53 protein-coding genes (1 of these 53 only partly in view) are annotated in these 57105 nt (G+C 62.3%); 35 read left to right on the top strand and 18 right to left on the bottom strand.

What is annotated here, in order from left to right:
* Window positions 1-678: the 3' portion of a phosphoribosylamine--glycine ligase gene (gene purD / locus F0311_RS07875; protein WP_150461395.1), read on the top strand. 639 nt of this gene lie to the left of the window's left edge; 678 of the gene's 1317 nt are visible here — the last part of the coding sequence; its start codon lies off the left edge, out of view; it ends in the stop codon at window positions 676-678.
* A complete protein-coding gene (locus F0311_RS07870; RefSeq protein WP_150461394.1) occupies window positions 675-1583 on the top strand; it encodes a phosphoribosylaminoimidazolesuccinocarboxamide synthase in 909 nt (302 codons plus the stop codon). Before purD ends, F0311_RS07870 begins: the two co-directional genes overlap by 4 nt.
* Window positions 1584-1707: 124 nt before the next feature.
* On the opposite strand, the gene F0311_RS07865 is transcribed toward F0311_RS07870, so the two are convergent.
* The 4 genes from F0311_RS07865 to F0311_RS07850 form a co-directional block, all read right to left on the bottom strand.
* Window positions 1708-3552, bottom strand: a complete 1845-nt coding sequence (locus F0311_RS07865) for an ABC transporter ATP-binding protein (RefSeq protein WP_150461644.1) — start codon at window positions 3550-3552, stop codon at window positions 1708-1710.
* A gap of 74 nt (window positions 3553-3626) precedes the next feature.
* A complete protein-coding gene (locus F0311_RS07860; RefSeq protein ID WP_150461393.1) occupies window positions 3627-5753 on the bottom strand; it encodes an ABC transporter ATP-binding protein in 2127 nt (708 codons plus the stop codon).
* Window positions 5754-5797: 44 nt separating this feature from the next.
* The gene (locus tag F0311_RS07855; RefSeq protein ID WP_150461392.1) at window positions 5798-6742 is read right to left on the bottom strand and encodes a metallophosphoesterase; all 945 of its coding nucleotides are present in this window, start codon (window positions 6740-6742) and stop codon (window positions 5798-5800) included.
* Between the two features lie 45 nt (window positions 6743-6787).
* Window positions 6788-9076, bottom strand: a complete 2289-nt coding sequence (locus tag F0311_RS07850) for a transglycosylase domain-containing protein (protein ID WP_223881205.1) — start codon at window positions 9074-9076, stop codon at window positions 6788-6790.
* 108 nt (window positions 9077-9184) lie between these two features.
* On the opposite strand from F0311_RS07850, the gene F0311_RS07845 reads away from it, so the two are divergent.
* The 5 genes from F0311_RS07845 (at window position 9185) to F0311_RS07830 (ending at window position 13750) form a co-directional block, all read left to right on the top strand.
* Window positions 9185-10426: a carboxylate--amine ligase gene (locus tag F0311_RS07845; protein WP_150461390.1), complete on the top strand. Its 1242-nt coding sequence runs from the start codon at window positions 9185-9187 to the stop codon at window positions 10424-10426.
* 8 nt (window positions 10427-10434) lie between these two features.
* On the top strand, window positions 10435-11712 hold the full coding sequence (locus tag F0311_RS07840; RefSeq protein WP_150461389.1) for a carboxylate--amine ligase: 1278 nt from the start codon (window positions 10435-10437) through the stop codon (window positions 11710-11712).
* Window positions 11713-11876: 164 nt separating this feature from the next.
* Window positions 11877-12041 carry a hypothetical protein gene (locus F0311_RS18015; protein WP_168888476.1) on the top strand — a complete coding sequence of 55 codons (165 nt, stop codon included), beginning with the start codon at window positions 11877-11879 and terminating at the stop codon, window positions 12039-12041.
* 22 nt (window positions 12042-12063) lie between these two features.
* A complete protein-coding gene (locus F0311_RS07835; RefSeq protein ID WP_150461388.1) occupies window positions 12064-12522 on the top strand; it encodes a RidA family protein in 459 nt (152 codons plus the stop codon).
* Window positions 12512-13750, top strand: a complete 1239-nt coding sequence (locus F0311_RS07830; protein WP_150461387.1) for a carboxylate--amine ligase — start codon at window positions 12512-12514, stop codon at window positions 13748-13750. The genes F0311_RS07835 and F0311_RS07830 overlap by 11 nt, the downstream gene beginning before the upstream one ends.
* 106 nt (window positions 13751-13856) lie before the next feature.
* Here F0311_RS07830 and F0311_RS07825 read toward each other — a convergent pair whose 3' ends face one another.
* Entirely contained in the window at window positions 13857-14534 is a 678-nt protein-coding gene (locus F0311_RS07825) for a Crp/Fnr family transcriptional regulator (RefSeq protein ID WP_150461386.1), read from the bottom strand.
* A gap of 90 nt (window positions 14535-14624) precedes the next feature.
* Between F0311_RS07825 and F0311_RS07820 the strand changes: the two genes are divergently transcribed.
* Complete coding sequence (locus tag F0311_RS07820; protein WP_150461385.1) at window positions 14625-15797, top strand: MarP family serine protease; 1173 nt, start codon at window positions 14625-14627, stop codon at window positions 15795-15797.
* Between the two features lie 108 nt (window positions 15798-15905).
* Here F0311_RS07820 and aroQ read toward each other — a convergent pair whose 3' ends face one another.
* The 3 genes from aroQ to acs all read right to left on the bottom strand — a co-directional run bounded on the left by aroQ (window position 15906) and on the right by acs (window position 18804).
* Window positions 15906-16358 carry a type II 3-dehydroquinate dehydratase gene (aroQ, locus tag F0311_RS07815; RefSeq protein WP_150461384.1) on the bottom strand — a complete coding sequence of 151 codons (453 nt, stop codon included), beginning with the start codon at window positions 16356-16358 and terminating at the stop codon, window positions 15906-15908.
* A gap of 71 nt (window positions 16359-16429) precedes the next feature.
* Window positions 16430-16774, bottom strand: coding sequence for an HIT family protein (locus F0311_RS07810; RefSeq protein ID WP_223881204.1), 345 nt, complete (start codon window positions 16772-16774; stop codon window positions 16430-16432).
* Between the two features lie 41 nt (window positions 16775-16815).
* On the bottom strand, window positions 16816-18804 hold the full coding sequence (acs, locus tag F0311_RS07805) for an acetate--CoA ligase (RefSeq protein WP_150461383.1): 1989 nt from the start codon (window positions 18802-18804) through the stop codon (window positions 16816-16818).
* Between the two features lie 183 nt (window positions 18805-18987).
* Here acs and nth point away from each other — a divergent pair, with 183 nt between their 5' ends.
* From nth to F0311_RS07770, 8 genes are all read left to right on the top strand, one after another.
* Window positions 18988-19791, top strand: a complete 804-nt coding sequence (nth, locus tag F0311_RS07800; protein WP_396897427.1) for an endonuclease III — start codon at window positions 18988-18990, stop codon at window positions 19789-19791.
* Window positions 19792-19949: 158 nt separating this feature from the next.
* Complete coding sequence (locus tag F0311_RS07795) at window positions 19950-20759, top strand: NUDIX hydrolase (RefSeq protein WP_191089814.1); 810 nt, start codon at window positions 19950-19952, stop codon at window positions 20757-20759.
* A 313-nt stretch (window positions 20760-21072) separates the two neighbouring features.
* Complete coding sequence (locus F0311_RS18010; protein WP_191089813.1) at window positions 21073-22173, top strand: hypothetical protein; 1101 nt, start codon at window positions 21073-21075, stop codon at window positions 22171-22173.
* Window positions 22166-23287, top strand: a complete 1122-nt coding sequence (locus tag F0311_RS07790; RefSeq protein ID WP_191089812.1) for a TadA family conjugal transfer-associated ATPase — start codon at window positions 22166-22168, stop codon at window positions 23285-23287. Before F0311_RS18010 ends, F0311_RS07790 begins: the two co-directional genes overlap by 8 nt.
* On the top strand, window positions 23284-24030 hold the full coding sequence (locus F0311_RS07785; protein ID WP_150461379.1) for a hypothetical protein: 747 nt from the start codon (window positions 23284-23286) through the stop codon (window positions 24028-24030). The genes F0311_RS07790 and F0311_RS07785 overlap by 4 nt, the downstream gene beginning before the upstream one ends.
* Window positions 24023-24607, top strand: a complete 585-nt coding sequence (locus F0311_RS07780) for a type II secretion system F family protein (RefSeq protein WP_150461378.1) — start codon at window positions 24023-24025, stop codon at window positions 24605-24607. The genes F0311_RS07785 and F0311_RS07780 overlap by 8 nt, the downstream gene beginning before the upstream one ends.
* A gap of 68 nt (window positions 24608-24675) precedes the next feature.
* Complete coding sequence (locus F0311_RS07775; protein ID WP_150461377.1) at window positions 24676-24957, top strand: type II toxin-antitoxin system Phd/YefM family antitoxin; 282 nt, start codon at window positions 24676-24678, stop codon at window positions 24955-24957.
* A complete protein-coding gene (locus F0311_RS07770; protein ID WP_150461376.1) occupies window positions 24954-25340 on the top strand; it encodes a type II toxin-antitoxin system VapC family toxin in 387 nt (128 codons plus the stop codon). The genes F0311_RS07775 and F0311_RS07770 overlap by 4 nt, the downstream gene beginning before the upstream one ends.
* Before the next feature lie 384 nt (window positions 25341-25724).
* Here the strand turns inward: F0311_RS07770 and F0311_RS07760 are convergent, their stop codons facing one another.
* From F0311_RS07760 to F0311_RS07750, 3 genes are all read right to left on the bottom strand, one after another.
* Window positions 25725-26129: an Rv3654c family TadE-like protein gene (locus F0311_RS07760; protein WP_150461375.1), complete on the bottom strand. Its 405-nt coding sequence runs from the start codon at window positions 26127-26129 to the stop codon at window positions 25725-25727.
* A complete protein-coding gene (locus F0311_RS07755) occupies window positions 26126-26539 on the bottom strand; it encodes a TadE family type IV pilus minor pilin (RefSeq protein ID WP_191089811.1) in 414 nt (137 codons plus the stop codon). Before F0311_RS07755 ends, F0311_RS07760 begins: the two co-directional genes overlap by 4 nt.
* Window positions 26540-26697: 158 nt before the next feature.
* A complete protein-coding gene (locus F0311_RS07750) occupies window positions 26698-26886 on the bottom strand; it encodes a DUF4244 domain-containing protein (protein ID WP_150461373.1) in 189 nt (62 codons plus the stop codon).
* Window positions 26887-27091: 205 nt separating this feature from the next.
* Here F0311_RS07750 and F0311_RS07745 point away from each other — a divergent pair, with 205 nt between their 5' ends.
* Window positions 27092-28873, top strand: a complete 1782-nt coding sequence (locus F0311_RS07745) for a gamma-glutamyltransferase family protein (RefSeq protein ID WP_317982583.1) — start codon at window positions 27092-27094, stop codon at window positions 28871-28873.
* 147 nt (window positions 28874-29020) lie between these two features.
* Here F0311_RS07745 and F0311_RS19015 read toward each other — a convergent pair whose 3' ends face one another.
* Complete coding sequence (locus F0311_RS19015; protein WP_150461372.1) at window positions 29021-29914, bottom strand: LysR family transcriptional regulator; 894 nt, start codon at window positions 29912-29914, stop codon at window positions 29021-29023.
* Between the two features lie 153 nt (window positions 29915-30067).
* Between F0311_RS19015 and F0311_RS07735 the strand changes: the two genes are divergently transcribed.
* The 7 genes from F0311_RS07735 to F0311_RS07705 all read left to right on the top strand — a co-directional run bounded on the left by F0311_RS07735 (window position 30068) and on the right by F0311_RS07705 (window position 38612).
* Window positions 30068-31627 (top strand): ABC transporter substrate-binding protein, encoded by a 1560-nt coding sequence (locus F0311_RS07735; protein ID WP_150461371.1) that lies wholly within the window; start codon window positions 30068-30070, stop codon window positions 31625-31627.
* Window positions 31628-31667: 40 nt separating this feature from the next.
* Window positions 31668-32597 (top strand): ABC transporter permease, encoded by a 930-nt coding sequence (locus tag F0311_RS07730; RefSeq protein ID WP_150461370.1) that lies wholly within the window; start codon window positions 31668-31670, stop codon window positions 32595-32597.
* Window positions 32598-32701: 104 nt separating this feature from the next.
* Window positions 32702-33469, top strand: coding sequence for an ABC transporter permease (locus F0311_RS07725; RefSeq protein ID WP_191089810.1), 768 nt, complete (start codon window positions 32702-32704; stop codon window positions 33467-33469).
* Window positions 33466-34464: an ABC transporter ATP-binding protein gene (locus F0311_RS07720; protein ID WP_150461368.1), complete on the top strand. Its 999-nt coding sequence runs from the start codon at window positions 33466-33468 to the stop codon at window positions 34462-34464. The genes F0311_RS07725 and F0311_RS07720 overlap by 4 nt, the downstream gene beginning before the upstream one ends.
* Window positions 34461-35429 (top strand): ABC transporter ATP-binding protein, encoded by a 969-nt coding sequence (locus F0311_RS07715; protein WP_150461367.1) that lies wholly within the window; start codon window positions 34461-34463, stop codon window positions 35427-35429. The genes F0311_RS07720 and F0311_RS07715 overlap by 4 nt, the downstream gene beginning before the upstream one ends.
* Window positions 35426-37390, top strand: coding sequence for an oxidoreductase (locus F0311_RS07710; RefSeq protein WP_150461366.1), 1965 nt, complete (start codon window positions 35426-35428; stop codon window positions 37388-37390). Before F0311_RS07715 ends, F0311_RS07710 begins: the two co-directional genes overlap by 4 nt.
* Window positions 37391-37424: 34 nt before the next feature.
* Window positions 37425-38612, top strand: a complete 1188-nt coding sequence (locus F0311_RS07705; protein WP_150461365.1) for an NAD(P)/FAD-dependent oxidoreductase — start codon at window positions 37425-37427, stop codon at window positions 38610-38612.
* 239 nt (window positions 38613-38851) lie between these two features.
* Here F0311_RS07705 and F0311_RS07700 read toward each other — a convergent pair whose 3' ends face one another.
* Together F0311_RS07700 and F0311_RS07695 are read right to left on the bottom strand one after the other, a co-directional pair.
* Entirely contained in the window at window positions 38852-39385 is a 534-nt protein-coding gene (locus F0311_RS07700) for a helix-turn-helix domain-containing protein (protein ID WP_150461364.1), read from the bottom strand.
* A 5-nt stretch (window positions 39386-39390) separates the two neighbouring features.
* On the bottom strand, window positions 39391-40005 hold the full coding sequence (locus F0311_RS07695) for a helix-turn-helix domain-containing protein (protein WP_150461363.1): 615 nt from the start codon (window positions 40003-40005) through the stop codon (window positions 39391-39393).
* A gap of 193 nt (window positions 40006-40198) precedes the next feature.
* Between F0311_RS07695 and F0311_RS07690 the strand changes: the two genes are divergently transcribed.
* Genes F0311_RS07690 through F0311_RS07660 form a run of 7 tightly spaced genes read left to right on the top strand, consistent with a single transcriptional unit; the run spans window position 40199 to window position 46998 of the window.
* The gene (locus F0311_RS07690) at window positions 40199-40525 is read left to right on the top strand and encodes an antibiotic biosynthesis monooxygenase family protein (RefSeq protein ID WP_150461362.1); all 327 of its coding nucleotides are present in this window, start codon (window positions 40199-40201) and stop codon (window positions 40523-40525) included.
* A gap of 42 nt (window positions 40526-40567) precedes the next feature.
* On the top strand, window positions 40568-42163 hold the full coding sequence (locus tag F0311_RS07685) for an ABC transporter substrate-binding protein (RefSeq protein WP_150461361.1): 1596 nt from the start codon (window positions 40568-40570) through the stop codon (window positions 42161-42163).
* Window positions 42164-42167: 4 nt separating this feature from the next.
* The gene (locus F0311_RS07680) at window positions 42168-43229 is read left to right on the top strand and encodes an ABC transporter permease (protein WP_150461360.1); all 1062 of its coding nucleotides are present in this window, start codon (window positions 42168-42170) and stop codon (window positions 43227-43229) included.
* Window positions 43226-44215, top strand: a complete 990-nt coding sequence (locus F0311_RS07675) for an ABC transporter permease (RefSeq protein ID WP_150461359.1) — start codon at window positions 43226-43228, stop codon at window positions 44213-44215. The genes F0311_RS07680 and F0311_RS07675 overlap by 4 nt, the downstream gene beginning before the upstream one ends.
* Window positions 44212-45012 (top strand): ABC transporter ATP-binding protein, encoded by an 801-nt coding sequence (locus F0311_RS07670; protein WP_150461358.1) that lies wholly within the window; start codon window positions 44212-44214, stop codon window positions 45010-45012. The genes F0311_RS07675 and F0311_RS07670 overlap by 4 nt, the downstream gene beginning before the upstream one ends.
* Window positions 45009-45854 carry an ABC transporter ATP-binding protein gene (locus F0311_RS07665; RefSeq protein ID WP_150461357.1) on the top strand — a complete coding sequence of 282 codons (846 nt, stop codon included), beginning with the start codon at window positions 45009-45011 and terminating at the stop codon, window positions 45852-45854. The genes F0311_RS07670 and F0311_RS07665 overlap by 4 nt, the downstream gene beginning before the upstream one ends.
* A gap of 7 nt (window positions 45855-45861) precedes the next feature.
* A complete protein-coding gene (locus F0311_RS07660) occupies window positions 45862-46998 on the top strand; it encodes a M24 family metallopeptidase (RefSeq protein WP_150461356.1) in 1137 nt (378 codons plus the stop codon).
* Here F0311_RS07660 and F0311_RS07655 read toward each other — a convergent pair.
* The 3 genes from F0311_RS07655 to F0311_RS07645 form a co-directional block, all read right to left on the bottom strand.
* Window positions 46981-49377 carry a DEAD/DEAH box helicase gene (locus tag F0311_RS07655; protein WP_223881232.1) on the bottom strand — a complete coding sequence of 799 codons (2397 nt, stop codon included), beginning with the start codon at window positions 49375-49377 and terminating at the stop codon, window positions 46981-46983. The genes F0311_RS07660 and F0311_RS07655 overlap by 18 nt on opposite strands.
* A 190-nt stretch (window positions 49378-49567) precedes the next feature.
* Window positions 49568-50617 (bottom strand): homocysteine S-methyltransferase family protein, encoded by a 1050-nt coding sequence (locus tag F0311_RS07650; RefSeq protein ID WP_150461355.1) that lies wholly within the window; start codon window positions 50615-50617, stop codon window positions 49568-49570.
* A 184-nt stretch (window positions 50618-50801) separates the two neighbouring features.
* Window positions 50802-51509, bottom strand: a complete 708-nt coding sequence (locus tag F0311_RS07645) for a GNAT family N-acetyltransferase (protein WP_191089808.1) — start codon at window positions 51507-51509, stop codon at window positions 50802-50804.
* Window positions 51510-51726: 217 nt separating this feature from the next.
* Between F0311_RS07645 and trhO the strand changes: the two genes are divergently transcribed.
* Window positions 51727-52692 carry an oxygen-dependent tRNA uridine(34) hydroxylase TrhO gene (trhO, locus tag F0311_RS07640; protein ID WP_150461353.1) on the top strand — a complete coding sequence of 322 codons (966 nt, stop codon included), beginning with the start codon at window positions 51727-51729 and terminating at the stop codon, window positions 52690-52692.
* 151 nt (window positions 52693-52843) lie between these two features.
* Here trhO and F0311_RS07635 read toward each other — a convergent pair whose 3' ends face one another.
* Window positions 52844-53866 (bottom strand): LacI family DNA-binding transcriptional regulator, encoded by a 1023-nt coding sequence (locus F0311_RS07635; RefSeq protein WP_150461352.1) that lies wholly within the window; start codon window positions 53864-53866, stop codon window positions 52844-52846.
* A gap of 216 nt (window positions 53867-54082) precedes the next feature.
* On the opposite strand from F0311_RS07635, the gene F0311_RS07630 reads away from it, so the two are divergent.
* From F0311_RS07630 to F0311_RS07620, 3 genes are read left to right on the top strand one after another with little or no spacing between them, the layout of a single operon-like run.
* On the top strand, window positions 54083-55186 hold the full coding sequence (locus tag F0311_RS07630; protein WP_150461351.1) for a Gfo/Idh/MocA family protein: 1104 nt from the start codon (window positions 54083-54085) through the stop codon (window positions 55184-55186).
* Window positions 55186-56121, top strand: coding sequence for a DUF6807 domain-containing protein (locus tag F0311_RS07625; protein WP_150461350.1), 936 nt, complete (start codon window positions 55186-55188; stop codon window positions 56119-56121). Before F0311_RS07630 ends, F0311_RS07625 begins: the two co-directional genes overlap by 1 nt.
* Entirely contained in the window at window positions 56121-56912 is a 792-nt protein-coding gene (locus F0311_RS07620; protein ID WP_223881203.1) for a cupin domain-containing protein, read from the top strand. Before F0311_RS07625 ends, F0311_RS07620 begins: the two co-directional genes overlap by 1 nt.
* Window positions 56913-57105 lie beyond the last annotated feature (193 nt).

Genomic DNA, 57105 nt, shown 5'->3' with positions numbered 1-57105 from the left:
GACGCCGGCCCCAACACCGGAGGCATGGGCGCCTATACGCCGCTGGACTGGCTGGAGGGCTACGCGGAGACCGATCCTGCGGGCGTGACCCGGAACTTCACCGAGATCGTGGTGGACACCGTCGCCCGGCCCACCATCGAGGAGATGGCCCGCCGCGGCGCCCCGTTTATCGGTGTGCTCTACTGTGGTCTGGCGGTCACTTCCAGGGGAGTCAAGGTCGTAGAGTTCAACGTCCGGTTCGGCGATCCCGAGACCCAGGCAGTGCTCGAGCGGCTGCAGACACCGCTGGGCCAGCTGCTGCTCGATGCAGCCACCGGTCAGCTGGATGCCGATCGGCAGCTGGAGTGGTCGAACGGCTACGCAGTAGATGTAGTGATCGCTGCAGAGAACTACCCGGAGTCCCCGCGCAAGGGCGATGTGATCACCGGGGTGCAGGAGGCTGAACGACACACTGGAGTCTCAGTGCTGCACGCCGGGACCGTGCTCGACGAGAATGGCGAGCTGGTCACCGCAGGCGGGCGAGTGCTGGCCGTGGTCGGCACCGCCGACACTCTCGCCCAGGCCCAGGCCCGCGCCTACGCCGGGGCGCAGAAGATCAGCTGGCCGGGCGCCCAGTACCGCACCGACATCGCCGCCAAAGCGGTCGCCGGGCAGATCAGTGTGGAACCGGCAGTATGAGCGCATCCGAACTTCTCGGCTGGCAGCATCTACATTCCGGCAAGGTTCGCGACCTCTACCAGCCCGCCCCAGGATCTGAGTGGGACGGGCAGAACGTGCTGCTCATGGTGGCCACCGACCGGATCAGCGCCTATGACCACGCCCTGAGCCCAGGCATCCCGGACAAGGGCATCATCCTCACCCAGCTCAGCCTCTGGTGGTTCGAGCAGCTAGCCGCCCAGGGCATCGGCAACCACGTGGTGTCTACTGAAGTGCCCCAAGAAGTGGCCGGCCGCGGCGTCGTCGTCCGCCGGTTGGAGATGGTGGAGGCCGAGGCGATTGTGCGCGGCTACCTGACCGGCTCCGGGCTTGCTGAGTATCGCGAGTTCGGCACCGTCCATCAGATCCCGCTCCCCGGGGGGCTGACCGACGGCTCGAAACTGCCTGAGCCGATCTTCACCCCTTCCACCAAGGCCGAGCAGGGTCTGCACGATGAGAACATCAGCTTCGCGAAGCTGGAAGTGGCGCTCGGCGCCGAGCTGGCGGACCGGGTGCGCGAGGCTTCGCTGCGGATCTACCGCTTCGCTGCCGAGCGCGCCGCGCAGACCGGGATCATCCTGGCCGACACCAAATTCGAGTTCGGGCTGGATGCCGCTGGCGAGCTGGTGCTGGCCGATGAGGTGCTCACGCCGGACTCCTCCCGGTTCTGGCCGGCCGAGGGGTGGGAGCAGCACGTTCGGCAGGGCAAGGTCCAGCCCAGCTTCGACAAGCAGTACGTCCGCAACTGGCTGACCAGCCCCGACTCAGGGTGGAACAAGGACGACGACGCCGCCCCACCACCGCTTCCGGAGCAGATCGTCACTGCCACCCGGGACCGCTATCTGGACGCCTACCGCCGCCTCACCGGCTCCGCTCTGAGTTTCTGAACGGGAACGGCGGAGCCCCGTAAGGGCAGGTCAGTCAGAGCTTTAGCAGGCGGCGCAGGATAGTCTCCAGCTGCAGCATTTCCAAGGGATCCAACTGGCCAACTCGGAGTGGATCGACTCGTGGTCAGGAGCCCATGGTGGCCGACCACGCGCTGTGGAGTTTGGCGAAGTAGCCGCCGGCGGCGATGAGCTCGTCCGGGGAGCCGTCTTCGACCACGTGGCCCTCATCGATGACCAGCACCCGGTCGGCGATGGCCACAGTGGAGAGCCGGTGGGCGATGATCAGTGCGGTCCGGCTGCCCAGCAGCCGCTCCAGCCCTTGCTGCACCAGCTGCTCGCTGGGCAGATCCAAGGACGACGTCGCCTCATCCAGGATCAGCACCGCAGGGTCGGCCAGGAAGGCTCGGGCGAAGGAGACCAGCTGGCGCTGACCGGCAGAGATCCGGCCGCCGCGCTTATTCACGTCAGTGTCGTAGCCCTCCGGCAGGCTCAAGATGAACTCATGGGCACCCACGGCCTTGGCAGCGTCGTAGATCTCCTCATCAGTGGCCTCCGGGCGGGAGAGGGCGATGTTCTCCCGGATGGAGCCGGAGAACAGGAAAGCCTCCTGGGTGACCATCGCTACGTGCCGGTGATGATCATGCTCGGCCAGCTCGCGCAGCTCCACACCGTCTAGGGTCAGCGAACCGGAGGTGACATCGTAGAACCGGGCCAGCAGCTTCACCAGGGTGGACTTGCCGGCCCCGGTGCGGCCCACCACCGCCACGGTCTGCCCGGCCGGGATGTGCAGGTCCAGCTTCTGCATCACCACCGGGCCCTCCTCGGTGTACTTGAACTCAGCATCTCTGAACTCGATCTCCCCGCGGCACTCCTCCAAATGCCGGGGCTTCTTCACCTGGCGGACCTTGGGGGTCTCCTCCAGCAGACCGGAAACCTTCTCCAGGGCCGCGGTAGCCGACTGCAGGGAGTTGTAGAACATGGCGATCATGTCCAGCGGCTGGAACACCCGCTTGGTGGAGAGCACGATACCGGCCAGCAGCCCAGCACCGAGGTCACCCTCGAGCACTCGGAAGCCGCCCCAGAGCAGCACAGCTGCCACCGAGAGATTGCCGATCAGCATGAGCCCAGGCTGCAGAATGCCGAAGAGCCCGATGGACTTGACCATGTCATCGCGGTAAATCTTGGCCAGCTTGCGGTACTGCCGGGACCGGGCGTGCTCGCGCCGGAAGGCCTGGACCGCGCGGATGCCGGTCATCGACTCCACAAAGTGCACGATCATCCTGGCCGAGCTGATCCGGGTGCGCCGGTAGGCCACCTCAGCGTTCTTCTGGTACCAGCGGCCCAGGAAGAAGATCGGCACCACAGCAGCCAGCAGCACCAGTCCGGAGCGGAAGTCGCTGATCCAGATGTAGACAAAAGTGAAGGTCATGAACATGATGCCTTGGACCAGCTGGTTGACCCCGCCGTCGAGCAGCTCGCGCAGCGCCTCCAAGTCTGAGGTCTGCCGGGATATCACCTTGCCTGAGGTGTAGTCCTCGTGGAAGTCCAGGCTCAGTGCCTGGGTCTTGCGGAAGACCTCATCGCGCAGTTTGTAGAGCATGGCCTGGGAAGCCTCGGCGGTCATCCGGGTGTACCAGTAGAGCAGCACCCCGGCGGTGATCGCGCAGAGCAGGTAGAGCACAGCCGGAATCCACAGGCCGGTCATATCCCCGTCGATCAGCCTTGGCAAGCCCCAGTCGATGGCCAGTCCACCAGCGATGAACGGGGTGGCGGCCTGAGCGGCCTGGGAGACCACCACGGCGGTGGCGGTGACCAGCAGCTTGCCGCGAACGCCCTCGCTGGCCCGCCAGAGCAGGGAAAGCGAGCGTCTGCGGATGAACTTACGCTCATCCTTGTTGAAGGTCAGCTCCTCCTCGGCGGCGGTGCCGCGCAGGTGGGCGAACTCATCCTGCTCCCGCGGGGGTGCGATCTTGGAGAGGTCCAGTGCGGCAGTGTCGACAAAGTGCGAATCGTCGATATTCGCAGTGCGGCCGTTGTGCTCGCTCACTTGGTCACCTCCCTGCTAGTCCCGGCGGCGGGCACATGTCCCGCTGCCTCTCGTTCGGCTGCAACGGCGCCGGACTCCGCACCTAAAGTCGACCCGTCGGCTTGGTCTCGGGCCTCATCGTGCTCGGCGGGAATCGCATCCCGTTCGTTCGCTTCCCCCGAGAACATTCCGTTCTCGCGGAATCCCTGCTCGCTCTCGTCTGCGGAGATCGTGTCCATGAGTTCTTGGCCCCCGGGCGGGGGCGGTTTCATGATCTTGGCGTAGGTCTCGCTGCGGGCCAGCAGTTCGGTGTGAGTCCCCACATCGGTGATCCGGCCCTGGTGCAGCAGGGCCACCCGGTCTGCCAGAGCCACTGTGGAGGGGCGGTGGGCCACAATCAGAGTGGTGGTGCCTTCCAGCACGCTGCGCAGCCGCGCAGTGACCCGCTCCTCAGTGCGCACATCGAGGGCGGAGAGGGGATCGTCCAGCAGCAGCACCGAAGGTTTGGCGGCGATCGCCCGGGCCAGAGCCAGCCGTTGGCGCTGGCCGCCGGAGAGGCTGAGCCCCTCCTCGCCGATTCTGGTGTCCAGACCCCCGGGCAGGTTGGCGGCGAACTCGGCGTCAGCAGTGTGCAGTGCCTCGGTCAGAACCTCCTCCAGCTGGCCAGCGGTAGGAGCCTGGTCGCGGTGCGGGTGTGCCGGGTCGTCCTCGTCGCGCTGATGGCCGGTGCCCAGGAGCACATTGGACTTCACCGTGGTGGAGAACAGGGTGGGGTCCTCAAAGGCCACTGCGATCCGGGAGCGCAGATCCGGCAGCGAGTACTCTCGCACATCGATGCCGTCGATCCGCACACTGCCCCCCGTGACGTCATAGAGCCGAGGCACCAGGTTCAGCAGGGTGGAGGTACCGCCGCCGGTGGCCGAGACCAGGGCCATGGTCTCCCCAGGCTCCACGCGCAGAGTGGCGCCGCGGATCAGGTCTTCCTTGGCGTCGGGGTAGCGGAAGTGCACCTGATCCAGCTCGACCAGCCCACGCTCTTCGGAGGTGGTCGGCTCGGCCGGGGAGGTGACCTCCGGCTCGATGTCCATCACATCAATGTGTCGGTCAATGCTGGTCTTGGCCATGAAGACCATGCCGATGAGCATGCCGATGCCCTCGATGGGCTGTTTGAGCACCACGGCCATGGCGAAGAACCCGGCAAGCGCGCCGGGGGTCAGGTCGCCCTGGGCGGCCAGGTAGAGGCCGGTGAAGATGCACAGCGCCAGCACTGACTCCGGCAGCAGCACCATGAGCATCTGGAACTTGGCCAGGGTGCGCATTTTGGAGACCTCGAGGTCACGGAGGGTGGCGGCTTCCTCCTTGAAGGAGGAGCGGGCCCAGTCTCCGCGGCCGAAGGCCTTCAGCACCCGGATGCCGTGTACCGACTCTTCCACCTTGGTGGCCACCTCACCGGCCTGGTCCTGGGCTGAGCGGGAGTAGTGGATGAATTTGCGGCGGAAGGTCGGACCCAGCACGATCACCGGCACTGCGGCACAGAGGAAGAGTCCGGCCAGTATGGGTGACCAGGTGAACATCACGCCGATGCCCACACTGACTGTGATGGTGGCGGTGACCAGCATCAGTGAGCCGAAGGCGAAGAACCTGCGCAGCATATTGAGGTCAGCAATGGCGCGGGACTGCAGCTGACCGGCCTCCCAGGCTCCGTGGAAGGTCGCGTTCTGATGCACCAGACGGTCGAACAGGGAGATGCGCATATTCATCTCAGCGTCTGAGGCCGGCGGGATCACAAAGAACCGGCGCAGGAAGACAAAGATCGCCTCCAGCACGCCCAGGCCCAGCACAATGGCGAAGGCGGTCCAAACCACCGCACCCACGGCGTTGACGGCCTCGATGTCATCGACCAGCCCTCCGAGCACCACCGGGATGGACAGCGCGATGACCCCGGCGCCGATAGCAGCCAGCACGCCGAAGAACCAGCGCAGCTTCAGGCCCTCCAGATAGGGCACCAGCCGGCCCAGCGCCTGGGCCAGGCTGCGACGTTCCCCGGACTCCACCCGTTGCCGGGCGGCGCGCTGCTGAGCGCCGAGCGGGGATTCAGGATTTTCCTGCGACTCCTGGCTGCGCTTCTGCTCAGATTGTTGCATGGTGCAACTACTTTACTCCGGGTAGGGGATGGGGACCAAACTGCTCACCGTTGTTCCGGGCCGATGGTGACCAAGGTCGCCTCAGGTGGACAGAACAGCCGCACCGGAGCCATGGCTGAGGTGCCGATGCCGGCTGAGACATGCACCTCCGTGCTGCCGTGAGCCCCGCGCAGGGTGTGCAGTCCCTTAGCGTACCGCGGAGGCAGGTCACAGTTGGTGACCAGGGCGTGTCCGCCGGACCCGTCGAAGGCCGGCAGGCACACCTGGCCGCCGTGGGTATGCCCGGCGAAGACCGCATCAGCCCCGGAGTCGGCAAAGGTCTCCAGCACTCGCCGGACTGGGGCATGGGCCACCCCGATCTTCAGATCCGCAGGCTGCTTCGGCTGCGCATCGGTGCTGGGCCAGCCGGAGAACTCATCGAGCTGTAGATGCGGGTCATCCACTCCGGAGAACTCCACTTCCAGTCCGTTGAACCGGGCGGAGCTGTGCGCATTGGTGAGGTTGGCCCAGCCGGCGGTCTCGAAACCGCCGAACAGCTCCTCAGTGGGCAGTGACTGAGTGCTGGGATGCAGGGTGGAGGGCCCTTTGAAATACTTCAGCGGGTTCTTGAACCGGGGGGCGTAGTAGTCATTAGAGCCCGGCACAAAACACCCGGGGAACTGGAGCAGCGGCCCTAGAGCTTCAAGCACCTCGGGCACAGCCTGCCGGTCGGAGAGATTGTCCCCGGTATTGACCACCAGGTCCGGCTCAAGGTCGGCCAGCTGCTGCAGCCACCGGTATTTGCGCTGCTGCCCTCGCACGTAGTGAATGTCTGAGATGTGCAGCACCCTCAGCTCAGCGGGCAGATCCGCAACGGTGATCTCTGCGTGCCGGAGAGTGAACCGGTTGAGCTCCACCTGGTTGGCATACACCAGTGTTCCCAGCCCCAGTGCACCGACGACGCCGCCGAGTCCGGCAGCCGCCCAGGCTGCGGTATTGTCAGCGCTCACCGGGCCAGCGCTGATCGGACCGCTGCTGCTCGAGTGCCGACAGGCTCAGTCGTCATCGTCATCGTCGCCGTTGTCATCGTCATCGTCGTCGTCGTCACTGTCCGAACTGCCGCTGCCGAGCTCGGAGGGGTTGTAACGGCCGGACCAGCCGGAGCGGCGCTCGCTGAACGGCGAGTTGGGCGAGGTGGTGAAGTCGCCGGTGGCCCGGGTGGGGGCTACCTCGCGCATGTAGTCGTACCAGAACGGGAAGGCGACGTCGCCGGCGTATTCCTCGGGAATGTTGCCGTGACAGGTTCTGTTCTCGATTGCGCCCTCTGGCCACATGCAATCATTGTCGTCCATACGGGTGATATAAGCGGTGGTGGAGATACCTTCGGTGTACCCCTGGAAGGACATCACAGACACACTTTCATGAGTACCGGTCTTCCCGGCCATCGGGAAGGGGGCGCTGCCGTCGCGCTGCTGGACGTATTGGTTCTGCTCGGCAACATTGATCAGCGTGTCATTGACCTGGGCAACCACATCTGGGTCCACTGCCTCATCGCAGTCCGTCTCGGGCACCTCATAGGAGTTGCCGTGGGCATCGGTGACCTCCAGCAGGGCGCGCGGAGCGCAGATGGTGCCGTCATTGGCGAATGCCGAGTAGGCCCGGTTCATCACCATGGGTGTGATGGAGGTGGAGCCCATCACAAAGGCGGGCTCATCGTGGCGCAGTGGGCCGACTTCTGTCTGGCCCTCGCTCACGCCCTCAATGCCCAGCCGGCTGGTCAGATCGGTAATGGCACAGATGTTCATGGCATGAGTGGTGGCCACGGTGGCGGTGTTGATGGACCAAAACAGGCCCCAGTCAACGCTCATCTCGCGCTCGGTGTCGTCCATGACGTTCCAGACATCCCAGCCGTCTTCATCCAACAGGCGGATATGCCCGGCAGGCTCACAGGAGGCCTCCCACTCACTGAGGTACTCGTAGTGCGTGGTATCAGCGGCCACCTGGTCATCCATGGAATTGCCCTCCTCCACCCAGGTGGCAGCCACGAAGGGTTTGAGGGTTGAGCCGCCTTGGAAGCCGATGCCGCCGTTATGGGATTGCCCGGCGTTGAGATTCAAAGAGGTTTCATACCACTCCCCGGGGTTGTCCTCCTCGAACTCCGAGGGGTTGTACTCAGTGGACTGCGCCATGGCCAGGATGTCACCGGTCTCCGGATCCAGGGAGTTCAGTACCGCAGCAGCGCCGGTGCCGGAGGGCCGGTGCTGCTCTACGGTTGCCTCGGCATGCTCCTGAAGCTCAGGATCCAGAGTGGTGATGATTCGCAGCCCCCCGCGGTGCAGCAGCTCAGTGCGCTCCTCGGCTGTCTCGCCGAAAGCGCCAAGCTGGCGAATCTCCTCTGCGGCATAGTCGCAGAAATACTGCGCGAAGTCTGCTGCGATGCAGCCACGCTCGTTGTTCATCTCCTCAGCCGGGCGCAGGGTCTCCGCAAGATCGATGCTGCGGGCCTCCTCGAACTCCGCTTCGGTGATGAAGCCCTGGGTGTACATGTTGCGCAGCACAGTGTTGCGCCGGTTCTCCGCGTTCTCCGGGTTGTGGTCCGGGCGGTAGTAGTTGGGCGCCTGCACGATGCCGGCCAGAGTGGCCGACTGTTGGGCATCCAGCTCTGCGGCCGGCACGCCGAAGTAGTACTGGGCTGCGGCCTCCACCCCGTAGTTCACCCCGCCGAGCATCACAATATTGAGATAACCCTCAAGGATCTCATCCTTGGTCATCTCCTGCTCCAGCTGTACGGCAAGCTTCATCTCGCGCAGCTTGTCGGCGTAGGTCTTCTCCTGGATGCCTGCAGCCAGGATATTGTCTGCCTCGCCACGGACCACCATGGCGTTGTTCAGAATGTTGTTCACATACTGCATGGTCAGCGTCGAAGCGCCCTGAGTCTGGGGGGACATCACATTGTTCACCGCAGCGCGGGCCACACCCTGGGCGTCCACCCCGCCGTGGTCGAAGAATCGCTCATCCTCAATGGCAATAATGGCATCCTGCATCTCCTGGGAGATGTCGTCCAGCGGCACCGGCACCCGGTTCTCCACGTAGAAAGTGGCGATCCAGGTCTCCCCGTCCCGGGCATACATATGCGAGGGAGTGGACAGCGGTTCCTCCTGCAGCTCCACCGGAACCTCATCAAGGATGTCGTGCCCGGCTGAGGCGGCAGCCCCCCCGGTGGCAGCAAGAGGGAACAGCAGGCCCGCGGCAAGCAGCCCACAGAGGGCACTGATGCCCAGGAAAGACATGATCTTGCCCACGGTGGTAGCCGTGTCAAAGAGGGGGGATTTCGCAGGTGCCATCCGGATTATGATATCGGGCCCGTCAAAACCTGGGGCAGATTTCTCTCAAGGCGTGGTTTAGGTGAGCCACGGGCGTCGTCGTATGTTCTCTGCGTTAGTGTGTTGCAAATGAGCGTCAGTCCTCGCAAGGCAGGGTTCCTGCCGGTGATCCTGGGAACCATGATCCACGGGTACACCCCAGCCCGCAGCTTCCACGAGACCTACGGGGTGAAGTCGGTGATGCTGGGCAAGTACAAGACCGGCTTCACCTGGGGCAGCAGCATCCTGGATATCGAGCTGCACGATGACATCAGTGAGGATGAGGGCTTCCTGCGGGTACTCACCCAGAAGGCCAGGCAGCTCAAGGCCACATACGGTGTGCCGCTGGTGCTGGTGCCCAGCAACGACATGTACGTGGAGCTGGTGGCCAGGCATGCCGATACCATCCGGCAGCACTATGTGTTCAACAGTCCCGACGAGACGCTGCGCTCCCAGATCATGGACAAGCAGGCCTTCTACCAGCTGGCCGCCCAGCACGGGATTGACATCCCCGCCACCCAGGTGCACCAGATGGGCGAGCCCTTCACCCTGGAGGTGGACCGGTTCCCGGTGATCATCAAGCCCGCCAACCCCAATCAGTGGTGGCTGAACCATCAGAAGATCGCCGGGCACCAGAAGATCTACCGGCTGAACTCCATCGAAGAGGTCCACCAGGTAGTGCGCGCCGTGGAGGCCTCCGACTACCGGGACAGCCTGATCATCCAGGAGTTCGTGCCCGGGGACGACAGCAGGATCTGGGATGCAGTGCTGTACCTGAACAGTGAGGCCAAGTGCGAGCTGGTCACCCTGGGCCAGGTGGCCCTGCAGGAGCACGAATCCCACCTAGTGGGCTCCTACACCGCCATCATCTCCAAATACGACGAGGAGCTGATGCTGAAGTTCAAGGAGTTCCTGGAGACCATCGGCTACACCGGGGTGGCCAATGTGGACATGAAATGGGATGAGCGCGACGGCGTCTACAAGGTCATGGAGATCAACTGCCGGCCCGGCCGCTCCAGCTACTACCCTGCTCAGATGGGCCACCCGGTGATGCAGTACCTGGTAGATGACGTGGTCTTCGGCCGTCGCAAGGGGCTCACTCTGGCCCAGGCGGACATCCTCTTCCGGGTGGTGCCCAAATACGTGCTGCGCAAATACGTCACCGACCCGGAGACCAGGGCCGAGGTGGACCGCCTGCTGGCCGAGGGCAAGGACACCAATCCGCTGGTCTACGCCAAGGACATCTCCCCGCGCCGCAACGCCTCCCTGCTGCGCCGATACCTGGTGCAGGGCCGCAGGTATGAGGCCACCACCTGGCGGCACGGGCTCTAAAGGCAGGTATGTCAGCAGTGATCCAGAAATACCGTGAGGTGGGGTTCGTCCCAGTCATCGCAGGGGCGGACACCGGGGCCTACGCCCTGGCCCGGGCCTTCCATGAGGCCTACGGAATCCCCAGTTTCAGCCTGGGCAAGGCCGAGCTGTGGATGATCCGCCACTCGGAGATTGTCCGCTACCTGCCGGTGGCCTCGGCCACAGATCCCGATGAGCTGCTCAAGGGGCTGGAGACTGCCGAGCTGGACCAGCTCCGTGAGACCGGGGTGAAGCTGCTGCTGCTGGGCTCCATGGATGCCACAGTGCAGGCGATCATCCAGCTGCGCGATGCCGGCCGGCTGCCGCTGGGCTTCGTGGCCCCCTATGTGGACCAGCAGCGGTTCGAGGCCGGAACCATCAAGCACAACTTCTCCGCACTGGCGCAGAGACTGGGGATCAATCACCCGGTGACCCGGATCGTAGACCTCGCCCAGCCGCTGGATACCCAGCTGCCGCTGAATATCAGCTTCCCGGTGTGGGCCAAGCCCTCCGATGTCTCAGCCTGGCTGCACATCAGCTTCGAAGGCCGCAAGAAGGTCCACCGGATGCAGACTCCTGAGGAGCTCCAGCAACTGCTCAGCGCCGCCGAGGAGGCCGGGTACCGGGGCAGCTTTGTGGTGCAGGAGGAGATCCCCGGCGATGACCAGCAGATGCGGGTGCTGACCTGCTACTGCGATGCCGACTCCCGAATCCGCTTCGCCTCCTACGGGGAGACCATCGTGGAAGACCACAGCCCCGCGTTGTTAGGCAACCCCTCGGTGATCCTCACCGGGCAGAACAGCCAGGCAGTGGAACAGGCCCAGCAGCTGGTCAGCGAGCTGAAATGGGTGGGGTACGCCAACTTCGATCTCAAATACGATCCGCGTGACGGCAGCACCAAGTTCTTTGAGCTCAACCCCCGGCTTGGCAACTCCAGCTACTACGTGACCGGCACCGGCCACAACCCGGTGACCTGGTACGTAGCGGACTGGATCCTCAATACCCTGCCCCCGGCCGCCGGCCAGCCGCCCCTGGAGACCACCGAGGAGACGGTCTACACGCTGCTGCCGAAGTGGCTGGCGCCCCGCTACGTCACCGATCCGCAGCGCCGCCGCCGGGTGGCGAAGCTGCTGCGCTCCGGTGGGGCTCGGAACCCGTTTTTCTATGCGGCCGACCGCAGCCTCCGCAGGCGGCCGCTGGTGCTGGCCGCACAGGCCAAACTGGTCAAGAAGTTCTTCACCTACTATCCGCCGCATAGGAGTCCATAAGGCGTGAAGGCCGGCAAAGCTCTGCCGGCCGAGAGGCGATTGAGCCGAGTGAAGACGCCAGCCTGCCCGCAGTCTTCTGAGGCGATTGAGAGCTGGGCACCGAAGGTGCCCCGAGGCAGCGCGAACTGCGCGCGCCGGTGGGACCAGCGCTGTAGAGTGAGGGCATGGCTGAACTGACACAGTGGGAGTACGCCACTATTCCGCTCATCATCCACAACACCAAGGGCATTCTCGACCAGTGGGGCGAGGACGGCTGGGAGCTGGTCACGGTGCTCCCGGGCCCCGACGGCAACGCCCCGGTGGCCTACCTCAAACGTCCTAAGCAGTAGTCCCGGGCAAGGAGAGTCTTCTATGTCTCAGGTCGAAGACCGTCTGGCCGCCCTCGGACTCACGGTGCCCGATGTAGTGCCCCCGGTTGCCGTCTACCACCCCGCCGTCGTCGTCGATCATGTCGTCTACGTCTCCGGGCAGCTGCCCCTGGTGGGCGGTGAACTTCCCGTGAAGGGCAAAGTGGGCGCCGAGGTCACCCCAGAACAGGCCTATGAGCTGGCCAAGCAGTGCGGGCTGAACCTGATTGCGGCCCTGAAGTCCGTGGTGGATTTGGACAGCATCACCCGGATCGCCAAGGTCGGCGGATTCGTGGCCAGCGCACCGGACTTCACCGGCCAGCCGCAGGTGATCAACGGAGCCTCCGAGCTGCTCGGTGAGGCCTTCGGCGAGGCCGGAACCCATGCCCGCAGCGCAGTCGGCGTACCGGTGCTTCCGCTGGACACCCCCGTGGAAGTCGACCTGATTGCCCATGTCAGCTGAGCACGGCTTCACCCCGGTCCTGATCGGCACCGACCTCAACGCCTACCACATGGCCACCGCCTTCCACGAAGGCTTCGGGGTCAAACCGCATGTGATCGGCAAGATGGCGCTGGGCTACGTGAGCTACTCCACCATCATCGAATCCATCACTCTGGTGGATGAGTTGGACACCGCCGAAGCTTTTCTGCCCGCCCTGCTTCAGTTCGCGAAGAAACATCATGACGACGCCGCCCCGCTTCTGCTGGTAGGCACCAACGACCAGTACGTGCGCCTGATCATTGAACACGCTTCAGCACTGGGGGAGCACTACCGGTTCAACTACCCCACCGCAGAGCTGCTGGAGACTCTCCAACTCAAGGAGCTGTTCTACCCCTTCGCCGAGCAGCACGGCCTGACCATCCCGGAGACCCACATCCACCAGGCTGGGGAGCCGCTGGAGGCAGAGAAGATCAGCCGCTTCCCGGTGATCGTCAAACCCAGTGACCCGGTGCAGTACAACCGCAATAAGTTCCAAGGCCAGGAGAAGATCTACCGGGTGTACTCGGCCGAGGAGCTGCGCGGCGTCGTCGACCGTGTTGAGAGCTCCGGGTACCGCAGCTCCCTGATCATCCAGGATTTCATCCCTGGCGGGGACACCTACGTGTACGAGTCGGACCTCTACCTGCATACCGACGGACGGGCGGAGTTCGTGAATCTGGCCCAGGTGGTGCTGCAGGAGCATGAGCCCACCGCGATCGGGAACTTCGCGGCAGTACGCTCCCAGTTCAACCGGGAGGTCATGACCCAGCTGAAGGACTTCCTGGAGGGCATCGGCTATACCGGGCTGGCCAATGTGGATCTGAAGTATGACGAACGCGACGGCGAGTTCAAGATCTTGGAGGTCAACACCCGCCAAGGCCGCTCCAGTTCGCACGCCACCGCCCAGGGGCACAACCTGGCCGGCTACCTGGTGGAGGATGTGGTCCGCAGGAACCCGTCATCGGAGTGCGTGTATGTGGATACCGAGATCCTCTACACCGTGGTGCCGCGGTCCATTCTGAAGACTTACGTTGACGACCCTGCAGTATTGGCGGAAGTGGATCGGCTCTATCGGGAGAAGAAGCTGCACACCCCGATGATCGCCCGCGCTGACCGGTTCCACCTCAAGCGGCGGGCCTGGGTGGCTGTCCGGGGCATTCGGTACAAGCGCAAGTATGCCAACGCCACGTGGGCTCAACAGGCTCATTGAGTAGCTGACTGTGCGAGCGGGCTATTCGAGCCAAGGAATTCGAGCGCGCCGCGGAGCACCGAGCGGAGCATGACCAGGGGCGAACCCCGCGACAAAAGCAGTCAGCTCAGCGGCTGCGCTGCTTGATGCGCTGGGTATCTAGAATCACCACGGCACGTGCCTCAAGCCGCAGCCAGCCGCGCTGCACGAACTCTGCCAGCGCCTTGTTGACGGTCTCGCGGGAGGCTCCGACCAACTGAGCCAGCTCCTCCTGGGTGAGCTCGTGGGCCACCAGGATGCCGTCGGGGGCGGGGCGGCCGAACCGGTCGGCCAGGTCCAGCAGCGCCTTGGCCACACGGCCGGGCACATCAGAGAACACCAGGTCGGCCAGGGACTCGTTGGTGCGCGTCAGGCGCTTGGCCAGAGCCTGCAGCAGCTGCACGGAGATCTCCGGGTTGGAGTTGATGATCTCCTTGAGGCTGTCATGCTTCAGCCCGGCCAGCCGTGTCTCTGAGACCGCGGTGGCGGTGGCGGTGCGCGGCGCGGGATTGAACAGCGCCATCTCACCGAAGATCTCGCCGGGGCCGAGCACGGCCAGCAGGTTCTCCCGGCCGTCCGGGGTGGAGCGGCCCAGCTTGATCTTGCCGGAGACGATGAAGTAGAGCTGATCGCCCTGATCGCCTTCGTGGAAGACCGAGGCACCGCGGGAGAGCTCCACCTCGGTGAGCTCATTGGTCAGTGCTGCGAAGACATCGTCGTCGAGCGTGGCGAACAGAGGAGCGCGGCGCAGCACTTCGAGATCCATAACCGTTCCATTTCTAGGGTGTGAAGTTGGTCATTATCTGTGGAATAGAAGTTACCAGGTTGTAGCCCTGTCAGGCTAACGTATGGTCTCGTGACTTTACTGGACGTGGCTCTTGTGCTGGTGGTGATTGGTTTTGTTGCGGCCGGATTTGCCCGCGGCGTCTGGTCCACAGTGGGCGGGGCGGCCGGATTCCTGGTGGGAGCTATCGCGGCTTTCTTCGCGATCCCTATTGTAGCTGCCTGGGTACCGGACCCGCTGTGGCGTGTGGTGGCGGTGATCGGGGCAGCCATTGTGCTGGTGGTGGCTGGGCACGCACTGGGCTCAGCGGCCGGGGCTGAGGTGCAGCGGATGTTCCGTTCGCCCACCCTGAAGACGGTCTCCTCGCTCATCGGTGCGGCGGTCAATCTGGTGGTGGCCCTCATTGTCATCGCAGCCCTGAGCTTTTCTGTGCAGGCCATGGGTTTTCCCCAGGTCAATCAGCACATGAAGCAGTCGGCGGTGCTGCAGGGGATCAACACCCTGATGCCGGACCGGGTGGAGGCGATGTTCGCCGATGTCCGCTCCACTGTGCTGGCCTCCGATATCCCTGAGCTCGCCCAGCTGCTGGTGCCCGAGGAGCCTGAAGCCCCCCAGGCCAGTGAGCTCACCGAGGCTGCGGCTGGAACTCAGCGCTCGGTAGCCCGGATCACCGGGGTGGCCCAGCAGTGCGGGCAGTCTCAGGCAGGTTCCGGGGTGGCGGTGGCCGCCGACCGGGTGGTCACCAATGCGCATGTGGTGGCCGGGGTCGCCGAACCTTCGGTGGAGCTGCCCGACGGACAGATCGGCACTGCCCGGGTGGTCTACTTCAACACTTCCAGTGACCTGGCGCTGCTGGCCGTGGACGGGCTCGACGCCGTCCCCGCTCGGGTCGGCGGCCCGATGGAGCCGGGGGATGCCGGCTTCGTAATGGGTTACCCCTCCGGTGGTCCGTTCTCGGCAGGATCAGCGGTGGTTCAGGCCCGGGACGTCTCTCAGGTCAATAACATCTACGGCAGCTCGCCCTCCGACCTGGAGATCTACCAGCTCAACGCTGATGTGCGTCAAGGAAACTCAGGCGGCCCGCTGGTGGACCAGGAGGGCCGGGTGGCCGGGATCGTGTTCGCCCGCGCCATGGAGGGAAACGCGGTGGGGTTCGCGGTGACGGCCGAGGCCGCCGGTGAAGTGCTCGCTGACCCCGAGTCCTTCACTGAAACGGTCTCTACCGGCCAGTGCGTCGACCGCTGAGCGGCCCTGTGCGAGCGACCCGCTGCGCTCCGCTCGGTCGCGGTACCCTAACGGCCCGTACCGCTTCTTCCCTGACATGATCCGCGAAGGGATCCTTCCGGGGTTCAGCTACGACCCGTTGCCAAGCAATTCTGCGAGATGCTCGACCGCGAAGCGGTAGCCGGTGATGCCGGCACCGGCGATCACTGCGCTGGCCAGTGGTGAGACGTAGGAGTGCCGGCGGAACTCTTCCCGGGCGTGCACATTCGACAGGTGCACCTCCACCACCGGAAGCCCCACCGCAGCCAGCGCATCGGCGATTGCCACTGAGGTGTGCGTGTAGGCAGCCGGGTTGATCACGATGCCGTCTGCGGTGCTGCGGGCATCCTGGATCGCATCCACCAGTTCGCCCTCGTGGTTGGACTGCGCAGTCTCCACCTCAAAGCCCAGCTGCCTCCCCGTTTCCCGGCACAGCTCGTTGATGTCCTCAATGGTGGCGGTGCCGTAGATCTCCGGCTCACGGGTGCCGAGCAGGTTGAGGTTCGGCCCATGCACAATCAGCAGCCGTCCGGTCTCAGTCATTATTCGCTCGCTTCCCACATGTCACTGCGCGAACCAGGGTGTCCCGGCTCGCTGTCTTGTCAGATTACCCCTCAGCGCAGGGCCCCGCTGTAGATGTGGATATGAAGGTGCTTCGAATCCTGATAGCGTCCGAGATTCGTGAGAACACCGGCTGCGCCATGGGCATCCTCTACCGAGCGGGCGACTGACTGGACCGTTCGAAGCAGTGCCCGGATATCTGCTTCCTCCTCAGCCTGCACAGCGGTTAGGGATCCGATATGGCGCTTGGGCACGACGACGATATGCACCTCCCAGAATGGCCGGGTGTGGTGGTAGGCGAGAACAAGCTCGTCCTCGTGCACCACCTCGAGCCGTTCAGGATGCGGAATGGCGAGGTCGCAGTAGAAGTCGGGGCCCGAGTACGCATCTATGTCCACCGGCTCAAACTAGCAGGTGGGAAGGACGCCTGGAGGGCAGGTCAGGACCCGTGCTTGGCGCGCATGTCCTCGGCGATCTTCTCCATGATGGAGGGATCGGCCAGGGTGGAGGCGTCGCCGACCTCGTCACCGTTGGCCACGTTCTTCAGCAGCCGGCGCATGATCTTGCCGGAGCGGGTCTTGGGCAGCTCGGGGACCACCAGCACATTGCGTGGCTTGGCGATCGGCCCGATCTCCTTGCCCACATGGGCCCTCAGTTCCTGCTCCAGGGCCTCATTGTCGCTGGTGGCCTCAGCGGCCGCGCCGGTGAGGATCACGAAGGCGACCACTGCCTCGCCGGTGGTGGCGTCCTTGGCGCCGACCACCGCGGCCTCGGCCACAGCCTCATGCGCCACCAGGGCGGACTCGATCTCGGTGGTGGAGAGCCGGTGCCCGGAGACGTTCATGACGTCGTCCACCCGGCCCATCAGCCAGATGTCGCCCTCGGCGTCATACCGGGCGCCGTCGCCGGCGAAGTACAGCTCGCCGAACCGGGACCAGTAGGTCTCCTTGTACCGTTCGGGATTCTTGTAGATTCCGCGCAGCATGGCCGGCCAGGGCTCCCTGATCACCAGCAGGCCGGCCTCGCCATTGCCCAGCGGCTTACCCTCCTCATCTACTACGCCGACCTCCACGCCGGGCACCGGAGTCTGTGCGGAGCCGGGTTTGGTGTGGGTGACGCCGGGCAGCGGGGCGATCATATGGGCGCCGGTCTCGGTCTGCCACCAGGTGTCCACGATCGGCGCGGGGCTCTCCTTGGGCGGGTTGTCGGGGCCGTTGTTGGCGCCGATCACCTCGCGGAACCACAGCCAGGCCTCCGGGTTGATCGCCTCGCCCACGGTGCCCAGCACGCGCAGGCTGGAGAGATCGTACTGGTCGGGGATCTCCCGCCCCCACTTCATGCAGGTGCGGATCAGGGTTGGAGCGGTGTAGAACTGGGTGACTTTGTACTTCTGCACGATCTCCCAGAGCCGGCCCTTATGCGGGGTGTCCGGGGTGCCTTCGTAGATCACCTGGGTGGTCCCGTTGGCCATGGGTCCGTAGACGATGTAGCTGTGCCCGGTCACCCAACCCACATCGGCCGAGCACCAGTAGACGTCCTGCTCAGGCTTGAGGTCGAAGCTGTCCCGGTGGGTGACCGCGGTCTGGGTCAGGTAGCCGCCGGTGGTGTGCAGGATGCCCTTGGGCTTACCTGTGGTGCCCGAGGTGTAGAGGATGAACAGCGGGTGCTCCGAGTCATGCGGCACATAGCTGTGCTCCGCGGACTGGCCCGGCACCAGCTCATGCCACCAGATATCGCGCCCTTCTTCGAAGTCCACGGACTCACCGTTGCGCTGGACCACCAGCACATGCTCCACGGTGTGCCCGGGGCGGGCTAGGGCGGTGTCCACATTGGGCTTCAGCGGTGAGGGCTTGCCACGGCGGTAGGAGCCGTCGGCGGTGACCACCAGCTTGGCCTCGGCGTCATCCACCCGGGAGCGCAGCGCATCCGAGCTGAACCCGCCGAAGACCACTGAGTGGATCGCCCCGATCCGGGCGCAGGCCAGCATGGTCACCACGGTCTCGGGGATCATCGGCATGTAGATGGCCACTCGGTCGCCCTTGGCCACGCCCAGGGACTCGAAGGCATTGGCGGCACGGGCCACCTCATCCTTCAGCTCTGCGTAGGTGATCTGGCGGGCATCTCCGGGCTCGCCCTCAAAGTGCAGGGCCACGCGCTCGCCGTTGCCGGCCTCCACATGGCGGTCCACACAGTTGTAGGCGGCGTTGAGCTCCCCGCCTACGAACCATTTGGCGAAGGGCGCCTCGGACCAGTCCAGCACCTCTCCGAAGTCCTTGTCCCAGCTCAGTGTGCTGCGGGCCTGGTCTGCCCAGTACCCGAGGCGGTCAGCTTGGGCGGCGTCGTACTTCTCTGCGGTGGCCACGGCACCAGCAGCGAAATCCGCACTCGGCGGGAAAGTCTGGACGCTCTCGTCAGGCGTGGTGGTCATGAAAATGTACCTCCTTGGGCAGACGGCTGTGTCTGTCCTCACAATAGCGTGATCCGGCCCGCTCAAGCGAGACAGCAATCGCGGAGTGATCAGGATCACCGATAAGCGGTCATTTTTGTGCCATGAGCGGTACCGGGACGGGAAAGCAGGACGACGCGCCCGACTGGCCCGGGTGGCCCTAGGATGGTGGAGATGGACACAGCAGTGCAGGACAAGACGCTCATCGGCAAGAAGCGCCGAGTCCGGAAGATCAACCGGATCCTGGGGGAGACCTACCCTTATGCGGTGGCGGAGCTGGACTTTGAAAACCCGTTCGAGCTGTTGGTGGCCACGGTGCTCTCTGCGCAGACCACTGATGTACGGGTCAATGCGATCACTCCGCAGCTGTTCGCTCGCTACCCGGATGCTCATGCCATGGCTGCAGCGGATGAGGCCGAGCTTTCTGAGTTCATCCGGCCTACCGGGTTCTACCAGGCCAAGACCCGTTCGCTGCTGGGACTCTCCAACGCCCTAGTGGAGGCACATGACGGGGAGGTGCCGGATGATTTGGATGAGCTGGTCAAGCTGCCCGGGGTGGGGCGGAAGACCGCGTTCGTGGTGCTGGGCAACGCGTTCGGTAAGCCGGGACTGACCGTGGACACCCACTTCGGCCGACTGGCCCGGCGGCTGGGGATGGCCGAGGAGACCGATCCGGTGAAGGTGGAGCGCGAGGTTGCGGAGCTGTTCGAGCCCAAGGACTGGACGGACCTGAGCCACAGGCTGATTTATCACGGGCGACGGACCTGTCATTCGCGGAAGCCAGCATGCGGGGCCTGCCCGGTGGCGCATCTGTGCCCCAGCTACGGGATCGGCGAGACCGATGCCGAGGCGGCCAGCCAGCTGCTGAAGTATGAGCTGGCTCCGGGCAGGCAGGAGCTGCACCAGAAGTTCCTGGCCGGCTACACCCGTCGCCAGCTGCAGGCGGAGGGATATCCGTTGCATGCGTGAAGTACTCGTGTTGGGCGTGATGGCCAGCCTCAGCGGGCCGAGAGTCGAGCGGGGTTCCCTGACGCGGCCCGCGGGATCGCTTCACGTTCGCACAGGTCCCGAACCTCAGGGGTCCGCCCCCGCCGGCGGGACCAGTGCTGCGGAGGGGTATCCGTTCGGTGCCTGAGAACCCCCTGCCCACGACCCACCAGGAGCTGACTGCTTCGCTGCGCGGACTGGTGCAGTTGGGCGCTGAGTACGCCGAGCAGAGCCCTGAGGACGCCGCAGCGGGGGTCTGGTGGTGGGGGATTCCCGCCAGTGAAGTGCACCAGCACGGCGCAGCGCCGCCCACCACCCGTGAAGCTGCGGTGCTGGCCTTGTTCTGGCCCACTCCGGAGGGGCCGCAGGTGCTGCTGACCGAGCGCAGCCCGGAGCTGGCCAAACATCCCGGACAGATCAGCTTCCCCGGGGGCGGGGCTGAGGAATTCGACTCCGGTCCGGTGGCCACCGCACTGCGTGAGGCTCAGGAGGAGACTGGGCTGGACCCCAGACGGGTCACCGTGATCGGGACACTGCCGGTGGCGCCTATCCGGATCAGCGGGTTCGTGGTGACGCCTGTGGCAGCGGTGGCTGAAGATCCCGGGGTGCTGGCCCCGCAGTCGGGCGAGGTCTCCCGGGTGCTGAAGATCCCGGTGGCTGACCTGGTGGAGCCTCAGCACCGGCACACCGCAGTAGTGGTGCACCGCGGCCCCCGGCTACCCTCACCTGCATACCTGCGCACTCCCGGCGGCCCACTTTCGGCCCCGTTGCCGCAGCCCTCACGCCCTAAGGCGCCCCAGTCGCGCCGCTCTGAGCCTCACGGGGAGCAAGAAGGCTGGTTCATCTGGGGGTTTACCGGCACGCTGCTGGACAGGATGCTGCACCGGTTCGGCTGGGAGCGTGATTGGGACCGGTCTAAGGAGATCGATCCCCGCCACTTTCGCCGCTGACTGCCTCTTGCCGGTATCCGCCTCTTGCCGCAACTCGCTCTCGCTGAGTGCGTGATCTGTGCAGCGTTTCGGGGTGTTTTGTGGCCAAACTGCTGCTCACATCATGCACTCAATGGCTTAGCCGCGGACTCTACCGCGCAACAATTATATCAAAGTAAAGGCCCTGGTGGTTCTGGTGGCCCTGGTGGTCCTAGGACCCTGGGATCGTAAGGTTTTCCCCAGGTGCCCGGGTGCGCAGTTCGACACGCCGCGGCTTCCACAGACTGTCAGTGGGCTGTCCCACAGGGCTGCGGAGGCGTCCACGCTGTGTCTCATGAGACTCAACGAACTCGCCTCCCCGGCTCTGGCCGGGGAACTGCCCAGCACTGAGGAACCAGTCCTGCTGCTGGTCACCGAAGACCAGCAGCTGCGCGAGGACATTTCCCTGATTGCCGCAGTGGTGGGAGTTCGCCTGGAGGCATGCGCACGCTGGAGCGGGATCACCGATCAGGTCGCTGATTCAGCTGTGGCCGTGCTCTGTTGCCCGCAGAGCACGCCGCGCACCACAGCCCTGGCTCAGCGGTGCCTGCTGGTCGGTCACGATGCCGAAGCCGTCTGGGCTGCGGCAGCCGAAACACCCGGCCTGGCCCCTGTCCCGCTGCCAGCTGCCGAGAAGTGGCTTACCGAGCATCTCTCCGCCCAGGTGCTGGACCGCGCTCAGGGACGGGTGATCGCTGTGGCCGGAGCAACCGGAGGAGTCGGTGTCACCACCTTCGCCTACATCTGCGCCGCAGAACTGGCGATCAGGGAATACAGCCCCATGCTCATTGATGCCGCTGGTGGCACTGGTAGAGGCATTGCCGACCTCGTGTGCGCTGCCCGCAGACAGCACAGTCTCAGCGGAGGGGAGCTGGACTGGAAGCAGCTGACCGCTATCGAGGGGGAGATTTCTGCAGCACATCTGAGAGAGGCGGTCCCGGTGCTCGACGGCATCGGGGTGCTCACCGGCACAACAGCTTCCCGCGTTCAGTCGGGACGGCTGAATGCTGCGGTGGTGGCAGCCAGGCGAGCCTACGACGTCGTCCTCATCGATATCGGCCACCAGGCTGAGACGCTTGCTGGGCTGGGGGAGAACATCGATGAGCTGATGGTGGTCACCCGGGCCTCCCGCCGCGGTGCCGATGCCGCCGAGCAGCTGATCAATGCGGTGCCGCAGCACCGGCCGCATCTGGTGGTCAACGGGCTTGCTGCTCCGGGCTGGAGTGCGGCGGAGGTCCAGGAGGCCCTGGGCGCTCAGGTGGTGGCCGATCTGCCGGTGCAGAAATGGCTGGCCCGCAACGATGACATCGCCGAGGCCTATGAGCTGCTGCGTACTCGGCGCGGCAGCGCCCTCGTCGGGGCAGTGCTCAGTGCCCTGGGGGCAGACGATGCGTGAGCAGCAGCTGGAGGCTATCCGTGATCGGCTGACCGCATCGGCAGAGCCGGTCAGCGCGGAACGGATTGCTGAAGCGGTGCGGGCCGAGGGGATGGCGCTGGGTACCGGGACCACTGCACAGCTGGTCAAGGCTCTGCGTGATGAGCTGGTAGGGCTCGGTCCGCTGCAGCAGTTTGTGGACACTGCCGGGGTGACCGATGTGGTACTTGACGGGCAAGGACGCATCTGGACCGACGGTGAACACGGGCTCACTGACACTGGGGAGCAGATCGGCTCCGAAGAGCAGGCCCGTGCATTGGCCCGCAGACTGGTCTCTATCGCCGGTGGTCGGCTGGATGAGGGGCACCCCTGCGCTGACGGCCGGATAGGCAACTGCCGCATCCATGCGGTCATCCCGCCGATCGCTGTGGAGGGCACGTTGATTTCAGTGCGGGTGGCGCGCAGCTCCACCGCCACCCTGGAGCACCTGGCTCAGCACTGGATCGGCGCGGAGCAGTGGCTGGAGGCGGTGCGAACTCTGGTGACCCGGCGCCGCAACTGTCTGGTCTCCGGGGCCACCGGCTCGGGAAAGACTTCGCTGTTGGCCGCGATGCTCAGTGAGGTGCCATCTGAAGAGCGAATCGTGATCGTGGAGGACACCACTGAGCTCTCTCCGCAGCATCCCCATGTGCTGCACCTGCAGGGCCGTGGCGGCAACGTGGAGGGTGCTGGTCGGGTTGATATGGGCCAGCTGGTGCGCGAAACCCTGCGTATGCGCCCGGACCGGCTGATCGTGGGGGAGTGCCGCGGGGCTGAGCTGCGTGACTTCCTCACCGCGATGAACACCGGTCATGCCGGGGCCGGTGGCACGGTGCACGCGAATTCCCCTGAGGCGGTCCCCGCCCGCTTGGTGGCGATGGGTGCGCTGGCCGGCCTCACTCCGGAGACCGTGGCCGTCCAGGCGGCTGCCGCGCTGGATGCGGTGGTCCATGTAGAGCGGGGTGCCGGACACCGGATGCCGGTGGCGCTTTCAGCCCTAAAGTACGACGACGCCCGGCTGGCTATGGTGCCGGTGCTCTCCACGGTGGCAGATCAGGTCGAGAGGGGCCCGGGGTGGGAGGAACTGCTGGGATGAGCATGCTTCTGCTGCTGATCACCATGGGCTGTGCGGCCACAGCCGTGCTGGTGCTGATTCCGCCGAGATCGGGAGGACCGCGAGGCGGCAGAGCCCTGCGGGGAGCGATAGTCCGGCTGCGCACGGCACTGCACTTGCGGGCCATGCCTCGGCCGGCTGATCTCCGCAAGGATGCTGCTGAGCTGCTCCGACAGTTCTCAGCACTGCTGGCCTCCGGCCGCGGCGAGGCTCAGGCCTGGATGGATCTTCGGGAGACCTGGCGGCGGCGGGATCCCGACCACCCGTTGACCGCAGCGTGCCAGCAGATTGTTGCTGCGGAGAGTCTGGGGGCCGGGACCGCTGAGGGGCTGCGCAGAGCAATGGCCGCTGAAGTATCTGCCGCGGGGCACAACCCCGAGCTCAGAGGCTTGCTGAACCGGCTGCTTGCGGTCACGGCACTGTCTGAACAGACCGGCGCTCCGCTCTCTGAGCTGGTGGAGCAGATGGCCTCCTCAGCAGATGATTCCGCAGATCTGGCGGCTGCCGTGCAGACGGCGGTGGCAGGGCCCAAGCTCACTCAGCTTCTGCTGATCCTGCTGCCGGTGGGTGGTCTCGGGCTGGGCCAGCTCATGGGAGCCTCACCACTGGCAGCCCTCTTCGGCGGTGGACTCGGCTTGGCCTGCCTGCTCGGCGGTGTACTGTGCTTGCTGGTCGGGCGGGTGTGGAGTGCTCGGATGATTAATGCGGTGATGCGCCATGTCTAGTCTGTGGGTTCTGGTCACTGCCCTAGCAGCCGCCGCAGCGGTTCTGCTGCTGGTGCCGGCACTGCCGGGGGAGCGCAGTGCGGCAGGCAGCCAGGCTTGGGGCAGAGTGCTTTCCTGGCGGCGTCGTACCCGGAGAGACTCTGCTGAGCAGGCCGATGCTGCGGTGCTGCTGGACCTGACCGCTGCGCTGCTGAGGGCAGGGACGGGGGTGGAGGCGGCTTTCGCCCGGCTGGCCCAGTCTGTTCCGGGCGCCGAGCCGCTGGCAGGAGTGCACCGGGCGCTGGCGGCCGGAGCCGCTTGGGAGCAGGCAGTTGAGGCCGTGACGGAGGATTCTGAGCTGGTCAGTTTCTGCGAGCATCTCAGCTTCGCCTATGCCACTGGGGCGCCGAGTGCGCGGATGCTTCAGGCGGCTGCGGTGCGGGCCCGGGCTGAGCGTAGGAACCAGGCCGAGGCCGCTGCGGAGAAGCTGGGGGTGAAGATGATGCTTCCGCTGGGTGCCTGCTTCCTTCCGGCCTTCATCCTGCTGGGGGTAGCGCCTGTGGTAGTCAGCCTGCTTCCTGACGCTTTAGGAATCTAAAGAGAAGGAAATGTAGAGAATGTTCTACAAGAGTCATATTCTGGAGATCCCGAAAGTGAGGGCGTCTTATGAAGAAGTACAGCAAGCGGGAACTGAACCAGCACAGTGGTCGGATCCTCCGTGAGATCGAGGAGACCGGAGAACCTGCCCTGATTGAACCGGGCAATGGCCGTGGTGGGAAATCTTTCATTATCAGCCCTGCACCGGAGACCCCCTATGAGCGGCTCAAAGCTGCTGGCAAGATCCGACCGGCGATAAGGAAAGGGTTTCCCCGCCCTGTCACGGATTATGACGGGGATTTCGATGAGCTGATGCACGAGATGCGTGCCGATTGGGGTGAGGAACGATGATCTACATTGACACCTCTGCCTTCCTCCGCAGCGTCCTTAATCAGGACAACAGCGGCGCCTTGGCCCAACAGAGAGACTGGGTACTTGCGGAGGGCCGAACTGTGATCTCCTCACACCTGTTACGGCTTGAAGCGCGCAGAGTCCAAGTGCGTACTGGATTGGACTGGGACGACTTTCAACAGGAGCTGGAAACCATTGAAATCGTCGAGGTTGACTCTGAAGACTTCCGTAGGGCGTTCGAGATCCCAGTCCATGTCAAGAGTCTTGACGCACTGCACCTGGCTTCCTGCATGAAAGTCGGTGCTGAGGCGCTGTTCACTGCGGATAAGAACATGCGTGATGTAGCCCAGTACCTGGGCATCCCGGTACTGTGGGCTGGATAGCTCAGAGGCGCTCGCCGGCGGCTGGGAGGACTGCTGGAACCAGGAACGCAGCTGGCTCTCGTTGATTGAATCGTCCTGGTAGATGTCCAGGTAGCGCACCTCGGGATGTTTGGAGGCTTTGTGCACCCTCGGCATCGCCTCCGTGATCAGCGCATCCAGGCGCGCACCCAGTGCCGACCTCCAGTCGGGTATGGCGGCGATATAGTCCGGTACCGGTCCGTCGCCCTCACCGTTGGGAGCTGCGGAGTGCTACCGGAGAGCAGCTGCGGTCTCTGCCCTGTTCAGTCATAGGTGAGGCTAGATCACGCGGCCTTAGGCCGGTGCTGCCCGACTTACTGCGTCCTCTAGATGTCCTCCAGAGCCAGGTGTTTGAGTACCCGACGGCTAATCGCCGTGCAGAGCCTCGGGTGGGCCCGCGCGAGAGGTGGCGGAGGCACTCAGATTCATGGCCGGGATCAGATGGGAGATGACGACGACGCCGGAATCCTGGTTTACCGTGACTGTTACCTCGGTGGGGTGCTCGCCGCCCACTGTGCAGTGCTGTAACTCTGCGCCGTTGTGTCCAGCGACCTGCTCTGCAACGGTGCACGGGTCTCCGATGTTCAGCCCGCGGGCTGTGTCAGCGGCCGCAAGCGCGGCCAAGTCAGCCGCCCGTTCAACTTGAGATTTGGTGGTGGCCACCGTGCTGAGGACGGCGATCAGGCCCAGCAACATCGCCAGCACGGCGATGATGCCGAGCGCTGTCACTGTGCCGGAGCCTCGCTCCCCGCTGAGCAGATTCCTGGTCACGGAACGCCCCCTGACCCCTCCAGATGCTCGGTCCGAGCATGGGCTTCGGCAGAGATCTCCGCATTGAGCTCGATCAGACCGATCAGCTGAACAGGCTGGGTCACCACCACTGAGGTGTAGGCTCCCTCGGCAGAGATAGTCACAGTGATGTCACCGCCGGCAGTGTCCCTGGCGGTCTGCTCAGCCACCGCAGCTGACTGGCCTCGGGCGGATTCGCGGGCTGCGGCCCGGGCCGCATCCTCCAAAGCCACCCGGGAGGCACCGGTCATCGCCAGTGAGATCACCAGCAGCAGGACCAGCACCACCCCGGGCAGCGCCAGTGCGAACTCGGCGGTGACGGAGCCTCGTTCTGCGACGAAAGGAGGGGGAGGCGAGGCCTCGTCGTCGTTTCGCTCACGCTCCTCGGTCACCTGCCCGCACCTCGGGCAGCCCTGAGTCTCCTCGGAAACTGCGCCGCAAACGCCGCATTTCACTCGGTTTAGTCGGGTCTCGGAAGATTCGGAGCAAGCTCCGGTCTTCACTCGGCTCGGTCGGGCGTTCCGTGTCCGCATCATGGACCCACCTGCGCTCAGGCGCCCAACGCTCGCTGCACGATCGCCTCCAGCCACCCACGGACTGTATCCGAGGTGAGGATGGCTGTGAGCAGTCCGGCAAAAGCTACCGCTCCGAGCATGACAATGCCATACTCTGCGGTGGCCAGGCCGTCCTCCTCAGCGTGCAGTGAAGCCAGGGAACAGTCCTTTGGCTGATCACTCATTGGTTCTCTCCTTATCGGTGGGTTAGCCGCCACCGGGTGGTGGTCAGCTGCTTCCACCGTGGCCTGCTCGGATGCCCTGCCGTGCAGTCCCCTGCTGGTCTGTGGACTGCGCGGCGTGTCCTGGAGCGGCTATCTCCACCTGGGGAAAACTCTGTGGAGTTTGTTGTCGAATACAACAGTTGCTGCTGGCAACTATGCTGGTGGGGTGCTTGAATCAACTCGCCCCGAACTGCTCGGCGACTTCGGAATGGTTGCCTCCACCCATTGGCTCGCCTCACAGACCGGGATGAGCATCCTGGAGCGCGGAGGCAACGCCGCCGATGCTGCGGTCGCTTCCGGGTTCGTGCTCCAAATAGTCGAACCCCACCTCAACGGTCCCGGCGGAGAAGTGCCCATTCTGGTCTGGTCCGAGAAGGAGCAGAAGGTCGAGGTGATCAATGGCCAGGGCCCTGCGCCCCAGGCCGCCACGGTGGCCAGGCTCAAGGAGAGGGGCCTGAAAATCATGCCCGGTACCGGCCTGCTCTCCGCAGTGGTTCCCGGGGCCTTCGGCGCATGGCTGTCTCTGCTGGCCCGCCACGGCACTATGACCCTGCGGGAAGTGCTGAGCCCAGCCATCGGGCTCGCCCAGAACGGACACCCAGTGCTGCCCCGGGTCTCGCGCACCATCGAGACAGTCAGAGAGCTCTTCGCCGAGCACTGGCCCAGCTCCGCGGCTGTCTGGCTGCCCGGTGGTGAGGTTCCCGCCCCCAATAGCCGGTTCAGCAACAGCGTGCTCGCTCGCACCTACATGCGCCTAGTGGAGGAGGCCGAGACCGCAGGAAGCGATCGCGAAGCCCAGCTCGAGGTCGCCCAGCGCGCCTGGTACCAAGGATTCGTGGCCGAGGCCATCGGCGAGTTCTGCGCTTCCAACGCTGTGCAGGACACCTCCGGCCAGCCCAACTCCGGCCTGCTCACCGCCCAGGACCTGGCCGCCTGGCAGGCCGAGGTGGAAGACCCGGTCACCCTGGACTACAAGAACTACACCGTGGCCAAGACAGGACCCTGGGGACAGGGTCCTGTGATGCTGCAGCAGCTGGCCCTGCTGGAGGGCTTCGACCTGGATGGCATCGCCCCAGGCTCGGTCGACTGGGTGCACTTGATCGTGGAGTCCGGCAAGCTGGCCTTCGCTGACCGTGAGGCTTGGTACGGCGATCCCCGCTTCACCGAGGTGCCGCTGGACGATCTGCTCAGCCCTGAGTACACCGCTGCCCGCCGGGAACTGATAGCGCACGACGCCGCCTCCACGGCTCTGCTGCCCGGCTCACCTGGGGGACGCACACCTGTGCTGCCCGAGTATCCGCAGGCCAGCCTGACCACGCCGGCCGCCGGAGTGGGAGAACCGACAGTGGCGCACAACGGGGAGACCCGCGGAGACACCTGCCATGTAGATGTAGTGGACTCCGACGGCATGATGATCTCCGCCACCCCCTCAGGCGGTTGGCTGCAGGCCTCCCCCACCATCCCTGAGCTGGGCTTCTGTCTCAGTTCCCGGGCGCAGATGTTCTGGCTGCAGGAGGGTCTGCCGAACTCGCTGCGGCCTGGGGCTCGTCCGCGGACCACCCTGACCCCGAGCTTCGCGCTGCGCGACGGCAAGCCCTGGTTGGCCTTCGGCACTCCGGGTGGGGACTCCCAGGACCAGTGGAACATTCAGCTGTTCCTCAACCTGGTGCACAGCGGGATGAACCTGCAGGAGGCGATTGATGCTCCAGCCTTCCACTCCACTCACGTGCCCAGCTCCTTCTACCCGCGGGAGTCCTTCCCCGCCCAGGTGATGATCGAGGACCGGTTCGCTCCCGAGGTGCTTCAGGAACTGGCTCGCCGCGGCCATGACCTGAAAGTCGGTGCCGGCTGGACCGAGGGTCGGCTCTCAGCTGTAGCTCGGGACGGCGAATGGCTCAAAGCCGCCGCCAATCCCCGCGGCGCCCAAGGCTACGCCGCCGGCCGATAGGGGAGTGAAACTGAAAGCCATTGAGAGTGATTTAAGGCGTGTTATATGTAAATTATGTGTTTCGGAAGTGCTAATCTTATGGGTGTTGAAACTCCGGATGACGCAGCAAGTACTGAAACTGGGGGTGCTCCGGCAATAGGCGACTGCTTAGTGATCGGGTTTCTGATACCAATCAGGCCAGACCTGGCGACTGGCTTCTTCAAGAAACTTGATCTCAGGAGCAGTTGCAGCGTTGTCCCGCTTTCGAATAGTGCGGTACACGCTTTGGAGTGGAGGTTCTGGCTCTGGGTGAAGAACAGAGCAGTTAGTGCTTTTCTGCAACTGCGGGACCATGAACTCCGGGACGAAAGCCCAGACTCCCTGAGAGCGAAGCAAGGGTGCGAGGGTATTGACTGTGTCAGATAGTAGACGTGGTGGTCGAAGGTGGACTTGGTGGCGCCATAACTGATAGTCAGCCCCCCAGGGCATTCCGATTTCAGAGTTGGGATCGAGAGATGTGACGGACACTTTCTTCCCAAGGTGTGAGGGTGGGGAGTTCATGACTATCCGCATGGGGAAACGCGCTAGACGGGTCACTTTAAGGTCGATGTGCTCATGTGAAAACACCGTATAAGCAGCGTGCAGATGACCTGTGGCGACGCGTTCGGCAAGATCTACTCCGCTTCCCGTCTCAAGGCGCAGGCTCAGACCCTGCCGGTTGTTCACAATGTGCTCGTAAAGAGGTGGGAGTACGTACCTGGTCAAGACTTGAACGGACCCTAGAGATAATCGGAGATCACCCTCTTCCTGTAGCACTTGCGCTTCCGAGGAGAGTTGTTCCCAGCGTTGGGCAATCTCGAGGAACGTCCTGCCATCATTAGTCAGTGTTACGCCTCTGCCACCCCTAGCTCGTAGCAGCAATCGTCGCCCCAGCCGGTTTTCGAGTGATCGGATGCGATAAGACACAGTTGACTGTGTGGTATGTACTGCTTCTGAACCACCTAGCAGGCTCCCGGCCCGTACGACTGAGAGGAAAGTTTGAACCTCTTCGGGCACTAGCATTATCGATCTCCTAGATATTTAGTGTGCAAAATATTATCTTGCCATTATTTCAGGCTACAACTATCGTTCTACGACAAGACTTCCGGTAGTCCTGCCAGAGCCGTCTGAAGTCTTGAAGAAATGCTCGCCCCTTGCACCCCTAAATGAGGAATCATGATGAAGAGCACCCGCACCCTTGCCGTGTTTATGACCGCGCTTCTGCTTGCTAGCGCCTGTTCCCCGCCTGGAGGTGAGGATGGAGTCAATGGAGATGCCGGGGGAGACGCCACAGTAGACCAGAGTGAACTCGTGATCGGAATTGCCAATGATGTCAGTGGCCGTGAGTGGGATCCCGCGCTGACTGCTGGTGGAACAGCTATTCCAGTGCTTTATAGCATTTATGACACTCTCTATGACTTTGACGAGGATGGATTGCCTCAGCCCCATATTGTGGAGAGTGACGAATTGAGTGAAGATGAGCTCACTCTCACTATGAATATTCACAGTGGCATCACTTTCCATGACGGGAGTGAGCTAACTGCTGAGGATGTGGCTTTCAGTCTCGACCGAGTCCGAGGTGAAGATGAGAGCCTTGAGGGCCCCGCTTACACGAGCTCCCTCGCTCTCATTGATTACGTTGAAGTCGAAGATGACTACACTGTAATAATTCATCTCTCCGAACCTGATCCTATTTTGCGCAACTCCTTGGCGTATCTTCCGGGAATGGTTGTTCCCTCGGACTACGTCCAAGAGGTAGGAAATGATGGGTTCCTAGCTGATCCGATTGGCAGTGGCCCCTATGTATTGGAAAGCTCAACTCCCGGCCAGGAATTCACCCTGCAACTGTTTGACGACTACGCATTTGAGACCGGTGAAGCCTTCGAGGAAGTCAACCTTCAAGTGCTCACGGAGGGCGCAACCCGCATTGCTCAGCTACGCGCTGGTGATATTGACTTCGCAGTTGATGTTGACATTAGTCAAGTAGAGGCGCTGGAGGGTGATGGGTTCCAAATCTCCACTAATCCGAGTGGGCAGTTTCTCAGCGTGATTTTTAATCACCGGACTGAAGTCCTTGAAGATCCTCAACTGCGTCAGGCGATTAATCTTGCCGTAGACAGAGAGAGCATCATTGAGAGCTTGTATGACGGTCTTGCCTCGGCCACTGGGACTATGGACGCGAATATTTCCGCAGATCTAGTAGAGCCGTTCGAATACGACCCGGAGCAGGCCGAAGATCTGCTGGAAGCATCCAGCTATGACGGTGAAACGCTAATTATCAATTACCCCTCGGGCCGGTATCCCCAGGACTCGCAACTTATCCAAACAGTGCAGGCAAACCTGGGTGATATTGGACTCGACCTCGAGATACACTCCATGGACTCCAACCAGTGGCTTGATGGGCTGCAGGAAAAAACCTTGGACGATATGTCCCTCACACTTCTTTCCAACACCAACTATGACTCATACCAGTCCCTATGGTCTGCGACCGCATGTGAAGGTCCCTGGTCTCTATGGTGCGATGAAGATCTTGAAGAAGAGCTGGAACGACTCTCCAGACTTCAAGGTGAAGAGCGGCTTGAGGGCTTTATTGAGCTGAGCGAGGGCTTCAAAGAAGATCCACCGGCCCTCTTCCTCCTCGATTTCCACCAGGTCTACGCCATGCAAGAAGGCATCCAGTGGTACCCTACCCCGGGCTATCGGAACTTTGACTACACCGATATCCGTCCTGAGTGATCTACCGACCTAACCGCACCCACCATCAAGATTCGGTCATATGCTCAAATATCTCTTGCACAGGCTGCTGCAAGGGGCCATCTCATTAGGCATCATCACAGTCATCATCTTCATGCTGACTCGCCTGCTTGGAGATCCCGTCGTGCAGTTATTGCCACCCACATATACCCCAGAAGAATACGACCGTTTAGCGAGCGCTCTGGGATACGACCAGCCCGTCCATATCCAGTTCATGGATTTCTTGGGTGGGCTGGTTCGGGGGGACTTAGGCACGTCTATTACCCGTTCTGAACCGGTTGTAGACGTCCTCGCCTCTCGCATTCCAGTCACCTTGTATTTAGCAGTCAGTTCGCTCCTGCTGGGTTTCGGATCTGCTCTGATTCTTGGATTCGTTGCTGCATACTCGCGCTCCCGTTTTCTGGACTCATTGACTACCCTCTTAGCCACACTCGGCATGGCAGTACCCTCCTTCGCAGTTGGTATCTTGCTAGTGGTCACCTTCTCCATCGGCCTAGGCATGTTCCCGGCCGGGGGGTGGGGCACTGGGGCCCACGCGGTACTTCCCGTCGCTACCCTGACTATCTGGATGTTTTCGAATGTTGCGCGTATTGCGCGCTCCACAATGCAAGAGAGATCTGCGCAGCAATATGTGACATTGGCGCAGACAAAAGGCCTCAGCGCACCCCATGTCTTGCTGCGTCACGCAGCACGCCCAAGTATGCCGCCAGTAATCAGCTACGGCGCGGTGCTGGCTGGAACCCTCTTTTCGGGCACAGTGGTTACGGAGGTCCTCTTTGGAATCCCTGGGCTAGGAGCGCTTGCGGTAGATGCTGTCAGTAACCGTGACCAGCCTTTAGTGATTGGAATCGTCATGCTCTCCGCTGTGATCTTTATTGCACTCAATCTTATTAGTGACGTTTTGACAGCCATCCTTGACCCACGTGTCAGGCTGGGAGGCTCCCCCCAATGACAAGTCCTCGTTCAATCAGCCGGTCACCACTACAGATCTTCTCTAAGCTGACCACGAGGCTTCCGATTGTCGCATTGGTAGCACTAGCGGTCATTGCCGCTCTCATGTTCTTTGCAGTGTTTTACCCCATGTTGAGCTCAGAATCCCCCACGTCAGTTCACCTGGGCAGAACACTCCGTGAGCCTGTCTTTCTCGGAGGAACATGGGAACATCCTCTTGGAACTGACAATCTGGGTCGGGATATTCTTCTTCAGTTAGCTCATGCACTTCGGGTTTCAGGACTAGTTGCGGTCGTTTCAGTCTTTTTTGCAGGTACTGCAGGTGCGATTTTTGGGTTACTGAGTGGCTATCGGGGAGGGTGGGTCGACTTCATTGTCGGTCGGCTCACTGAAGCACAGATGGCACTGCCGTTGCTGATTGTGGCCATGACTTTGGTCGTAGCTTTGGGACCTTCTTTGCCCACACTTGTCTTAGCCATAGCGCTCAGTGGCTGGGTTCCATTCGCTCGTTTGGTTCGTAGTGAGACTCTAGCCCTTCGTGAACGTGAGTTTGTCACGCTGGCTCAGCTTTCCGGAGTCCACGCTGCCAGAATTCTCGTTCGCCATCTGTTGCCTAATGTGATTCCATCCACGCTTATCCTAGCTACTCAACAAATAGCAGTGGCTGTCATCGAAGAGTCCGCCCTCAGCTTCCTAGGACTCGGAGTTCAACCGCCTAATACATCTCTGGGACTTATGGTGGGACAGACCCGTGTATATATGCAGTCTGACCCATGGCTTCCTATGGTTCCTGTGCTGGCATTAGTGGTGCTTTCACTCTCTGTGAACCTTTTAGGTGACCAGATGCGTAACAAGATGGGAGTGCGTCGATGAATGCGCAGAAAGTAGATATCGATACTGCCGTCACTGTTCGAGATTTATCTGTGAACTACCCTACAGATAAAGGTATACTTAATGCAGTATCATTGGTCTCATTAAATATTTATAGCGGGGAAATTCTGGGAATTGTAGGTGAGTCTGGAAGTGGTAAGACCACAGTAGCTCAAGGAATTCTTGGATTACTAGAAAATGATGTGATATCTGGAGAAATAGATGTTATCGGAACCAATGTTTTGAAAGCTAAAGGCTCTGTGATGAGGAAGCTGAGGCGTAACTACGTAGCTACGATTCTGCAGGATCCTCTGGGATCGCTGAACCCTGTCAGAACAATCCGGTCACAGCTACGTGAATCCGCAGCGGCGACCGGAACACCGCGAGGTAAGCGAGATGAAGCGATTGGCGAAGTACTGCTTGACGTTGGGCTTACCGACTCGCGGGTTCTGCGCTCATACCCGCACCAACTCAGTGGAGGTATGAACCAACGAGTGTCGATTGCCATGGCTCTGCTAAAGAATCCTAAAATCCTCATCGCCGATGAGCCCACTTCTGCTCTGGACGTCAGAACCCAAGCAGCGATTATGAAACTCTTACTCGATATTCGTGCGCGACGTGGCACATCCATCATGATGGTCACTCACGATTTGGAACTTGCGCTGGGAAGCTGTGACCGAGTCGGTGTCATGTATGCCGGAAGGCTCGTTGAAATAGGTGCCCCAGAACATCTCAGGAACAACGCAAAGCATCCGTACACTAAAGCACTTTTAGGAGCTTCTCCCCGTTTCGGACAATCAGAACGTGTTACACCGATCCCAGGTCGTTTCACCTCGGTGCTTAACCATCCACCAGGATGTCCGTTCCGATCACGCTGCGCCAATGCAATTGAGAGTTGTGCTGAAGAGTTCCCGCCAGCCAGTGAAGACCTTACCGCCTACTGGTGTTGGAAGCCCGTGCCTGGCGGAGAGAACAGTCAGCAAGGAGCGACCGCATGATTACACTGCAGGACCTCTCTGTCCACTATGGGAAGAAATCCGTTCTACGCGATGTGAACCTTTCGGTCCAGGAGGGTGAGTCAGTAGCAGTTGTCGGGGAAAGTGGGGCTGGGAAGAGCACACTCGCCAAAGTAGTCCTTGGGTTTGTCAAAGCAACCGGGGGAACTTATTCGTTCAATGGCATTGATGTTTCGCGCCTTAAAGGTAGGGAAATGCGCGAATGGCGTTACGCCTCACAAGCAGTGCTACAGAACCCTACGGCTTCCCTGAATCCGCGAGTCAGGGTGGACACCTCGATCACTGAGCCCTTGACTGCGCGGGCACGTATGTCCAAGCGAAAGAAACGTCAGAAGGCTGAGGAACTCTTAGATCTGGTGGGTCTCGATGCTGGTCTTGCGACAAGATATCCCACCCAGCTATCTGGTGGTCAGCGACAGCGAGTGGTCATCGCTCGTGCTATCGGTGCCGATCCTGAACTCTTGTTGCTCGATGAACCTGTTTCAGCTCTTGATGCCTCAGCTCGAGCCCAAGTGCTCAATATCCTCTCCGATCTACGGCAAGAGAGAGCTGTAACTACTTTGTACATCACCCATGACTTAGCCACAGTAGGTTATCTCTGTGAACGGGTAGTAGTTCTCTATGCCGGCGAAGTAATGGAAGATCTCCCCATTGAGGCGCTTTACACAGGTCCTGATAACCCATATACCCGAGAACTCCGCAAAGCGAGCCTTGAACCCACTGAAGTAGAAACTGATAACGACGGTGTCAGAGCCAGCGCTACTGGAGGCATCACTCCAGCGAGTTCAAATGGGTGTCCATTTGCAGGGCAATGCCCTATTGCCCAGGAAATCTGTTTTCAGGAAAAGCCGAAGTTAAAGACACTTTCGAACGGTTGGCGCTCACGTTGCCACTTTGCAGGGGAGCCTTCCAAAGACACAATGTTAGGCACGGATAGCAAAGCATGAAAAACAAATATCGGAATCTCACGCAACCACTTAGTCTAGGGGCACATCGTCTATCCAATCGAATTGTTTCTAGCGCTCATGGTGAACATATGGGACACAAGGGCCGAATCCCCCAGGAGCTTATCGACTACCACACTCGGCGTGCTCAAGGTGGAGTGGGAATGATTGTGGCGTTTGGCTCCGGCACGATCCATCCAAAGGCAGATAACGCCGGAAACATCAGCTTATGGGATTCAGAGAATGAACCGGCGTTGCGAGAAATGGCAGGAAAGATCCGGGGTTATGGAACAGTTCTGCTGGCTCAAGCTACTCATCGTGGGCCTCGGGAGTCGCCTACCTCGCTTGATGCTTTTACGAGTGCTCCCTCCCCGATGGTAGGGCCTTTCGCCCATGGCAATCCTCATGTGCTTGAGGTGCATGAGATTGAAGAACTAGTGGATTTCTACGCGGCTGCTGCTGCCAGACTGGCCCGCTGTGGATTCTCTGGAATAGAGATTACTGGACTTGGTAGTCACCTACCAGAGCTGTTTTGGAGCCCTCAACTGAACCAGAGGACAGATAAGTACGGGGGGAGCTTTACGAACAGGATGCGATTCAGCAGGGAAATCATCCACGCAGTAGCGCAAGCAGTACCAGAAGAGTTCTTAGTTTCTTTCCGAATCAGCCTCGACCCACAGTCTCACACCCTGGGCCTTCAGACGGAGGACCTCTTAGAAATTGTTGATCACCTTGATGCTCTAGGTCGGATAGACACAATCAGCATCTCTGGTGGGAGCGGGGCGACGATTGAAACTCATGCCGGCAATGTGCCCACAGAAGCCTATCCACTGGCCACCTACGCGCACCTCGCAGGACTGGTCAAGCAACAGACCACCACCCCAGTAGCTGTTGCCGGAAGAATGCTCACCGCAGCTGTAGCTGAAGAGACCATCCGCTCCGGGCAAGCAGATATGGTTGCTATGACTCGGGCGCTTATTGCCGACCCTGATCTTCCGAGACATATTCTCCGCGGAACTGAAGAAATGGCTCGTCCGTGCATTGCCATAAATGAAGGGTGCCGACGGGTCACCTACGGCGGTCGTGTGACATGTACGGTAAATCCTGTTGTAGCCGACCCAGCTCTAGAACACCCCGTGCCAGCAACTACGTCCCAGCGAGTGGCAGTAGTAGGGGGAGGGCCTGGTGGCATGGAAGCGGCCCGGGTTGCAGCGCAACGGGGCCACGCCGTAACGCTATTTGAAAAACAACCAGTACTTGGCGGCCAAGTGATTACCGCTGCGAAAGAAAACGGTAGACCGAATCTTACGAGACATGTTCGTTGGTTGTCAGAAAGGCTGGAAGAGCTAGGAGTAGACGTGAGACTGAACACGTGTGCTACTTCTGGAAGCCTGGTTGAGAGCTCTTTTGACAGCGTTATTCTTGCCAGTGGTGTAAAGATTACAACACCAGCAGAACTGCGGCACTCGTCAGCCGTGGTGGCAGTAACGGATGTTGACCTACTCACGGAAACTGCGGCTCCTCCAGGTGAAAAAGACATCACTGTGGTAGATGCCCAAAGTTACCGGAGGGGAGCGGCTATTGCCGCTACTTTGGCGGAGGACCTGCCTAATCGCGTTCGATTGGCTACGCCTTCCCTGGAGCCTATGGCGCGGCTTGAGAACTCGAATAAACCGCCGCTTCTGCGACGCTTGACCGCAGCTGGAGTGGAACTCCTGACAAGCTATGAGCTGGAGTTTTCTCCAGAAGCTCAGCTGCGCCATATGTGGTCGGACACAAAATATCCGCTTGGCGCAAACGATTACCTAGTGGCTGTTGGCTGGACAGCCCCGCAGAGTTCCCTCTATGCCGAACTGCGACAGGCAGCCGCTGAGCTCCAAGTGCAGGTCATCGGAGATGCGTTAGCCCCTCGCCTCATGCGTAATGCCATCAGTGAAGGCGCACGCTCTGCGGTTCTTATATAAATTATCTGATATTCACTGATTATGAAAGGCAAATATGTCTCCTTTTATTGAAGAAAACGACCTCAGGGTCATCCAGAACAGTCACTGGCGGCCTCATGTGGTAGTGGTGGGAGCTGGAGTCGTTGGAGCGAATATTACGCTTGAGCTTGCTGCTCAGGGAGCCGAAGTGACTGTCCTAGCAGCTAACGCAAGTCTGGAAGAGGGAGCAACCCCCAATTCATTTGCTTGGATAACAAACCAGACCTTTTTCCGAGCTAAAGACCCTGTTCCTGACGATAAAGCTCGAGCGTATTTCAATCTTCACCGGCTCAGCCATGCGGCCTGGCGTCGTCTCCAGCTCAAGTTGAATGATCGGCTGGGCGTCCGCTGGAATGGGGCAGTGCAGTGGGCATACCAGGGGCAGCAGGAGGAGATCGTTCGCATTCGGGCTGAGTTGGAGAGGAGACAGAGTTGGGGGAGCCCCTCGTACCCCGTGAGTGCTCTGGAAATCGGAGAACTTCTTCCCTCTGCACAATTGCCGGAAGAACCAGCGATTGCTCTTTTTGCTAATGACGAGGGAATAGTTGATCCTTTCTCTGCAGTGCCTGCGCTTCTCAAAGCTGCTCAACGGTTGGGGGTCACAGTTGAAGCTCCCCGTGTAGTGGAGACTTTTGAATCTGCTGCTGGTGACCGGATCCTGGTTAAGCACTCTGAAGGTTCCACCGTGTGCGATAAAGTCGTTATCGCGGCAGGGCGACAGACTCCAGATCTGGCAGCAGAAGTTGATGTTCAAGTGCCCTTGGCAGAATCATCGGGAGACTTGGTCCATTTTGCGCCCCAGGAAGACCTGATTGCCCCTATGGTGATGGCTCCGGACCTCCACGCCCTACAGCGTCCCGATGGTCGTGTCATTGTGGCGCGTCATTACACCGGAGTTTCCAGCGGAGACATCGATGATGACGGGGAGCTGGATCCTAGCGAGGTGATCAAAGATGCGGCAGAGATTTTCCCGGCGCTGAAGGGCGCAAAGGTAGAGAAAACCACCAGGGGACGCCGTGTCGTTCCGGTCGATGGGCTTCCCATTGTCGGTGAGAGCAAAACTCTGCCGGGGGTGCACGTTATGGCGACCAACGCTGGTATCTCGCTGGGGCCCGCCTTCGGCCAGCTGCTCACCACAGAAGTTCTCTATGGTGCAGAAGTTGACCTGTTCCGTGACTACCGTCCAGAACGTTTCGCATCCTGAAGCCAACGATGAGCGCGGTGTCGCCGATGATGCATTTCTTTGCCGGCTACACCGCGAGAGGCGTATCGTCGCTTTTGAGCACCTTGCATGGAGGTCATGCTCCAGCGAGGGTGACCTCCATGCGTGCTGCCAGGCAGGCAATCCTGGGGCTGAGCGTGGATTCAGCTTTTCTGTGATCTTCTCCCCGGGCGCCCGCAGCAGGTTGGGCGCTCCTGTATGAGCGTGCAGCCCGGAGCTGCTCAGAGGCGTGAGCTGGGAGTTGTTGAGCAGAGGACTTCAGCATCCTCGGTGACAGTAATTGTTGCGCTCAATGTGCTCCGGGCGTCCAGTGCATCATCCTGTCTGAGTGCGTACTCAGTCCCGTCGATAGTGATGACTGCTGCCCCGCGGAGAACAGTGAGAAAGAGGTCACGGCCGCTCAGCGGGAGGGGGAACCCCAGCCGCTCGTCCCGGTCGAAGCTGCCGGCCATGATGCGAGTCTCCAAGGAAGGATGCGAGAGCTCCCGCCAGCCCTGCAGGGGGTCGGGCAGGCTAGAGGGCTGAACCATGAGTTGATCCTCGTCCCGAGTCAGCTCAGCGAGGCTGGTGTTCAATGCAGCAGCCACTTTGGCCAGCAGGGGCAGTGAAGCAATGGACAGCCCATTCTCGATATTCGACAGGTGTGAGACAGAAATATCGGCGCGTCGTGCCACCTGGGTGAGGGTCAGTCGTGCGTCTTTGCGGCGACGACGGATGGCATCACCTATCCGGAACGCTAACTGGTCGGAACCCATAGGTCTCACCTCACTAGTGCCGGCGTGACGATCCAGAGAATCTCAACGTTATCGATCCCGTGGTTGATGGAGAGTGCATGTTCGGGATGTGATGAATAGTGCAGAGATTCTCCCGGTGTGAGACTGAATTTCTCGGACCCGAAAGAGAGCGTGATTTCCCCTTGGAGTACAAGGCAGAAGCGTTCTCCGAGATACCGGTAGGTGGCACTGGCATCGATTGCTGTGAACTCATGGCGCAATGCGGTATAGGAAGGACTGTCGAGCCTGGAGGAGAGCAGGGAGTATGACTCCGCGCTGGACTCGGAGAGCTTGAGTTGGTTGGGGGCATCTGCCCGGTGAACGGTCACCTCCGGTTCTACTTCGCGAGGGAACAGGGCGGAGACATCAACCCGCAGCACTGCTGCCAGGGTGCTGAGTGCGCTAAGGCTGGGGACAGTGGCAGAGGTTTCCACTGCCGAGATGTAGCCCTCACTGTAACCGCCCTGTTCAGCCAGTTCAGCCAGTGTCATGCCTCGGTTCTTTCGCAGCTCTCTGATGCGGCTGCCCAAGTTGCTGAGCACCCACTCAGCTTCTGATGGCCTGTGGGTTGCAGCAGAACCCGCTGTACCGTCTGAGCTCATCTCCCCCACTTTCACTTTTCGTCTGACCTGGGCGAACTAAGCGTAACCGTTCTGGAGTGCTTGCTGGGGCTCAGGGCTCTCTCAATGTTTCGGTTAAGTAAAACTTTCATCATCTCGGAGCGAAAGCTGTGACTATCGCTATCCTAAGGTATAGCTTTAGTCATACAGAAATTCCCGACCTTGGAGCTGCCGCATGATCAGAACTTTCCTGTCCTTGGATGTGAAGCCTGGGCAGCGTGACGCACTTATTGCCTGGTACAAAGAATCCGGTGCCCTGGAGAAGGCAGTGGAATATGCCGGATGTCTCTCTACGGAGCTCTACCCGGATGCCGAGGACGAAGACCGCCTCCTAGTGACTGCCCTTTGGGAATCAGGAGAGGACTATGAGCGGTGGGTGGCGCACCCTTGGCGCCAGTCAACTACCAGTCAGATAAACCAGTTCCTTAAAGAAGGCTTCACCCCAGAGTCCCGAGGGTCTGCTCTGGAGAGCCTCCATCAAGCCTCATTGACCCACTCGTAACCCTGAACCGCATCACCACACCTGATGAGAAGAGGAATGTTCATGTCTGCATCGTTAGCCCGCAGAGCTGTGGCTCTCTGCCTTGCCGGAACTCTGGCGCTGACCGCCTGTTCGGGAGGCAATACTGCTCAGTCCGACTCAGATTCCAACGGGGCCCAGGCCAGCGGCGAGACCCTGGTCATTGATACTGCGTTCTCCTTGGAAACCGGAGACCCAGGTCGGAACTATGTGCCCACCGGCTCTACTGTGCTGCACCCCATCTACGAGACTCTGCTGACTTTTGAAGGTGATGATGAGTCCGAGCCAGTGCCCGGCTTAGCCACAATGGAAGTCAACGAGGATGCTACCGAGTTCACCTTCACTCTTGATGAAGGTCGAGTATTCTCCGACGGCAGTCCTATCGAGGCTGACGACGTGGTTTTCTCCTTCGAACGGCTCAAAGGGATGGAAGCTTCCAAAGCCAACCACCTTGTGGTTGACATCGACATTGAGAAAGTCGATGACATGACGGTGCGGATGACCACAGAGGAACCCTACCTCCAGCTACCGGCCATCGTGACCAATCCGGCCCTCTCTGTTCTCAACTCTGAGGTGGTGCAGGAGAATGGTGGTACTACCGATGATTCCGATGCTGCCGAGGAGTTTCTCAACGGCACCTCCGTGGGCTCGGGCCCCTACCAGTTGGAGACTTTCGACCTGACTTCTCAGGTGGTTCTGGTCCCCAACGAGGAATACAACGGCGATCAGCCCGCCCAGTTTGAGCGCGTTGTGGTTCGCAACGTCTCGGAGGCAGCCACCCAGCTCACCAATCTCCGTGGTGGGGACTCGGATCTGGCCCTCGATCTCTCTGGTGACCAGGTCGCTGAGCTTGGTGATGATTTTGACATCACTGCAGGCCCCGGGGCCCAGACCATCTTCCTGCTGGTGAACCAGGACGACGAGGTCTTTGGAGATCTCGCCAACCCTGCTTTCGCCGAGGCTGTCCGTTACGCCCTCGACTACGACTCGCTGCTTGAGCTCGCCGGTGAGGGCGCGGCCCAGGCCACTGGCGTGATTCCGCCGATGTTCCTCGGAGCTCTTGAGGATGGAGTAGAACAGGACCTTGTCCGCGCAGCTGCGGCATTGGAGGAGTCCGGTTATGACGGGGAGACTCTGACACTGCGATTCCCCAACGATCAGCCCATCGGCGGAGTCGATTTCACCACCCTCGCTGAGCGGATTCAGTCCCAGCTCGCGGAGGCTGGTATCAACGTGGACCTGGCGCCGGGCCCCTTCGCATCAGAGATCGACCCCTATGTTGAGGGAACTGCGGATTTTGCTATGTGGTACTGGGGTCCTGATTTTGCCGATTCATCCTCATTCCTGCCTTTCGGCCCTGATGAGACGGTCGGCACCCGCTCTGGCTGGACAGCTGAGGATGCTCCGGAGATCGCAGACCTGGTGGCTCAGGCCCGCACCGCAACTGATCTGGACGAACGTGAGCAGGCATTTGCGGACTTCGCAGCTGCTTTGCAGGAGGAAGGCCCCTTCATCCCGCTGCTGGTTCCTGCCCGCAGTTTCGCTTCCACAGATGTGGACGGGGTTACATACAACTCCAACTGGACCATTGACATCGCTGAGCTAAGTCCGGCGGATTGAGTCAATGGTGGCTCCCACCAGGGCAGCGCGGAACCGGACATCTGGTTCCGCGCTGCCGCGCTACCTACTACGTCGATTGGGTACCTCCATTGTGCTGCTCATCGGCGTCACCCTGGTCACCTTCGTGCTCACCGCCCTGGTGCCCGGAGACCCTATTGCTGCCGCACTGGGTGAGGGGGCAATCCAGAACGAAGCGACTGTCCAGGCCTATCGTGAACGCTATGGCATGGATCGCTCGCTGCCTGAGCGGTACCTGCTCTACCTGCTAGCTCTGCTTCAAGGGGATCTGGGAACCTCCATCCGAACCAGTCGTCCAGTGATGGAAGAGCTGTCCACTGCTTTACCCGCCACCGTCGAAGTAGCGTTCGGCGCCATTGTGGTTTCTTTGGCAGTTGCTCTGGTGCTGGGAACTATTGCGGCCTACCGCAGCGGTAAGCTCGCTGACCAAGTGGTTCGAGTGGTCTCTCTGGTGGGACTCAGCGTACCCACCTTCTGGCTGGCGATCATGGTGTACCGCCTCTTCTTCATGCAGCTGGGTTGGGCTCCCGGCTCGGGGCGGCTTTCCCCGGCGCTGAATCCTCCACCACGGGTAACAGGGCTGTACCTGATCGATTTCGCGATCGACGGTGATCCTGTTGGTTTCATCGACGCTGCAGCCCACCTCGCCCTGCCGGTGCTTGTGCTATCTCTATTCACCATCGGACTGCTGACTCGCTTCATCCGCACCTCGGTGCTGGAGGTGCTCTCCACTGACTACATCCGGGCCGCACGTGCCAAGGGGCTGCCGGCACGGCGAGTAATTGTGGGATACCTGCTCCGCGGAGCCTCACTGCCGATCCTCACGATGGTTGGCATCGCCTTCGGTGCGTTGCTCTCCGGCACAGTGCTGGTCGAGGCAGTCTTCGCCTGGCCGGGTTTGGGTACGTATGCCTACTACGCGGCGATCAACCTTGATCTCCCTGCGGTGATGGGTGTCGGACTGGTGGTCGGAGTTGTCTATGTTGTGATCAACCTGATCGTGGACCTGCTCTATGGGGTCCTAGACCCGAGGGTGAGGTTGGGATGAGTACGTCTGCTTCACGTGTTTCTCGTGCTGCTGAAGCCCGGGTCTCCCGCCGTTCGCGGCGCAGGCTTCCAGCCGCCTGGCGTAGCCCATTGGCCGTGATCGGCCTGGTGATCGCCGCAGTCTGGTTCCTGGCTGCCATCCTGGCCCCGTGGATCGCGCCATATGATCCACTGGCCCAGAGTCTCCCACGGCTGACCCCGCCTGGGGAGGCTTCGATTATGGGAACTGATGCTCTGGGCCGAGACGTGTTTTCCCGGCTGCTCCACGGAGCCCGGGTGACCATCCCGCTTGCCGGCATGCTTGTCGCCTGCGCCATGGTGCTGGGCACTGTGATCGGTGCTGTTGCCGGATACGTGGGTGGCTGGGTGGATGAAGTTCTGGGCCGCCTGACAGATTTGTTCATGGCTTTTCCGACAGTCATTCTCGCCATGGTCATCGCCGCCTCACTCGGTCCCTCGCTATATAACGCTGTCCTGGCCGGCATCGTGGTGACCTGGCCCATGTACGCTCGTGTGACCCGGTCTCTGGTACTGAGCCTACGCTCACAGAACTATGTGATCGCCTCGCGTCTGCTGGGCTACTCCCCATGGCGTTCTCTGGGTACTGACATCCTGCCAAATATGCTGGGACCGGTACTGGTGCTGGCCTCGTTGGAAGTGGGTACGGCTATTCTGCTGCTGACCGGGCTGTCCTTCCTCGGACTTGGTGCACAACCGCCGACAGCAGAGTGGGGGTCGATGATCTCCGGAGCCATGCAGAATATTGACTCTTGGTGGCTTGGAGTCTTCCCGGGCTTAGCCATCCTGACTGTGGTGATGGCCTTCAACTTCATCGGTGACTCGCTGCGCGATGTTCTCGATCCGCTCTCCTCAGCTGAACGGCAAGGCGCAGGGGCAGCAGCCCCGCCTGCCAGCGCCCAGGATGAAGGAGCTGATCCGGTTAGTGCTCTAACCAGTGAGATCTCGGAGCAGGAGGCACCGCGATGACGACTATGCTGACTCTAGAGAATCTCACCGTGGAGCTTGGTCCCAAGGATGCTCGCCGCCAGGTGGTACGCGGAGTCTCGCTCAATCTTCAAGCCGGTCGCATCCAAGGCCTGGCAGGGGAGTCAGGCTCGGGCAAGACAGTCACCGCCATGGCAGTGCTAGGCTTGCTGCCGGCCTCAGCCAGAGTGACCGGATCTGCCCGGCTGGGTGAGGTTGACCTGACCTCGCTGAGGCCACGCGAGCTCAATCGGATCCGCGGGCGCCGGGTAGCTATGGTCTTCCAGGACCCTTCCGCTAGTCTCCATCCGCAGATCACGATCGGTGCGCAGCTCACCGACCATTTGCGGCACCACCTGGGGTTGAAACGCAAAGCCGCCCAGCGCCAGGCGATGGAGCTGCTTGCCCGGGTCAAGGTTCCTCATCCGCAGGAGGCGTTGAGTCGCTTCCCGCACCAATTTTCCGGAGGTCAGCGCCAGCGCATAGCGATCGCGATTGCACTGGCCTGCGACCCTGAGGTGCTGCTGGCCGATGAGCCGACCACTGCCCTGGACGTGACGGTGCAGGCGGGCATTCTGCATCTGCTACGTGAGCTGGTTGATGAGCGTGACCTAGCCGTTCTGCTGGTCACTCATGATCTGGGAGTCATGAGTGCGGTAGCGGACGACGTTGCAGTGATGCGTGATGGCCGTGTGGTGGAGTCAGGCACCCGGGCCCAGATGTTCACCGATCCCCAGCATCCCTATACACGGCAGCTGCTGGAGGCTATGCCTGATGCTCAGGAGAGTGAGGTGCTGTGAACGAGCTGCTGAAAGTCGAGGATCTCGTAGTGCGCTATGGGGGGATGACTGCCGTGGATGGTATGTCGATGAGCATCCGCGCTGGTGAGGTGCTTGCTCTGGTTGGTGAGTCAGGCTGCGGCAAGTCCTCTACCGCCCGTGCGGTGGTAGGCATGGAGCGACCCGCTGAAGGCACGGTACTGTTCCGCGGGACGGCAGTGCCGCCCTTGGGTCTACGACGTCGTCGTACTGAGTTTACTGCCATTCAGATGGTCTTTCAGGATCCGAACTCATCGCTCAATCCCCGTAAACGAGTTGGAGAGCAGATTGCTGACGGTGTGCGCGCAGCACAGGCGAGAGGGTTGAACTCTGCAAGGCCCGACAGCTGGTTGGAGGCCGTGGGGTTGCAGCCGGAGATGACAACCCGCTACCCGCACCAGTTCTCCGGAGGTCAGCGACAGCGGATAGCTATTGCCCGAGCACTGGCCGCTAAACCAGATTTGATCGTGGCCGATGAACCCATCTCTGCTCTGGACGCCTCGAGCCAGGCTTCGGTAGCAGCGATGATGCGCAGGCTCTGCCTGGAGGCCGGTGCTGGGATGCTCTTCATCTCCCACGACCTTTCGGTGGTGCGGCTGATGGCTGACCGGGTGATGGTGATGTACCGGGGCTCAGTGGTGGAATCGGGCCCGACACCTTTGGTTTGGTCAGAGCCGGTGCACCCCTATACCGAGGCGCTGTTGGGCGCCATCCCGCACCCGGATGGTCGAGGCGTTCTTCCGGCGGCTCCTGCCGCGGAGGCGCCGGAAGAATGGGCCAGCACATTGCCTGAGGCGCTGAGCAGACAAGTCGAGACGAGATGAGGATCTTATGACCGCACATGCTGGATCGCAGTCTGAGGCTGGTGCAGAGTCCATTGTTCAACAGCGCATCAGCCGAGTGGTCGAGGCGCTGGCATCTTCGGACCAGGAAGCCCTGATCGTTACGCCTTCGCCGGATTTCGCCTACCTCACCGGGATTCAGCCGCCGATGATGGAGCGGCTCATAGCTCTGGGAATCACGGCTGAAGGAGTGGTGAGGCTGATCGCACCAGGTTTCGAGGCTGAGGACGTGGCTCCGGCTGCTGCAGCTGGTCTGGAGGTGATCAGCTGGTCCGATGGCCAGGATCCGGCAGCGATGTTGCTGGAGAGTCTGAGACTCGGGAGTCGTCCGCAGATTGCAGTGGGGGCAAGTACGCCTATGCGCTTTCCGCTGGAGTTTATGCGGCACCGAAACATTTCTTGGGCAGCCGGGGACGATATTCTTGTCCCGCTGAGGATGCGAAAGTCGGCTGAAGAGCGGGCCCTGCTCAAAGCCGCGGCTGCGGCAGACGATGAAACCTATCGTTTGCTGTTGGGGACCACCGAACTTCGCGGGCGGAGTGAGCAGGCCGTCCAGCAGGATCTGCGTAAGCATCTGCAGGAAACCGGACATGACCTCTCCCGGTCCTTCAGCATTGTTGCTGCTGGCGCTAACGCGGCTTCCCCACACCACCGCCCCGCAGACACAGTGCTGCGTGAGGGGATGGGAGTTCTCACTGACTTCGGCGGCCCCCGTAATGGTTACTGCTCTGATATGACCAGGACGTGGAGCCTGGGGCCGGCCTCGACGCACCTGAAGGAGATTCATACCGTGGTGCTTGAGGCTAATCAGGCTGGGCTTGCTGCGGTACGGCCCGGCGTTACCGCTGAGTCGATCGATGCAGTGGTGAGAGGTGTTATCGAGGATGCCGGCTACGGAGAGTACTTCCTGCACCGTACTGGCCATGGGATTGGTCTTGAGGTGCACGAACCCCCGTACCTGGTGGCAGGCGACACCACTGTGCTAGAGGAAGGCATGACGTTCAGCATCGAACCGGGCATTTACCTCCCAGACGAACTGGGCGTGCGCATTGAGGACATCGTGGTGGTCACCGCCGAGGGTGGTGAGAGCCTCAACAAGGCGGACCGCTCACTCCTGGAGCTCTGACCGCCCTACATTGCTCAGCATTCGCAGCAGGTTCAGTGCGCCCTGCTTGTGTAACGGAGAGTTCCTATTGCCGCATTTGGGCGACTGCACGCAGCTGGGGCAGCCCTCCGCGCAGGAGCAGGCTGCAATAGTGTCCGCGGTGGCTCTCAACCAGCGGGCGGCCATCCGGTAGCCGCGCTCGGCGAAGCCCGCGCCACCAGGATGCCCGTCGTAGACGAAGATACTGGGCAGCTCGGTGTCCCTGTGCAGGGCGGTGGACACCCCGCCGATATCCCAGCGGTCTGAGCTGGTCAGCAGCGGCAGCAGGCCGATCATCGCATGCTCAGCGGCATGCAGCGCACCTGGAATATGCTCCACCACTACCCCAGAGCGCTGCAGGGCGGTCTCCGGAGCGGTGATCCACATGGCTTGGGTGCGCAGCGTAGAAGGCGGCAGCTCTAACGGCTCATCCGAGAGCACCTCCGAGGTGCCCACCGCCTTGCGCTGGAACCCCACCACCGCACTGGTCACCTCCACCGTGCCGAAGCAGAGCCGGAACTCCTCCCACCCCTGATGCTCCAGCTGCTCAATCACCGCAATAGAGGTGGTTTCCCGCGCCTGGGTGTAGAACGGTGGGTTCGCAGCAGTCACCAGCACGGTGTTCTGCTCCAGGTCCAGCTCCTCCACCAGGAACGTTCTGCCCTGGTGCACATACACCGCTTGCGGATGAGCCTGCGGCTGCACCTGAGTGGCCCCCATATCGCCCACCACGGTCCCGTCCTCCGCATTGACAATGGTGTAGGGCCCGCCACCGTCGGAACGCATTCGCACCCAACTGGCGGCGGAAACATCGTCGTGCCCGAAGAACCAGCCGCGTGGGCGGCGCCGCAAGTGCCCCTGCGCGGTGAGCGAGTCCACCAGCTCACCCAGCCCGGGGAACAGGGCCGGTGCCTGACCCGGGGAGCCGGCGGCTTGGTCCGTTGTGAAATCAGCTGGCACCAGCGGCAGCTCCTGGGCTGCCGCCAGCAGGTGCGGGGCAGCCACATGCGGGTTGTGCGGATCAGTGACCGCATCCTCTACCGGGGTGGCGAAGATCGCCTCTGGGTGCTCCAGCAGATAGGCGTCCAGCGGGTCGTCGCCAGCGATGAAGAACGCGGCAGAGCGCTGTTCGGTCTTCGCCGTTCGCCCGGCCCGGCCCAGCTGCTGGAAGAACCCCGCCCGGGTGCCCGGCCAGCCAGCAATCACCACCGCGTCCAGCCCGGAGATGTCGATCCCCAGCTCCAGGGCGGGGGTGGAGGCCACACCCAGCAGCTGACCGGTGCGCAGCGCCTCCTCCAGCTCACGACGCTCCTCCTTGAGGTACCCGGAGCGGTAGGTGGCCACGCGGTCTTTGAGCGCCGGATCAACCTCGAGCAGGTTGTCGCGGGCGATGTTCGCGATGACCTCAGCGCCTCGGCGGGACTTGATGAACGCCAGGCTGCGGTGCCCAGCCACTACCAGACTGGTGAGAATATCGGCCGCCTCAGTGCTCAGACTGCGCTTCAGCGGGGCATCATTGTCCCCCGTGAGCCCGGACTCCGCGGGTTCCCACAGGTAGATGTCCACCGGCCCGTGCGGGGAAGCATCTTCGGTCACGGCAGTCACCTGGGAGTTGCACTCACCGATCAGCCGGGCGAACGACGACGCCGGGTCGCCGCTGGTGGCCGAAGCCGCGGCAAATACCGGCTCAGCTCCGTAGGACCGCGCCACTCGGCGCAGCCTGCGCAGCAGCAGAGCAGTATGCGAGCCGAAGATCCCGCGGGCAGTATGAGCCTCATCTACGATCACATAGCGCAGCCGGGAGAAGAACCGGGCCCAGCCGCGGTGGTTGGGCAGGATTCCGGCGTTGAGCATATCCGGGTTGGTCAGCACCAGATTGGCGTGGGAGCGCACCCAGCGGCGCTCCTCCGGATCGGTGTCTCCGTCATAGGCGGCAGGCCGGATGCCGCCGGAGGGGCCCACTGATCCCACGGTCTCGGCCAGCTCCAGCAGCGCATCCAGCTGATCGGCGGCCAGCGCCTTGGTGGGGGAGAGGTAGAGGAGGGTCGTCTCACCGGTGGGGTGAGCAACTACCGACGACGACGCAGCCGCACCGGTGATAGCTGCAAGCCCGGGCAGCTGGGTGGCCAGCGACTTCCCCGAGGCAGTGCCGGTGGCCAGGATGGTGTGCCTCCCCGCATGGAGCGCCTCAGCCGCCTCCAGCTGATGCGCATACGGCTGAGGCGCTCCCAGCTGCCGGTAGGCCGCTCTCAGCTCAGCAGGCACCCAGTCCGGCCACGGCGCGGTCACCGCGGTGCGCGCCGGAAGGGTCCGGATGTGCTTGATCGGGGAGCCCTCGCCGACCCGCACCGGCAGGCCCACTGTCCGCAGCAGCTGAAGTGCTGCCGCGTCGTCGTCGTTCTCAGTCACCAACTAAGACTAAGCCGTTGTGGATCACCGCAAGAAGTAAGCCCATCCTTGACGAAGTTATGTCTCGGGCTTTGCTGAACTCGGCGTCATCGACCCGAAGTTTGGCATATTCAGAGACATAACTTTCTTTCAGTGATGGCCCTCAAGCGCGGTCGCCGAGTGCGACGATGTTCTCCGGCAGCCGCTCATTGCTGCCGTACATGAAGTGGTTCTCCATGCGCTCGGAGAAGCGGCTGGCCTCGGTGGTCAGCCCCACCGCCTCGGCCACCTGCCGGATATGCATCGGCGAAGCCCCGCAGCAGACGCCCAGGTAGTTGATCCCCAGTGCATAGGCCTCCTGGGCGAAGGCGCCGATCTCATACCGGTTGGTGAACAGCGGGTCCAGGGCGGTGGGGAAGGTGCGCCCATGCGGTGAGGGCACCGAGGCGCGGGCATCGGAGAGGTTGAAGAAGGTGGGCTCCTCCGCGGTGGTGCGGTAGGGAATCGGCAGTGCTGCGACATGGCAGGAGACCTTCTCCCTGATCTGTTTGAGCCAGGGCAGCATAGTCTCCGGGCCGCGGAAGCAGTTGAGCCCGACCACATCGGCCCCGGCCTGCTCCAGCCGCTGGGCGGTCTCGACGACGCCGACCCCGTCGGCCATCTCTTCGAAGGCCATCGGTGCCAGGGTGAGCACTACCGGCAGCTCGGAGGCCTTGGCGACCTCCAGGGCGGTGAGCGCCTCACCGGCGTAGTAGAACGTCTCACCGATGATCAGATCGGCGCCCTCTTCCAGGGCCCAGCCGACCATCTCCTCGAACATCGAGCGCACCTCGGCCTGCTTGGCCAGATCGGCGGGATCCCAGATATTGGTGTTGGAGATATTGCCGGCCATCAAGTCACCGGGCCGCGAGTCGGCCACCTCGCGGGCGATCCGCAGAGCTGCACGGTTCAGCGGCTCCAGCAGATGCTCCTTGCCGATCACCCGCATCTTCTCGCGGTGCCCGTTGTAGGTGAAGGCCTCCACGATGTCGGAGCCGGCGCGCTGGAAGTCCACGTGCAGGGTGCTCAGTGCCTCCGGGTGCTCCAGAGCGACTTCGGGGACGAACTCGCCTGCACTGAGGTAGCCGCGGCGCTCAAGCTCGAACAGGAAGCCCTCGGCGCAGATGACGGGTCCGGCGTTGAGCCGGTCTTGCAGAGATGCGGGGGCGGTCATGTACCGCTCCTTTCAGTCGTGGGACGTGAAGCTGCCACGTCAGGAGCGGCCGAGGCGAGGCCTCGCATATCCGGCCGTAAAGAGTGAACATTCCGTGACAGTGCTCACGACTATAGCGCAATGACCGCCAATACGGAGTTTTATGTTCAAATACTGGTACAGTCGCGGGTCGGGTTCTGAACGCCTACTGTGAGATCTCTTCGTCGATCTGGGAGTGCGAGGGGCGGCGGCGGTCGGCCGCGTCCGGTGCGCCGAAGACGTGCACATCGCCCAAGTGGGTCCAGCCCAGGTACTCGTAGAGCTCCTGGCCGTCGGCGGTGGCAACCAACAGGCCCCAGGCGACGTCGTGCTCATGGGCGATGGCCAGCAGCGCACGGGTCACAAAGGTGCCCAGGCCCTGGCGCCGATAGTCGGGTGAGGTGTAGATCCGGTCCAGTATCACGTAGTCCTCCACCACTGCCATCCGGCCGCGGGCGGCCACGTTCTCGCCCTGGTGGACAGTGAAGAGTACCCAGCCGTCAAAATCCTCACGGCTTGTGGTGTAGGTCTCCGGGGTGATGGGGTCTTCCACGTCCTGGGTGCTCATATCCACCACCATGAGCTTCTCCTCATCAGAGATCAGCTCCAGGCCGTCCACCTCCTTGGTGCCCATGATGTCCGAATCTGGCTCGGCGATCACAGTCAGCAGCCGGGCGGGGGACTTGTTCACCGCGGAGGTCAGCTTGCGCAGCTCAGTCTCCTCGGGGTCGAAGATCACATACTCCCACTCATCGGAATCAGGCCCCAGCCGTGCAGAGTGCACGTCCCCCTCATCACGCACCTCGTAGCCGTGGGTGCGAGCCCATCCGGTCACCCAGGTCTGGACAAGAGAGTCGCTCAGCTCGGTAGTCATTCTTCGCTCCATTTCATTCTCGGCCCGCGGTATCCTTCCAGATCACCGGTGGGTCGGGTCATATGCAGTGCCTGCTCGCCGTCACCGAGGCAGGGCGGCTCATCAAGTTGTGTGTCCACATCCAACATATAGGGAAGATCACATTCACCGGTAGGGGCACTGAGTAACAATTCGCTGGATGCGCTGAGCCGGCGTCGTCGTAATACCCTTAAACCTTGTGACTGAGTCCCGCATTGTTCTGTACTACAAGTTTGCCCCGGTGAAGGACCCCGAGGCGGTGAAGCTCTGGCAGCTGGCACTGTGCCGCGAGCTGGGGTTGAAGGGCCGGATCATTATCTCCGAGCACGGCATCAACGGCACTGTGGGCGGAGATATGCGGGCGGTGAAGCGCTACGTCAAAGAGACCCGCAGCTACACCCCGTTCCGCGGCACCGAATTCAAGTGGTCAGCCGGCGGAGCTGAGGACTTCCCCCGGCTCAGCGTGAAGGTCCGGCCCGAACTGGTGGCATTCGGGGTGCCCCAGGCGGTCAAGGTCAACGAGGACGGGGTGATCGGCAGCGGTGAACATTTGGCGCCCGAGCAGGTTCACCAGCTGGTGGAGGCCAAGAAGTCCCAGGGTGTGGAGGTGACTTTCTTCGACGGGCGTAACGCCATGGAGGCGCAGATCGGGCGGTTCCGCGACGCCGTGGTGCCTCAGGCGGAGACCACCCGGGACTTCATCGCCGAGCTCGACTCTGGCAAATACGATCATCTGAAGGACCGGCCAGTGATCACCTACTGCACCGGTGGGATCCGCTGCGAGGTGCTCTCCACCCTGATGAAGGACCGTGGCTGGCAGGAGGTCTACCAGCTGGACGGCGGGATTGTCCGCTATGGGGAAACCTTCGGGGATGCCGGCTACTGGGAGGGTGAGCTCTACGTGTTCGACGGGCGGATGAACACCCGGTTCAGCGAGCACGCCAAGACCCTGGGTGAATGCGTGAACTGTAGTGGGGCGACGTCGTCGTTCTATAACTGCTTGGACCGCGGCTGCTCCAATCTGCAGCTCTACTGCGAGGGCTGCGCGCATATTCCGGCCACCCAGCGGTGCGAAAAATGCGCTGCCCGGCTGACAGCAGATCCCTCAGACCCCAACTCCGGGACATTGGAGAAACCACGACGACGCCAACCCGTCTCATCCTGAAAAGTTTCGGGGGCATCCCGCGCTCTTTTCCGCCCAAGCACCCATTCTTTTTCATTTCGGTTGATTTGGGCGCCCAGATAAGAAGAGATGGGCGCGTGTGGGTTTGGCGACCCGGAGGCGAGGTTGCGCAGGTATGGTGCGAATTTACGGCTCAGCGCACCGGGGTGGAGGCGCGCAGAATCACTGAGGTGGGTATCTCGATAGTGCGAGCTTCCTCGTGGTCGGAGAGCGCTAAGTCCATGGCGTGGCGGCCGATCTGACCCAGCGGTACATCCACAGTGGTCAGCGCGGGGGTGACATCCTCGCTCAGGGCGATATTGTCGAAGCCGGCCAGCCCGATCTGCACCCCCGGCTGGAGGCCGGCCTCCCGCATGGCGGTCCCGGCCCCGAAGGCCATCAGGTCGCTGGTGGCGAACACGGTGTCCAGCTCCAGGTCCCGCCCCAGCAGTTCCCCCATGGCGGCGTAGCCCCCGTCGCGGGTGAAGGCCCCCTCGGCCACGGTCTCCTCCTGCAGGGTGATGCCGCGCTCGGCCAGGCCCTGGGCGAAGCCGGCCAGCCGGTCCGCATTGGTGCGCAGCCCCCGGTAGCCCAGCACCACGCCGAAGTGCTGCCCGCCCTGGTCCACCAGGGCATGGGCCAGGGCTCGGGCGCCCTCCACGTTCTGGATCTCCACCAGGTCGAAGGGGGAGGGCCCCTGGGAGACCATCACCACGCGCCCCCCGGCCTGCTGGTAGGCGGTGAGCTGCTCCTCGATAGCCTGGGCCTCCGGGTCCTCATCCCACCGGGAGCCCACCACCACAATCGCCCGGGGCCGTTGGGAGCGGAAGGTGCGGATCATGTCCCGCTCATCAGCAGAACGACGTTCCGAGGTGGCCATAGTCACCATCAGTCCGGCCTGTCGGGCACCTGCCATGATCCCGGAGCTGATCGCGCTGAAGTAGGGGTCGGCGATATCGCTGACCAGCACCGCCACGGTGGGGGAGGCGCCTTTGACCACGGTCTGCGCGGAAAGGTTCGGCAGGTAGCCCAGCTCCTCGGCGGTGCGGCGCACCCGGGCACGGATCACCTCGCTGACTTTGCGGGTGCTGCCGTTGATCGCCCGTGACGCAGTGGCGATGGACACCCCGGCAGCCTCAGCGACCTGGGCTAGGGTGACCTGGTGCTGCGGCGGCATCGGCTGCTCCTTGGTTCGGCCGGGTTCAGAGACTCGGTGCGGTGTTGAGGTCGGCGGTCTCGCCCACTTCCCCGGATGGGAAAGGGGTTACCCGCTGTCGTCATCGTATCCGCAAAGGAGGTGGCATCAGCGCAGAAGCTGTGTCACTATTGCGTTCGGCAAACGTTTTCCAATAGGCTGTGAACAGCATCACAGTCTGTCAAGGAGTCATGGATCATGTCCAAGGTCAAAGCGGGTCTCATCGGTGCCGGAGGCATCGCCACTATTGCTCACCTGCCTACTCTTAAGGCTCACCAGGGCCGCGTGGAGGTGGCCGCCATCGCCGACCTCGACGTCGACCGGGTCGCCCAGGTGGCCGAGGAGTGGGGCATTCCCGGACGCTACACCGATGTGGACGCCCTGCTGGAGGCCGAGAAGCCCGACCTGCTGATCGTCTGCACCCCGCCCTCGGCGCATAAGGAGGCAGTGGTCAAAGGCCTACAGGCCGGTGCCTGGGTCTGGTGCGAGAAGCCGCCCATGCTCACCCTCTCCGACTACGACGAGGTGGAGGCTCACGAGCGCGAGGGCGGCCCCTACGCCAGCTATGTGTTCCAGCACCGGTTCGGCTCCGGGGCCCGCACCCTGAAGCAGCAGGTGGCCGAGGGCACGCTGGGCAGGCCGATGGTCGCGCTGTGCAATACGCTCTGGTACCGCCCGCACGCCTACTACGATGTGCCCTGGCGCGGGCTTTGGGCCACCGAGGGGGGCGGACCGGCCATGGGCCACGGCATCCACCAGATGGACCTGCTCTTCGAGGTGCTCGGCGACTGGACCGAGGTCACCGCAGTGGCCGAGACTCTGGACCGCGACATCGAGACCGAGGATGTCAGCTTCGCCATTGTGAAATTCGCATCCGGGGCGATCGCCTCCATCGTCAACTCGGTGCTCTCACCCCGGGAGACCAGCTACCTGCGCTTCGACTTCCAGGACGCTACCGTGGAGGTGGAGCACCTCTACGGCTACGACAACTCCTCCTGGCGCTGGACACCGGCACCGCATAAGGCTGAGGATGCTGAGACTGTGGAGTCCTGGCGCCCGCATGACAATACCCCCTCTTCGCATAAGCAGCAGCTGGCCGAGCTTCTCGACGCGATGGAGGCTGGCGCCCGCCCGCGCGCCTCGGGGCATGACGGGCGACGCACCTTGGAGTTCATCGCCGCCCTCTACCAGTCGGCTGAGACCGGACGGCGGGTGCGCCGCGATGAGCTGGTCAAGGACGGCATCTACTACACCGGGATGCATGACGAGAACGTGATCTACCAGAAGCCGCAGGAGAGCTGATGAGCCAGTTTGAGGTAGCAGAGTACGACGACGGGGTTGCAGTCAGTGCCAGAGGCGTGGAGATCGCCCAGTATGAGACCGACCCGGACTCACCCCAGGACGAGGCCCCCAAGCCCTACCTGTTCCCGCTGCGATTCACCTCCGGAGCCGAAGCCTCGGTGCGCCGGCCCTGGGACCACCGCTGGCACACCGGGCTGCAGTTCACCTGGTCCCATGTCGATGATCAGAACTTCTGGGGCGGGGCCTCCTTTGATAAGGACACCAAGTGGTACGTCATGAAGGACAACCTCGGCACCATGCGGCACACCGGGTTCCGGGCCGCACCTGCTTCCGGCGGCGAGGTCGTCCTGGATGAGGATCTGCAGTGGATCACCGCAGCCGGTGAGCACTGGATCGACGAGCACCGGGTGCAGCGCATTCACTCGCTGGACCTGAACCGCTTTGCTGAGGGCCGCGGCGTCTGGGCGGTGGACCTGACCACCGAGATCACTAACGTGCGCGGCTCCACCGTTGACCTGGGCAGTCCCACCACCGCCGGGCGGGAGAAGGCCGGCTACACCGGATGGTTCTGGCGCGGGCCGCGGTCCTGGACCGGCTGCAGCCTGGTCTCCTCCACCGGCCTGGAGGATGAGGCCGCCATCATGGGCACTGAGGCTCAATGGGTGGCCTTCAGCTCCGAGCACGACGACTTCAACGGTGGCGGCACAGTGCTGGTCTACTCTGGGTCCTCTGCATCGGATGACACCGAGGTACCTCCGGTCAAGTGGTTCACCCGCACCGGGATTTTCGCGGTGGCCAGTCCCTCGCCGGCCTTCGACCAGGAGATCCACCTGCCAGCAGGCGGTACATTGAGACTGAACCATCGCTTCGTCTTCATCGACCAGGTCATGCAGGGCGAAGACCTGAAAGCCATCGCGGAGGAGTACGCGCTCTGATGTCCCATCCCGCCTCAGACCCCGGAGCGTCCAGCCCTGCGGAGAACCGCACTGTGGTGGACCGAGCGCTGCCGCACTTTCCCGGCGGCACCAGTCTGTCCCACCTCTGCGTCTACGACTGGGACACCCCCGACGGACTGCACGGCGGGTCCCCGCATCTGCACACCCTCTCCACCGAGGCTTATGTGATCACTGCCGGGCGCGGTGAGGTGCACACCATCAGTGCAACTGGTCCTGCCAGGGATGCCCTGGAACCCGGTTCGCTGCTGTGGTTCACCCCCGGCACGGTGCACCGGCTGGTCAACCACCGCGGACTGGAGATGGCCGTGGTGATGTCCAACGCGGGCCTGCCGGAGGCCGGGGATGCGGTGCTGACCTTCCCTGAAGAGATCGTCGCCGATGCGGAGAAATATGCCGCGGCGGTAGCACTGCCAGATCACGACGACGCCGCCAAGGCAGCGGCTGCCCGCACCCGCCGGGACCTCGCCCTGGAAGGCTATGAGCAGCTGCTGGCCGCCATCGAGTCCGAGGGGGTCGAGGCGGCGATGGGCCGGTTCTACCAGCACGCGGTGAACCTGGTGCGGTCCAAGACGCAGCACTGGCAGCAGATCTTCGAAGCCAACGTGGCCGCTGAGACTCACCGCACCGCCGAACAGCTGGCCGCGCTGGCCGCCGGCGACGGTTCCCACCTGGGCCGGGCCACCGTGCTGCGTGGCACACCGCAGACCGGCAGCGAGAGCACCCCGCGTCTTTATGGCATGTGCGGCCGCCTAGCCACCTGGCGCACCTGAACGGCTTTGTGTCACTACAGGTCGGCTGCCGGGCGGTTTTTCCTGGTCAGCCTTTCTCTGAGTTGGGCTGTTGGCCGTGGGCTAGTTTGTGGAGGTCTTCTCCGGTGAGTGGTTGTGCTGGTAGTGGGGTGGTCATGGCTTGGGGGCGGATGCCGTCGAGGATGATGGCTCGTTGTCGGGCTAGGACGATTCC

It is taken from the genome of Nesterenkonia ebinurensis (genome assembly GCF_008711175.1).
GTDB classification, from domain to species: Bacteria; Actinomycetota; Actinomycetes; order Actinomycetales; family Micrococcaceae; genus Nesterenkonia; species Nesterenkonia ebinurensis.
Note: the sequence above shows the minus strand (reverse complement) of the source record. Positions and strands in the feature narration are given on the sequence as shown.

What these genes read in the sequence shown, in the direction of transcription:
- F0311_RS07770 (WP_150461376.1), top strand. Translation starts at nt 24,954, where the DNA reads ATGATCTACATTGACACCTCTGCCTTCCTCCGCAGCGTCCTTAATCAG.
- F0311_RS07620 (WP_223881203.1), top strand. Translation starts at nt 56,121, where the DNA reads ATGTCCCATCCCGCCTCAGACCCCGGAGCGTCCAGCCCTGCGGAGAAC.
- F0311_RS07735 (WP_150461371.1), top strand. Translation starts at nt 30,068, where the DNA reads ATGATGAAGAGCACCCGCACCCTTGCCGTGTTTATGACCGCGCTTCTG.
- F0311_RS07715 (WP_150461367.1), top strand. Translation starts at nt 34,461, where the DNA reads ATGATTACACTGCAGGACCTCTCTGTCCACTATGGGAAGAAATCCGTT.
- aroQ (WP_150461384.1), bottom strand. Translation starts at nt 16,358, where the DNA reads ATGACTGAGACCGGACGGCTGCTGATTGTGCATGGGCCGAACCTCAAC.
- nth (WP_396897427.1), top strand. Translation starts at nt 18,988, where the DNA reads ATGGTGGAGATGGACACAGCAGTGCAGGACAAGACGCTCATCGGCAAG.
- F0311_RS07860 (WP_150461393.1), bottom strand. Translation starts at nt 5,753, where the DNA reads ATGCAACAATCTGAGCAGAAGCGCAGCCAGGAGTCGCAGGAAAATCCT.
- F0311_RS07660 (WP_150461356.1), top strand. Translation starts at nt 45,862, where the DNA reads ATGACCGCACATGCTGGATCGCAGTCTGAGGCTGGTGCAGAGTCCATT.
- acs (WP_150461383.1), bottom strand. Translation starts at nt 18,804, where the DNA reads ATGACCACCACGCCTGACGAGAGCGTCCAGACTTTCCCGCCGAGTGCG.
- F0311_RS07825 (WP_150461386.1), bottom strand. Translation starts at nt 14,534, where the DNA reads ATGGATCTCGAAGTGCTGCGCCGCGCTCCTCTGTTCGCCACGCTCGAC.
- F0311_RS18015 (WP_168888476.1), top strand. Translation starts at nt 11,877, where the DNA reads ATGGCTGAACTGACACAGTGGGAGTACGCCACTATTCCGCTCATCATC.
- F0311_RS07700 (WP_150461364.1), bottom strand. Translation starts at nt 39,385, where the DNA reads ATGGGTTCCGACCAGTTAGCGTTCCGGATAGGTGATGCCATCCGTCGT.
- F0311_RS07840 (WP_150461389.1), top strand. Translation starts at nt 10,435, where the DNA reads ATGTCAGCAGTGATCCAGAAATACCGTGAGGTGGGGTTCGTCCCAGTC.
- F0311_RS07690 (WP_150461362.1), top strand. Translation starts at nt 40,199, where the DNA reads ATGATCAGAACTTTCCTGTCCTTGGATGTGAAGCCTGGGCAGCGTGAC.
- F0311_RS18010 (WP_191089813.1), top strand. Translation starts at nt 21,073, where the DNA reads ATGAGACTCAACGAACTCGCCTCCCCGGCTCTGGCCGGGGAACTGCCC.
- F0311_RS07630 (WP_150461351.1), top strand. Translation starts at nt 54,083, where the DNA reads ATGTCCAAGGTCAAAGCGGGTCTCATCGGTGCCGGAGGCATCGCCACT.
- F0311_RS07635 (WP_150461352.1), bottom strand. Translation starts at nt 53,866, where the DNA reads ATGCCGCCGCAGCACCAGGTCACCCTAGCCCAGGTCGCTGAGGCTGCC.
- F0311_RS07710 (WP_150461366.1), top strand. Translation starts at nt 35,426, where the DNA reads ATGAAAAACAAATATCGGAATCTCACGCAACCACTTAGTCTAGGGGCA.
- F0311_RS07625 (WP_150461350.1), top strand. Translation starts at nt 55,186, where the DNA reads ATGAGCCAGTTTGAGGTAGCAGAGTACGACGACGGGGTTGCAGTCAGT.
- F0311_RS07830 (WP_150461387.1), top strand. Translation starts at nt 12,512, where the DNA reads ATGTCAGCTGAGCACGGCTTCACCCCGGTCCTGATCGGCACCGACCTC.
- F0311_RS07780 (WP_150461378.1), top strand. Translation starts at nt 24,023, where the DNA reads ATGTCTAGTCTGTGGGTTCTGGTCACTGCCCTAGCAGCCGCCGCAGCG.
- F0311_RS07685 (WP_150461361.1), top strand. Translation starts at nt 40,568, where the DNA reads ATGTCTGCATCGTTAGCCCGCAGAGCTGTGGCTCTCTGCCTTGCCGGA.
- F0311_RS07675 (WP_150461359.1), top strand. Translation starts at nt 43,226, where the DNA reads ATGAGTACGTCTGCTTCACGTGTTTCTCGTGCTGCTGAAGCCCGGGTC.
- F0311_RS07645 (WP_191089808.1), bottom strand. Translation starts at nt 51,509, where the DNA reads ATGACTACCGAGCTGAGCGACTCTCTTGTCCAGACCTGGGTGACCGGA.
- F0311_RS07870 (WP_150461394.1), top strand. Translation starts at nt 675, where the DNA reads ATGAGCGCATCCGAACTTCTCGGCTGGCAGCATCTACATTCCGGCAAG.
- F0311_RS07775 (WP_150461377.1), top strand. Translation starts at nt 24,676, where the DNA reads ATGAAGAAGTACAGCAAGCGGGAACTGAACCAGCACAGTGGTCGGATC.
- F0311_RS07680 (WP_150461360.1), top strand. Translation starts at nt 42,168, where the DNA reads ATGGTGGCTCCCACCAGGGCAGCGCGGAACCGGACATCTGGTTCCGCG.
- F0311_RS07850 (WP_223881205.1), bottom strand. Translation starts at nt 9,076, where the DNA reads ATGGCACCTGCGAAATCCCCCCTCTTTGACACGGCTACCACCGTGGGC.
- F0311_RS19015 (WP_150461372.1), bottom strand. Translation starts at nt 29,914, where the DNA reads ATGCTAGTGCCCGAAGAGGTTCAAACTTTCCTCTCAGTCGTACGGGCC.
- F0311_RS07705 (WP_150461365.1), top strand. Translation starts at nt 37,425, where the DNA reads ATGTCTCCTTTTATTGAAGAAAACGACCTCAGGGTCATCCAGAACAGT.
- F0311_RS07670 (WP_150461358.1), top strand. Translation starts at nt 44,212, where the DNA reads ATGACGACTATGCTGACTCTAGAGAATCTCACCGTGGAGCTTGGTCCC.
- F0311_RS07720 (WP_150461368.1), top strand. Translation starts at nt 33,466, where the DNA reads ATGAATGCGCAGAAAGTAGATATCGATACTGCCGTCACTGTTCGAGAT.
- F0311_RS07695 (WP_150461363.1), bottom strand. Translation starts at nt 40,005, where the DNA reads ATGAGCTCAGACGGTACAGCGGGTTCTGCTGCAACCCACAGGCCATCA.
- F0311_RS07790 (WP_191089812.1), top strand. Translation starts at nt 22,166, where the DNA reads ATGCGTGAGCAGCAGCTGGAGGCTATCCGTGATCGGCTGACCGCATCG.
- F0311_RS07725 (WP_191089810.1), top strand. Translation starts at nt 32,702, where the DNA reads ATGTTCTTTGCAGTGTTTTACCCCATGTTGAGCTCAGAATCCCCCACG.
- F0311_RS07750 (WP_150461373.1), bottom strand. Translation starts at nt 26,886, where the DNA reads ATGAGTGATCAGCCAAAGGACTGTTCCCTGGCTTCACTGCACGCTGAG.
- F0311_RS07730 (WP_150461370.1), top strand. Translation starts at nt 31,668, where the DNA reads ATGCTCAAATATCTCTTGCACAGGCTGCTGCAAGGGGCCATCTCATTA.
- F0311_RS07785 (WP_150461379.1), top strand. Translation starts at nt 23,284, where the DNA reads ATGAGCATGCTTCTGCTGCTGATCACCATGGGCTGTGCGGCCACAGCC.
- F0311_RS07845 (WP_150461390.1), top strand. Translation starts at nt 9,185, where the DNA reads ATGAGCGTCAGTCCTCGCAAGGCAGGGTTCCTGCCGGTGATCCTGGGA.
- F0311_RS07835 (WP_150461388.1), top strand. Translation starts at nt 12,064, where the DNA reads ATGTCTCAGGTCGAAGACCGTCTGGCCGCCCTCGGACTCACGGTGCCC.
- F0311_RS07650 (WP_150461355.1), bottom strand. Translation starts at nt 50,617, where the DNA reads ATGACCGCCCCCGCATCTCTGCAAGACCGGCTCAACGCCGGACCCGTC.